Annotated in this window: 54 protein-coding genes and 1 pseudogene (1 of these 55 running past the window's edge); 41 read left to right on the forward strand and 14 right to left on the reverse strand. The window is 71.7% G+C overall.

All coding sequences use genetic code 11. The annotated features are described in order from the left end of the window. Positions 1–405 (forward strand): annotated as a pseudogene (locus VNM44_RS00530) (SHOCT domain-containing protein); the annotation flags it as partial. Here VNM44_RS00530 and VNM44_RS00535 read toward each other — a convergent pair. Next, complete coding sequence (locus VNM44_RS00535; RefSeq protein ID WP_325621443.1) at positions 402–1,160, reverse strand: MBL fold metallo-hydrolase; 759 nt, start codon at positions 1,158–1,160, stop codon at positions 402–404. The pseudogene VNM44_RS00530 and the gene VNM44_RS00535 sit on opposite strands and share 4 nt — an antisense overlap. A 77-nt stretch (positions 1,161–1,237) precedes the next feature. Here VNM44_RS00535 and VNM44_RS00540 point away from each other — a divergent pair, with 77 nt between their 5' ends. The 9 genes from VNM44_RS00540 to VNM44_RS00580 all read left to right on the forward strand — a co-directional run bounded on the left by VNM44_RS00540 (position 1,238) and on the right by VNM44_RS00580 (position 7,799). Then, positions 1,238–1,627 carry a cupin domain-containing protein gene (locus tag VNM44_RS00540; protein ID WP_325621445.1) on the forward strand — a complete coding sequence of 130 codons (390 nt, stop codon included), beginning with the start codon at positions 1,238–1,240 and terminating at the stop codon, positions 1,625–1,627. 7 nt (positions 1,628–1,634) lie between these two features. After that, a complete protein-coding gene (locus VNM44_RS00545; protein WP_325621447.1) occupies positions 1,635–1,946 on the forward strand; it encodes a GNAT family N-acetyltransferase in 312 nt (103 codons plus the stop codon). A 69-nt stretch (positions 1,947–2,015) separates the two neighbouring features. Beyond that, positions 2,016–2,717 (forward strand): response regulator transcription factor, encoded by a 702-nt coding sequence (locus VNM44_RS00550; protein WP_325621449.1) that lies wholly within the window; start codon positions 2,016–2,018, stop codon positions 2,715–2,717. Between the two features lie 3 nt (positions 2,718–2,720). Then, complete coding sequence (locus tag VNM44_RS00555) at positions 2,721–4,112, forward strand: HAMP domain-containing sensor histidine kinase (protein ID WP_325621451.1); 1,392 nt, start codon at positions 2,721–2,723, stop codon at positions 4,110–4,112. 136 nt (positions 4,113–4,248) lie between these two features. Then, complete coding sequence (locus VNM44_RS00560; protein ID WP_325621454.1) at positions 4,249–4,980, forward strand: intradiol ring-cleavage dioxygenase; 732 nt, start codon at positions 4,249–4,251, stop codon at positions 4,978–4,980. A gap of 186 nt (positions 4,981–5,166) precedes the next feature. Beyond that, positions 5,167–6,222 carry a YihY/virulence factor BrkB family protein gene (locus VNM44_RS00565; RefSeq protein WP_325621456.1) on the forward strand — a complete coding sequence of 352 codons (1,056 nt, stop codon included), beginning with the start codon at positions 5,167–5,169 and terminating at the stop codon, positions 6,220–6,222. Between the two features lie 57 nt (positions 6,223–6,279). Then, on the forward strand, positions 6,280–6,420 hold the full coding sequence (locus VNM44_RS00570; RefSeq protein WP_325621457.1) for a hypothetical protein: 141 nt from the start codon (positions 6,280–6,282) through the stop codon (positions 6,418–6,420). Positions 6,421–6,454: 34 nt separating this feature from the next. After that, positions 6,455–6,628 carry a hypothetical protein gene (locus VNM44_RS00575; protein ID WP_325621459.1) on the forward strand — a complete coding sequence of 58 codons (174 nt, stop codon included), beginning with the start codon at positions 6,455–6,457 and terminating at the stop codon, positions 6,626–6,628. Beyond that, positions 6,588–7,799, forward strand: coding sequence for a cupin domain-containing protein (locus VNM44_RS00580; protein WP_325621461.1), 1,212 nt, complete (start codon positions 6,588–6,590; stop codon positions 7,797–7,799). The genes VNM44_RS00575 and VNM44_RS00580 overlap by 41 nt, the downstream gene beginning before the upstream one ends. A 3-nt stretch (positions 7,800–7,802) precedes the next feature. Here VNM44_RS00580 and VNM44_RS00585 read toward each other — a convergent pair whose 3' ends face one another. Continuing rightward, positions 7,803–8,732, reverse strand: coding sequence for a sucrase ferredoxin (locus VNM44_RS00585; RefSeq protein ID WP_325621463.1), 930 nt, complete (start codon positions 8,730–8,732; stop codon positions 7,803–7,805). Positions 8,733–8,797: 65 nt separating this feature from the next. Here VNM44_RS00585 and VNM44_RS00590 point away from each other — a divergent pair, with 65 nt between their 5' ends. The 6 genes from VNM44_RS00590 to VNM44_RS00615 all read left to right on the forward strand — a co-directional run bounded on the left by VNM44_RS00590 (position 8,798) and on the right by VNM44_RS00615 (position 16,156). Beyond that, positions 8,798–9,919 (forward strand): hypothetical protein, encoded by a 1,122-nt coding sequence (locus VNM44_RS00590; protein WP_325621465.1) that lies wholly within the window; start codon positions 8,798–8,800, stop codon positions 9,917–9,919. 52 nt (positions 9,920–9,971) lie between these two features. Beyond that, positions 9,972–11,891 carry a hypothetical protein gene (locus VNM44_RS00595; protein WP_325621467.1) on the forward strand — a complete coding sequence of 640 codons (1,920 nt, stop codon included), beginning with the start codon at positions 9,972–9,974 and terminating at the stop codon, positions 11,889–11,891. Positions 11,892–12,305: 414 nt separating this feature from the next. Continuing rightward, on the forward strand, positions 12,306–13,958 hold the full coding sequence (locus tag VNM44_RS00600) for a CBS domain-containing protein (RefSeq protein WP_325621469.1): 1,653 nt from the start codon (positions 12,306–12,308) through the stop codon (positions 13,956–13,958). 31 nt (positions 13,959–13,989) lie between these two features. Continuing rightward, entirely contained in the window at positions 13,990–14,685 is a 696-nt protein-coding gene (locus tag VNM44_RS00605; protein ID WP_325621473.1) for a CBS domain-containing protein, read from the forward strand. 58 nt (positions 14,686–14,743) lie between these two features. Continuing rightward, entirely contained in the window at positions 14,744–15,292 is a 549-nt protein-coding gene (locus VNM44_RS00610) for a hypothetical protein (protein ID WP_325621475.1), read from the forward strand. Next, positions 15,293–16,156, forward strand: coding sequence for a universal stress protein (locus tag VNM44_RS00615; RefSeq protein WP_325621477.1), 864 nt, complete (start codon positions 15,293–15,295; stop codon positions 16,154–16,156). It abuts the gene before it with no gap. 90 nt (positions 16,157–16,246) lie between these two features. Here the strand turns inward: VNM44_RS00615 and VNM44_RS00620 are convergent, their stop codons facing one another. The 5 genes from VNM44_RS00620 to VNM44_RS00640 form a co-directional block, all read right to left on the reverse strand. After that, entirely contained in the window at positions 16,247–16,663 is a 417-nt protein-coding gene (locus tag VNM44_RS00620) for an Hsp20/alpha crystallin family protein (RefSeq protein WP_325621479.1), read from the reverse strand. 117 nt (positions 16,664–16,780) lie between these two features. Then, a complete protein-coding gene (locus VNM44_RS00625) occupies positions 16,781–18,181 on the reverse strand; it encodes a DUF4389 domain-containing protein (RefSeq protein WP_325621481.1) in 1,401 nt (466 codons plus the stop codon). An 86-nt stretch (positions 18,182–18,267) separates the two neighbouring features. Beyond that, complete coding sequence (locus VNM44_RS00630) at positions 18,268–18,987, reverse strand: hypothetical protein (protein ID WP_325621483.1); 720 nt, start codon at positions 18,985–18,987, stop codon at positions 18,268–18,270. 103 nt (positions 18,988–19,090) lie between these two features. Next, a complete protein-coding gene (locus VNM44_RS00635) occupies positions 19,091–20,524 on the reverse strand; it encodes an alpha/beta hydrolase (protein ID WP_325621484.1) in 1,434 nt (477 codons plus the stop codon). After that, complete coding sequence (locus tag VNM44_RS00640) at positions 20,521–20,928, reverse strand: cyclic nucleotide-binding/CBS domain-containing protein (protein WP_325621487.1); 408 nt, start codon at positions 20,926–20,928, stop codon at positions 20,521–20,523. The genes VNM44_RS00635 and VNM44_RS00640 overlap by 4 nt, the downstream gene beginning before the upstream one ends. A 170-nt stretch (positions 20,929–21,098) precedes the next feature. Here VNM44_RS00640 and VNM44_RS00645 point away from each other — a divergent pair, with 170 nt between their 5' ends. The 3 genes from VNM44_RS00645 to VNM44_RS00655 all read left to right on the forward strand — a co-directional run bounded on the left by VNM44_RS00645 (position 21,099) and on the right by VNM44_RS00655 (position 25,215). Beyond that, entirely contained in the window at positions 21,099–23,819 is a 2,721-nt protein-coding gene (locus VNM44_RS00645; protein WP_325621490.1) for a GNAT family N-acetyltransferase, read from the forward strand. Positions 23,820–23,952: 133 nt separating this feature from the next. Continuing rightward, a complete protein-coding gene (locus tag VNM44_RS00650) occupies positions 23,953–24,558 on the forward strand; it encodes a hypothetical protein (RefSeq protein WP_325621492.1) in 606 nt (201 codons plus the stop codon). Between the two features lie 282 nt (positions 24,559–24,840). Further along, complete coding sequence (locus tag VNM44_RS00655; protein WP_325621494.1) at positions 24,841–25,215, forward strand: universal stress protein; 375 nt, start codon at positions 24,841–24,843, stop codon at positions 25,213–25,215. Positions 25,216–25,222: 7 nt separating this feature from the next. Here the strand turns inward: VNM44_RS00655 and VNM44_RS00660 are convergent, their stop codons facing one another. Genes VNM44_RS00660 through VNM44_RS00670 form a run of 3 tightly spaced genes read right to left on the reverse strand, consistent with a single transcriptional unit; the run spans position 25,223 to position 28,111 of the window. After that, entirely contained in the window at positions 25,223–25,861 is a 639-nt protein-coding gene (locus tag VNM44_RS00660; protein ID WP_325621496.1) for a response regulator transcription factor, read from the reverse strand. Continuing rightward, positions 25,858–27,555 carry a GAF domain-containing sensor histidine kinase gene (locus VNM44_RS00665; protein WP_325621498.1) on the reverse strand — a complete coding sequence of 566 codons (1,698 nt, stop codon included), beginning with the start codon at positions 27,553–27,555 and terminating at the stop codon, positions 25,858–25,860. The genes VNM44_RS00660 and VNM44_RS00665 overlap by 4 nt, the downstream gene beginning before the upstream one ends. A gap of 34 nt (positions 27,556–27,589) precedes the next feature. After that, positions 27,590–28,111 (reverse strand): GreA/GreB family elongation factor, encoded by a 522-nt coding sequence (locus VNM44_RS00670; protein WP_325621500.1) that lies wholly within the window; start codon positions 28,109–28,111, stop codon positions 27,590–27,592. Positions 28,112–28,252: 141 nt separating this feature from the next. On the opposite strand from VNM44_RS00670, the gene VNM44_RS00675 reads away from it, so the two are divergent. The 15 genes from VNM44_RS00675 to VNM44_RS00745 all read left to right on the forward strand — a co-directional run bounded on the left by VNM44_RS00675 (position 28,253) and on the right by VNM44_RS00745 (position 44,251). After that, positions 28,253–29,224, forward strand: a complete 972-nt coding sequence (locus VNM44_RS00675; RefSeq protein WP_325621502.1) for a histidine kinase — start codon at positions 28,253–28,255, stop codon at positions 29,222–29,224. Further along, entirely contained in the window at positions 29,225–29,881 is a 657-nt protein-coding gene (locus VNM44_RS00680; RefSeq protein ID WP_325621504.1) for a response regulator transcription factor, read from the forward strand. Between the two features lie 79 nt (positions 29,882–29,960). Continuing rightward, positions 29,961–30,314, forward strand: coding sequence for a DUF488 domain-containing protein (locus tag VNM44_RS00685; RefSeq protein WP_325621506.1), 354 nt, complete (start codon positions 29,961–29,963; stop codon positions 30,312–30,314). A gap of 80 nt (positions 30,315–30,394) precedes the next feature. Next, entirely contained in the window at positions 30,395–30,925 is a 531-nt protein-coding gene (locus tag VNM44_RS00690; protein WP_325621508.1) for a hypothetical protein, read from the forward strand. Further along, positions 30,925–32,916, forward strand: a complete 1,992-nt coding sequence (locus VNM44_RS00695; protein WP_325621510.1) for a cbb3-type cytochrome c oxidase subunit I — start codon at positions 30,925–30,927, stop codon at positions 32,914–32,916. Before VNM44_RS00690 ends, VNM44_RS00695 begins: the two co-directional genes overlap by 1 nt. A 1-nt stretch (position 32,917) precedes the next feature. Continuing rightward, positions 32,918–33,469 (forward strand): c-type cytochrome, encoded by a 552-nt coding sequence (locus tag VNM44_RS00700; RefSeq protein WP_325621512.1) that lies wholly within the window; start codon positions 32,918–32,920, stop codon positions 33,467–33,469. 93 nt (positions 33,470–33,562) lie between these two features. Next, positions 33,563–34,603, forward strand: a complete 1,041-nt coding sequence (locus VNM44_RS00705) for a LacI family DNA-binding transcriptional regulator (protein ID WP_325621514.1) — start codon at positions 33,563–33,565, stop codon at positions 34,601–34,603. Between the two features lie 183 nt (positions 34,604–34,786). Beyond that, the gene (locus VNM44_RS00710; RefSeq protein WP_414652946.1) at positions 34,787–36,676 is read left to right on the forward strand and encodes a glycoside hydrolase 5 family protein; all 1,890 of its coding nucleotides are present in this window, start codon (positions 34,787–34,789) and stop codon (positions 36,674–36,676) included. A gap of 83 nt (positions 36,677–36,759) precedes the next feature. Then, on the forward strand, positions 36,760–38,499 hold the full coding sequence (locus VNM44_RS00715) for an ABC transporter substrate-binding protein (protein ID WP_325621516.1): 1,740 nt from the start codon (positions 36,760–36,762) through the stop codon (positions 38,497–38,499). Positions 38,500–38,605: 106 nt separating this feature from the next. Beyond that, the gene (locus VNM44_RS00720) at positions 38,606–39,595 is read left to right on the forward strand and encodes an ABC transporter permease (RefSeq protein WP_325621518.1); all 990 of its coding nucleotides are present in this window, start codon (positions 38,606–38,608) and stop codon (positions 39,593–39,595) included. After that, positions 39,595–40,554 (forward strand): ABC transporter permease, encoded by a 960-nt coding sequence (locus VNM44_RS00725; protein ID WP_325621520.1) that lies wholly within the window; start codon positions 39,595–39,597, stop codon positions 40,552–40,554. The genes VNM44_RS00720 and VNM44_RS00725 overlap by 1 nt, the downstream gene beginning before the upstream one ends. A 1-nt stretch (position 40,555) precedes the next feature. Beyond that, positions 40,556–41,506: an ABC transporter ATP-binding protein gene (locus VNM44_RS00730; protein WP_325621522.1), complete on the forward strand. Its 951-nt coding sequence runs from the start codon at positions 40,556–40,558 to the stop codon at positions 41,504–41,506. Further along, on the forward strand, positions 41,506–42,408 hold the full coding sequence (locus VNM44_RS00735; RefSeq protein ID WP_325621525.1) for an ATP-binding cassette domain-containing protein: 903 nt from the start codon (positions 41,506–41,508) through the stop codon (positions 42,406–42,408). The genes VNM44_RS00730 and VNM44_RS00735 overlap by 1 nt, the downstream gene beginning before the upstream one ends. Beyond that, on the forward strand, positions 42,405–43,493 hold the full coding sequence (locus tag VNM44_RS00740) for a Gfo/Idh/MocA family oxidoreductase (RefSeq protein WP_325621527.1): 1,089 nt from the start codon (positions 42,405–42,407) through the stop codon (positions 43,491–43,493). Before VNM44_RS00735 ends, VNM44_RS00740 begins: the two co-directional genes overlap by 4 nt. Positions 43,494–43,495: 2 nt before the next feature. Then, positions 43,496–44,251, forward strand: a complete 756-nt coding sequence (locus tag VNM44_RS00745) for a sugar phosphate isomerase/epimerase (RefSeq protein ID WP_325621529.1) — start codon at positions 43,496–43,498, stop codon at positions 44,249–44,251. Positions 44,252–44,441: 190 nt separating this feature from the next. On the opposite strand, the gene VNM44_RS00750 is transcribed toward VNM44_RS00745, so the two are convergent. Then, entirely contained in the window at positions 44,442–44,705 is a 264-nt protein-coding gene (locus VNM44_RS00750) for a hypothetical protein (protein ID WP_325621530.1), read from the reverse strand. 170 nt (positions 44,706–44,875) lie between these two features. Between VNM44_RS00750 and VNM44_RS00755 the strand changes: the two genes are divergently transcribed. Continuing rightward, positions 44,876–46,276, forward strand: coding sequence for a glycosyltransferase (locus VNM44_RS00755; protein ID WP_325621532.1), 1,401 nt, complete (start codon positions 44,876–44,878; stop codon positions 46,274–46,276). Here the strand turns inward: VNM44_RS00755 and VNM44_RS00760 are convergent. After that, a complete protein-coding gene (locus VNM44_RS00760; RefSeq protein WP_325621534.1) occupies positions 46,273–47,688 on the reverse strand; it encodes a cytochrome-c peroxidase in 1,416 nt (471 codons plus the stop codon). The genes VNM44_RS00755 and VNM44_RS00760 overlap by 4 nt on opposite strands. A gap of 18 nt (positions 47,689–47,706) precedes the next feature. After that, the gene (locus tag VNM44_RS00765) at positions 47,707–48,168 is read right to left on the reverse strand and encodes a hypothetical protein (protein ID WP_325621536.1); all 462 of its coding nucleotides are present in this window, start codon (positions 48,166–48,168) and stop codon (positions 47,707–47,709) included. A gap of 242 nt (positions 48,169–48,410) precedes the next feature. On the opposite strand from VNM44_RS00765, the gene VNM44_RS00770 reads away from it, so the two are divergent. From VNM44_RS00770 to VNM44_RS00785, 4 genes are all read left to right on the forward strand, one after another. Next, positions 48,411–48,692 (forward strand): hypothetical protein, encoded by a 282-nt coding sequence (locus VNM44_RS00770; protein ID WP_325621538.1) that lies wholly within the window; start codon positions 48,411–48,413, stop codon positions 48,690–48,692. Between the two features lie 64 nt (positions 48,693–48,756). Continuing rightward, a complete protein-coding gene (locus VNM44_RS00775) occupies positions 48,757–51,018 on the forward strand; it encodes a LuxR C-terminal-related transcriptional regulator (protein ID WP_325621540.1) in 2,262 nt (753 codons plus the stop codon). 50 nt (positions 51,019–51,068) lie between these two features. Next, positions 51,069–51,287, forward strand: coding sequence for a hypothetical protein (locus tag VNM44_RS00780; protein WP_325621542.1), 219 nt, complete (start codon positions 51,069–51,071; stop codon positions 51,285–51,287). Between the two features lie 19 nt (positions 51,288–51,306). After that, positions 51,307–52,524, forward strand: a complete 1,218-nt coding sequence (locus VNM44_RS00785; protein WP_325621544.1) for a phosphatidylserine/phosphatidylglycerophosphate/cardiolipin synthase family protein — start codon at positions 51,307–51,309, stop codon at positions 52,522–52,524. Between the two features lie 9 nt (positions 52,525–52,533). Here VNM44_RS00785 and VNM44_RS00790 read toward each other — a convergent pair whose 3' ends face one another. Continuing rightward, positions 52,534–53,052, reverse strand: coding sequence for a hypothetical protein (locus tag VNM44_RS00790; protein WP_325621546.1), 519 nt, complete (start codon positions 53,050–53,052; stop codon positions 52,534–52,536). Between the two features lie 68 nt (positions 53,053–53,120). Between VNM44_RS00790 and VNM44_RS00795 the strand changes: the two genes are divergently transcribed. Beyond that, on the forward strand, positions 53,121–53,339 hold the full coding sequence (locus tag VNM44_RS00795) for a hypothetical protein (protein WP_325621548.1): 219 nt from the start codon (positions 53,121–53,123) through the stop codon (positions 53,337–53,339). Next, positions 53,336–55,847 carry the 5' portion of an HAD-IC family P-type ATPase gene (locus VNM44_RS00800; protein ID WP_325621550.1) on the forward strand. It continues 233 nt past the right edge of the window, so 2,512 of the gene's 2,745 nt are visible here — the first part of the coding sequence; its start codon is at positions 53,336–53,338; its stop codon lies beyond the right edge, outside the window. The genes VNM44_RS00795 and VNM44_RS00800 overlap by 4 nt, the downstream gene beginning before the upstream one ends.

Here is a 55,847-nt window from a genome sequence, read left to right on the forward strand (position 1 = left end):
GCCTGGGTAACCGGCGAGGGGACGCGCGCCGCCGGGACACGACGCTGGCTCGGGCCGTGGCTTGCCCGCCCTGGCCTCGCGTGGGGCGTGTTCGCGGCCGTGCTTCTGCTCGTGATCTGGGCGCTCCCGCTGCAGCGCTTCCTGGTGGCGGCGATCCTCGCCGTGCTCGCCTGTGCCGGGTTCGAGATCGCGCGGCGCCAGGCCGTCGCCGAGTACGAGGCCGAGGGCGGCGAGGCCGGACGGCCGCAGCTCTCGATGCCGTTCCGCCGGCCGGCGGCGACCGAGCAGACGACGCAGGTCGAGGAGCTCGAGCGCCTCGCGCGCCTGCGGTCGGACGAGCTGCTCACCGAGGAGGAGTACGCCGCTGCGAAGGGGCGCTTGCTCGGGGCGGGGACGTCGGGTTAGAGCTCGAGCGCCTCGCCCGGCGCGAGCACGCGGACGTCGACCTCGGGCGCCTCTCGGGCGGCCGCCTCGACGAACGTCGCCTGCGGCTCCGCGAGGAACGCCGGCTGCCGGCGGAGCCCCAGGTGCACCGGTGCGTACGTGCCCCAGTGGATGGGGACGGCGATGCGCGGGCGGAGCAGCGCAAGCGCCTCGGCGCCCTGCCCGGGATCCATGTGCGCGCCGCGGCCGAGCGTCGGCCCCCAGCCCCAGATCGGGATCAACGCGAGGTCCAGCTCCGGCACGAGCCCGTCCATCTCGGGGAAGAGCGCCGTGTCGCCGGGGAAGTAGATGCGGCGCGAGCCGCGCACCGCATAGCCGAGGGCCGGCGCGCGCTCCGGATACGGCGGCCTCGAGCCGTCGTGCGCCGCGAACGTCGCCTCGACCTCGACCGCGCCGATCGCGAGCGTCTCTCCGACGTCCAGCTCCGTCACGTCCCGGAAACCCCGCCGGCCGAGGATCCGGCCGATCCCGCGCGGCACGACGAGCGGGGTCTTCGTGGCGATCCGGTAGAGCGACCCGAGGTCGAGATGGTCGTGGTGTGCGTGCGAGAGCAGCACGGCGTCGACCGGCCGTAGCGCGTCGGGGTGCACCGGCGCCCGGCGCCGCAGGTGCTTGACGAACAGCCGCAGCAGCGGGTCGGTGAGCAGCCGCACGCCGTCGAGCGAGATCAGCACCGTCGAGTGCCCGATCCAGCGCACCTCTGTCGCATCCGCCATCGAGGCGATGGTAGGCCCACCGCGTCGGGTAAAAGGACGTGGACGCACAAAGCGTTCCACGAGCGGAGGAGGAGACGATGCCCGGCTGGGTCGGCAACATCGAGCAGGAGACGCTCTCGAACGAGACCTTCCGCACGGTCGTGTTCACGGGCGAGCACACGCAGCTGACGGTGATGAGCATCGAGCCGGGGGACGACATCGGCGGAGAAGTCCACCACGGGCACGACCAGTTCCTCCGGATCGAGTCGGGCACCGCCCGCGTCGAGCTCGGTGGCAGCGAGGGCTCACCCGAAGAGGTCCACGAGGTCGCGGACGACTGGGCGATCATCGTCCCGTCGGGGAGCTGGCACAACGTCGTCAACACCGGCTCGGGGAAGCTCAAGGTCTACTCGCTGTACTCGCCCCCGGAGCATCCCGACGGCACCGTTCACCGGACCAAGGCGGACGCGCTGGCGGCCGAGCATTGACGACGGCGTGAGCGCCGGAGCGGAGCTCACGGTCGTCGACAACCCGGCGGAGCTCCGCTACGAGCTTCGGCGCGGCGCCGACGTCATGGGGCAGATCCGGTATGCGGTCGAACCGGGGCTCGTCCTCCTGATCCACACGGAGGTCGCAGAGGCCGTCGAGGGGCAGGGGCTGGGCTCGCGGCTCGTCCGCGGCGCACTCGACGACATCCGCGCCCGCGGCCTCAAGGTCGCTCCGGTGTGCCCGTTCGTGCTCTCGTACCTCGAGCGGCACCCCGAGTACGCCGATCTCGTGGAGTCGAATCCGCCCCGCTGGGAGTGAGCGAGCCGCCTCGGCCCGCGGCGCATCGATTCTCAGACGGTTCACAGGATCGCCAGGCAGTGTTCGAGCGTGGGCGGCATCCGCGAGACGAACGGAAGCCCCGCGAGGATCCTCGTCGTCGACGACGAGGGCTCGATCGTCGACGCCGTCGCGACCGCCCTGCGCTACGAGGGCTTCGAGGTCGAGGAGGCGGCAACGGGGCGCGAGGCGCTCTCGGCGGTCGCCCGCTTCGACCCGGACCTGATCGTGCTCGACTGGATGCTTCCGGACGTCGAGGGCATCGAGGTCGGGCGCCGGCTGCGTGAGCGCGGGCACCGGAACGCGATCCTGTTCCTGACGGCGAAGGACGGAGTCGAGCACAAGGTCGAGGCGCTCCGGGCCGGTGGGGACGACTACGTGACGAAGCCGTTCTCGCTCGCGGAGGTCGTGGCGCGCGTGCACGCGATCCTGCGGCGGACAGCCGGCGAGCTGCCCGGGGACGTCCTCCGCTACGGCGACCTCGTCCTCGACGAGGCGCGCCACGAGGTCTTCCGCGGCGAGACGCCGGTCCAGCTCACGGCGACCGAGTTCGCGCTCCTCCGCTTCTTCCTCTTGAACCCGCGGCGCGTGCTCTCGAAGGGCCAGATCCTGCAGAACGTGTGGCGCTACGACTTCCGCGGCAACTCGAACGTCGTCGAGACCTACGTCTCCTACCTCCGCCGCAAGCTCGACGCCGCCGGCCCGCCGCTCATCAAGACGGTGCGCCAGGCGGGCTACATGCTGGAGGCATGACGCATGCTCCAGCGGCTGTCGCTGCGAGCGAGGCTCCTGCTGGCGGTTCTCGTCGTCGCGGCCGTCGGGCTCGTGGCGGCGGACGTCGCCACCTACCGCGCGCTCAGCTCGTTTCTCGTCGACCGTACGGACAGCTCACTCGAGGACAGCGCGCACTCGATCCGCAGGCCCGGAGGCGAGCGTGCAGGTCCGCCCGGCGTCGCGGTGCAGGTGCGCTCTGCCGACGGGACGACCGTGCTCGTCACCCTGCCGACGATCGTGATCCCCGGCGAGGGCGAGCCGGCCCCGAAGCTGCCCGGCACGATTCTCCCGCCGACGGGCGGCGACGGCCGCGAAGCGGTGCGCTACTTCACGGTCCCCGGGCAGGACGGCGGCAGCTACCGCGTGCGGGCCTCCGTGGAGGAGGGGGCACGGGCGATGCTCGTCGTCTCGACGTCGCTCGCCGACGTCGCCTCGACCCTCGACCGGCTGCTCCTGATCGAGTTGGTCGTGACCGCCTTCGTGCTCGCGGGGATCGCCGCCCTCGGGCTCTGGCTCGTGCGAGTCGGGCTGCGTCCGCTCGACGCGATCGAGGGCACGGCGGCGGCGATCGCCGCCGGCGATCTTTCGCGCAGGGTCGAGCGGGCCGAGGACCGGACGGAGGTGGGCCGGCTCGGGCTGTCGCTCAACGCCATGCTCGCGCAGATCGAGTCTGCATTCCGCGCCCGCGAGGCCTCCGAGCGCAAGCTGCGCCGCTTCGTCGCCGACGCCTCGCACGAGCTGCGGACGCCGCTCGCCGCGGTGCGCGCCTACGCGGAGCTCTTCGAGCGCGGCGCCGCGACCCGGCCCGACGACCTCGAGCGCTCGATGACGGGCATCAGCCGGGAATCCGAGCGCATGAGCCTCCTCGTCGACGACCTGCTCCTCCTCGCGCGCCTCGACGACGGCCGGCCGCTCGCGCGCGACCGGGTCCAGCTCGACGAGGTCGTGGGCGAGGCGGTCGAGACGGCGCAGGCCGTCGACGCGGATCGTCGGATCGAGCTGGACGCCGACCCGGCGGTGGTGATCGGAGACCGCGACCGCTTGCGCCAGATCTTGGACAACCTCCTCGCGAACGTGCGCGCTCACACTCCGCCGGGCACGCCCGTGGCGATCTCGGTGCGCCGGCGGAACGGGGCGGCGGCGATCGCGGTGCGCGACAGCGGCCCCGGGCTCGACGCGGAGCACCTCGAGCACGTCTTCGAGCGCTTCTACCGCGTCGACTCGTCGCGCGCCCGGGCGAGCGGGGGCGTCGGCCTCGGACTCTCGATCGTCGCCGCGGTCGCCGAGGCGCACGGCGGGCACGTCTCGGCGCGCTCGCAGCCGGGCGACGGCGCGACGTTCGAGATCTCGCTGCCGCTCGCCGACGGCGACTGATCGGCGCTGCGACGTCCACAGCCGGCTCCCAGCCGGTTCACAGAGCCGCCCCGGCGCGCCTCGGTTTCATGGCCGTGATGAGAGGGACAGGCACGATGAAGCGCACCATCACCGAGCCGGACCGGGAGGAGAAACCATGATCGACGACGACGATCCGCGCGACGAGACGACGCTTACCCGGCGCGACTCGCTCCTCGGCCTCGGAGGGATCGCGGCGGCCGCGCTGGGCGCGGGCGGCGTCCTCGCGGCGGTCGACGGCGAGATCGCCCACGCAGCCGGGAGTGGGCCCGCGGCGGTCGCCTCGGGGCTCGTCACGTGCGTGCTGACGCCCGAGATGACGGCCGGCCCGTTCATCCTCGACGGCGACAAGGTGCGTCGCGACATCCGCGAGGGCAGGCCGGGAACTCGGCTCGAGCTCGCAACGACCGTGGTCGACGTGTCGACGTGCAAGCCGATCCGCGGTGCGGCCGTCGACGTCTGGCACTGCGACGCCGGTGGGACGTATTCGGGCTTCGCGCAGGAGGGGACCGAGGGCGAGACGTTCATGCGCGGGATCCAGCGAACCGACCGCAACGGCGTCGCGCGGTTCACGACGGTCTATCCGGGGTGGTATTCCGGCCGGACGGTGCACATCCACGTCCAGGTCTCGGCCGGCGGGAACGTCCTGCACACCGGCCAGCTCTTCTTCCCGGAACGGCTCACCGACGCCGTCTTCCGGCGCACGCCGTACAGCCGGCGCCCGAACCGCGACACGCGGAACGCGACCGACTCGATCTTTCGGAACGGCGGCTCGAAGTCGATGCTGAAGCTCGCCAGGAGCAAGAGCGGCTACGTCGGGCGCATCACGATGGGGATCACCCGCTCGTAGAGCGGCACGCGCACCGGCGGCGCCGCGACGGAGCCACACGTTCTTCGGACTCAGGGCCGAGCGCGCAACGCCACTGCTCGACGGCGGCTGCGAAGGGCGAGCAGGCCCAGGACGAGCAGGAGCACGTGCCGCTGGGGCATCTCGGCCGCAAGCACCGCGCAAGCCTAGAGCCCTACACTCGCGCCGATGGCCGAGGCGCGCGCCCCCGAGCAGCGACCCTGGCTCGCGCGCCTCGCCCACTCGCCGTACGCCATCCTGCGTGGGCTCCTGCGCAACCTCGTTCGGGTCGTCCCCGCGGCGATCGACGGCTACTTCCGAGACCGGCTCGGCCAGCACGCCGCGGGAATTGCGTACCGCGTCCTCTTCTCGCTCGCGCCGCTCGCGATCGTGCTCGTCTCGATCGTGGGCCTCGTGTTGCGGAACGACGCCCGGCGTGCGGAGGTGGTCGACCGGATCGTGGGCTGGTTGCCGGTGACCGAAGAGGGCTCGAACACGGTGGAGGAGGCGATCACCCGGCTCGCGAGCCCGACGAGCGCCGTCGGGATCCTCTCGCTTCTCCTCTTCTTCTGGGCCGCGACGGGGATGATGGCGTCGCTCCGCATGGGGCTGGAGGCTGCCCTGCGGGTCGACCGCGGCCGACCGGCGGTGCGGGGAAAGCTCGTCGACCTGCTCCTTGTGGCCGGGGCCGGCGCGCTCGTCATCGTCATGATCGCCGTCGCCGTCGCGGCCCAGGTGGTGACGCGCTTCGTCGACGGTGCCGCGAGTGTCGTCGGCTTCGAGGGCGGGCTCCTCGCGGAGCTCCTGCGCGCCGCCGTCCCGCTGCTCGTGACGACCGCGGTCGTGATGCTCCTCTACCGCTTCGTGCCCTCGCGCCGGTTGCGCTTCGGCGATGCGGTCGCCGGAGGGATGGTGACCGGGATCCTTCTTCTCGTCATCTCCGCCGCATCGGCGTTCGTGTACGACCGGCTGGCCGAGCTCTCCGTGATCTACGGCTCGATCACGGTGGTGCTCGTATTTCTCTACTCGGTGTATCTCTACGCGTCCGCGGTCCTCTTCGGGGCGGAGGTCGCGGCCGCCTGGTCGGCGCCGCCGGCGGAGGGGCCGCCGGAGCCGCTGCGCATGCAGGTGCGGCGCGCGGTGCTCGGCCTCTTCGTCCATCAGAAGCCGCCCGAGCGGACGCCGGCGAGCGAAGGCGAGCCGCCCCGGTTGACCACGTCTCGGTCCGGCGACAAAGATCGATAATCGATCGCGTCCTCCGCCGCAGCGCTCCCGACCCCCGTCGCGACCCCGGCGAACCGGATGGTGCTGGCACCGGGCGGCCAGCGCTTCGGCGACTACCGGAAGCTCGGCCTACCGCTGATGGCGCTCTACGGCGTCGTCGCAGTGCTGCTCGTTCCCGTGATCTGGTCGTTCTGGCGCGCGCCTTGCGCGGCGCGATAGCGTAGGTAGGCAGTCCTCGACCAGGGAGGTACGGATGAGCACGCTGCGCGACGACGAGATCCAGACGATCGAGGCGGGCAAGCGCTTCGACCCTCAGGCTGACGCCGACGGCGACGACACCGACACGACCGACGGCGACTCGGACGACTCCGACGCCGGAGACTCGGATGCCGGCGACGCCGACGCGGACGACACCGACGCCGCGTAGGGCGGCCGCGGCGGCGCTGGCGCGCTGCCTCGATCCCGTCGACGCCGAGACGTTCTTCTCCGAGCACTGGGAGCGGCGACCGCTCGTGGTGCCGCGCGACGAGCCGGGGCGCTTCGACGATCTCCTCTCGGAGGCGGACGTCGAGCGCCTCGTCTGCGCGACGGCGATCCGCTACCCGGCGTTCCGCCTCGTCCGCGAGGGCGCCCAGATCGACATCGCCTCCTACGCCCGTGACGTGTCGTGGAGGCCGCCGTTCACGAAGACGGCGGACGTGATGCGCGTCGTCGCCGAGTGGGAGGCGGGCGCCACGATCGTGCTGCAGGCCCTCCACGTCAACTGGCATCCGCTCGCGGTCTTCTGTCGCCTGCTCGAGGGGGCGCTCGACCGGCCGGTCCAGGTCAACTCCTACTACACGCCGCGCGGGTCGCAGGGCTTTGCGGTTCACCACGACACACACGACGTGCTCGTGCTCCAGGTCGCGGGCGAGAAGCGCTGGCGGCTCTACGACCCGCTGCTCGAGCTCCCGCTCAAGCACCAGCGGTATTCGAAGGCGCTCGGTGAGCACGGAGAGGCGACCGACGAGCTCGTGCTGCGCGCCGGGGACACGCTCTACCTGCCGAGGGGCTGGCTCCACGAGGCCGAGACGTCCGACACGGACTCGCTCCACCTGACGATCGGAATCACCGCGCACACGTGGGTCGATGCCGCCCGCGACGGGCTCGCGGCACTGGAGCGGGAGCCGGCGCTCCGGCGCGACATCGGCACGGGCGACGGCGACGGCCTGGACGACGCGCTTGCGGTCGCGCTCGACCCCGAGCTCGTCGAGCGTCGACGCAGGCGTCGCTTCGTCGAGACGCGCCGGCCGATCCGCGAGGACGGCCTGACCCAGCTCCGGGCGCTCGAGACACTCGGCCCCGAGACGCTCCTCGAGCGGCGCGAGACCGTGATCGCCGACCTCGAGGAGCCGCCGGAGGGACCGGCGCTCGTCTTCGAGGGCAAGGAGCTCCGCTTCCCGCCCCATGCGGGCGAGGAGCTGCGGGCGTGCTACGAGAGCGAGGAGCCGTTCCGCGTCTCCGAGCTTCCCGGCGAGCTCGACGACGAGGGGCGCGTCGTGCTCGCCCGCCGTCTCGTCCGCGAGGGCTTCCTCCGGCTCGTCGTCGAGCGAGAGTAGGCGCTACCGCGGGGTACGCACGCGGCGCTCGGTGACGCGGTAGTGGCGTGGGGCGCGCGGCTCGGTCGCGTCGCATGTGAGGGAGAAAGGCTCCTCGCCGGGGACGGCCTCGACGTCGAGCTCGTGTACCGCCTCGTCGGGCGTCCGGAAGCGAACCCGCCACCGGTTCTCGTCCCGGCGCTGCGACCCTACGAGGCGGAGGTCGTCGATGCCGAGGAGGCCCTCGGACGTCCGCACGGCCTGCTCGGCGGCCTGCACCGGGAACGAGTAGGCGCTCCGGCCGCGATAGCGGTCGAGGTCGACGTCCCCGGAAGCGAGCGACGCGAGCACCGGCTCCACCTCCTCGGGGCCGACACGGCCGAAGTAGAGGCCCTGTGGGAGCGCGACGAGGTTCCCGGCGAAGCGATCGCCGCCGACGTGCGTCGACTGCCAGACCTCGCCCGGCGGCGCAGCGGCACGGAGAGCGTCGTAGAGCGGACGCCCGTGCCGGGCGCAGCAGCGATCGCGCTTGCCGTGGGTGCAGACGACGAGGAGCGGCTGCCGAACGGCGTCACCGATGCCGGGACTGCCCTGCAACGTGCTCGCGAGGTCGACGTCGTGGAGGTCGTCCTGGTGCTCGACCTCGAGCCCGACCAGCTGCTCCTCGCCCGGAGTCGAGGTCGCGAGGAAGACGCGCCGGCCGTGCTCGGCCCGGCGCTCCGGCTGCTTGACGAAGAGCAGCCTCGACGGGCGCAGAAGCGCGAGCTGTTCGCGGAGATGGGCCTTGAGCCTCGGTGAGAGAAGGCTGCCGCCGAGCACGTCGCGTTGCCACGCTCCGCGGTACTCGATCAGGATCCAGTGGTCGATCCGGCTCGCGGTCGCCGCGAGCGGTTCCTCGCGCGCGAGCGAGGTCGCAGAGCAGAAAGGACGACGTCCCTCGGAGCCGTGGGCCATCGAGCCAGGGTAGCCTCCTGTCAGGGAGCCCCTGATCCCGTCCCACATGCTGCGAGAGGAGGCCCGTGAACCTCCACACCGACATTCCGAGCCGTGCCGAGATCGACGCCCTCCTCGCCGGCCGCGACGCGGCAAGCGTCTCGATCTACGTCCCGACCGACCCCGCGTCTCCGGGCGAGGCCGAGCGGATCGAGCTCAAGAACCTCGCTGCCGAGGCCGTGCGGCAGCTCGAGGAGGCGGGCACGCCGAAGGCGGATGCCGATGCGATCGCTGAGCAGCTCGCGTCGCTCGACTCCGACGAGACGTTCTGGCGCCATCAGGCGCGCAGCCTCGCCGTCTTCGCGACGCCGCGGTCGCTCGTGTCGTTCCGCCTTCCCAACCGGCTCGTGGCGCAGGTCCAGGTCGCCGACCGGTTCCACCTGAAGCCGCTGCTGCGCGCGGTGACGTTTCCGCAGGTGGCGTTCCTGCTCGCGCTTGCACAGGGCTCGGTTCGCCTGCTCGAGGTCGGTCCCGAGGTCGGGCCGTGGGAGGTCGACGTTCCCGATCTTCCGTCGGACGTCGCGAGCGCTGCCGGGATGGCGTCGATCGCCGACCGTGCTCCCCGCGGCGCGCTCCAGGGCGCGGAGGGCCAGAAGGTGCGGATGCGGCAGTACTGCCGCGAGGTCGACCGCGCGCTTCGCCCGATGCTCGCCGGGCTCGACGTCCCGCTCGTGCTGGCGGCCACCGAGCCGCTGGACTCGATCTACCGCTCGGTCAACACGTATCCACACCTCGCGCCGCAGAGCGTCCCGGGGAGCCCGGAGGCCAGCTCCGACACGGAGCTCGTCGCAGGGGCGCGCACCGTGCTCGACACGGTCTACGCGGCCGAGCTCGAGAGGGTCCGCGAGCTGTACGAGCGGCGCGCGTCTCAGGGCCGCACCGCGCAGGACGTCGTGGACCTCGCGCGCGCGGCGACGTTCGGCGCGGTGGACACGGTGCTCGTCGACATCGACGACGTCGTCCCGGGCACGGTGGACGAGGACTCCGGCGCGGTGACCTTCGCCGAGGAGGACGACGCCGTCGCGTACGGCGTCGTCGACGAGATCGCACGGCGCGTCTGGCTCAACGGCGGGCGCGTGCTGGCCGTGCGCCGCGAGGACGTGCCCGGCGGTGGTGCCGCCGCGGGGATCCTCCGCTACGCCGTCTGAGACCTGAGCCGGCCGGTCGGCGCGGCCGGGGGGTGTGAGAGGATCCCGCGCGATGAGGCGCCGGTGCGGGATCGGGATCCTCGGCGCCCTCGCGCTCGTGCTCGCGCTCGCGCCGGCCGCCGCCGCCGACCTCCGCGACGAGCAGGCGCTCGCAGAGCGGTACGCGCCCGTCGTCCGTCTCGTCGAGCAACCCGAGGAATGCGGCCCGGGTGAGCCGTACGAGCCGATGGACGTCGACCGGCTGTTCGGCGAGCCGACCGTGGCGCTCCGCGGCCCCTGGAACAACACGGACCTCGTGAAGATCGCGCCGACGGCGAAGGACCTCGCCGGGCTCTACGAGTATCACCTCGACTTCCCGGGAAACCCGCTCCAGGCGGGGTGCGACTACGAGCGGTGGTCGCGACGCATCACCGAGGGATCGACACCGACGGTCTACGCCCACGTGGCCACCGATCCCGCGTTCCCCGGCAAGGTCGCCCTCCAGTACTGGTTCTTCTACGCGTTCAACGACTTCAACAACACGCACGAGGGCGACTGGGAGATGATCCAGCTCGTCTTCGACGGAGAGGACGCGGAGGCGGCGCTCACCGCCGAGCATCCGGTCGAGGTCGGCTACAGCTCTCACGAGGGCGCCGAGCGCGCGGTGTGGGGCGACGACAAGCTCGAGGTCGTCGACGGGACGCACCCCGTCGTCTTCCCGGCCGCGGGGTCGCACGCGAACAAGTACACCGAAGCGCTCTACGTCGGCAGCTCGGCCGAGGCCGGCGTCGGGTGCGACGACACCCGCGGGCCGCATCGCGAGGTCCACCCGAGCGTGCGGACGATCCCGAGCAACGCTCCGTCCGCCGCCGACGCGTACCCGTGGATCACGTTCGAAGGGCGGTGGGGCGAGCTCCAGAAGGCGTTCTTCAACGGCCCGACGGGGCCGAACCTGAAGACGCAGTGGACGGCGCCAATCGAATGGGCGGAAGGATGGCGCGACCGCAGCTATGCCGTCCCCACCGGGGGGATCCTCGGCACGGGTGCGACCGACGTGTTCTGCGCCGGCGTCGAGCGCGGCTCCGAGACGTTGATCCGGCTGCTCCGCAACCCGGGCGCGACGCTGCTCGCGATCGCCGCCGTCCTCGGGCTCCTCGCCTTCGCCGTGATCCGGGCGACGTGGACGCCGGTCGCGCCGCTCCGGATCGCGCATCGCCGGAGCTGGGGTCAGGTCCTCTCGGCGTCGGCCCGCATGTACGTGGCCCGGCCGGGGCTGTTCGTCGGGCTCGGCCTCCTGCTGATCCCGATCGTGCTGATCGTGACCGTGCTCCAGTGGCTCCTCGTCACCGGCCTCGAGGCGGCCGGGAGCGTGACGGGTGACCTGGCGGGCCTCTTTGCGTGGCTCGCGGTCGTCGTGGGAACGACCCTGACGCTGCTCGGGCTCGGGCTCGTCCAGGCCGCCACGGCGTGCGCGCTCGTGGAGCTCGATGCCGGCCGTACTCTGTCCCCGACGGCCGCGTACAGGTTGACACTCGCGAAGCTACGTCCGCTGCTCGGCGCCGTCGCGGTCGCCGTCGCGATGTGGATCCTGCTCGCGACGAGTGTCGTGCTGCTCCCGGTCGCGATCTGGCTCGTCGTCCGCTGGTCGCTGCTCGCGCCCGCCGTCGAGCTCGAGGATCGCGGCGCGCTCGGCGCGCTCCGTCGCAGTGCGGAGCTCGTTCGCGGGCGGTGGCTCCGCGTCGGCTCGCTCGTGGGCCTCGGAGGGCTGATCGCGCTGCTCGCGGGGCCGCTCATCGGCGCGCTCCTGATCTTCGTCTCGAACTCGTCGCTCGCGCTCCTGAACCTCGTGGCAGGGATCGTGTACGCCATCACGCTTCCGTTCGTCGCACTCGTGACGTGCTACGTCTACTTCGACGCCCGGGTCCGGGAGGAGCTCGAGCCGGCCGACGTGCGGCGCGAGCTGCCGGCGGAGATCTCCATCCGCCCGACCTGACGGTCCGCGCTTCTCCCCAGGCCTCCGTGTCGCCTGTGGGCAACGTGTGGAAAGGCGCCCCGTTTCGTACGCAGTTTGCGGCGACTTCCTCGACGGTCCTGTGGATGGGCGCTGCGCCGAGGGTCGCGGTATGACATGACGGGCGCCTCCCCCCTAAGGCTCGGAGATCTCGCCCGGGTCACGGCTTCCGAAGCCGGGGCCCGCGATCGAAGGGCGGCGGAGTACTGACACCGCCGCCCACTCCGAGTCGCCGCGCTGCGCGTCCGGGTCGACACGACCGGGTGCCCTCCTCGAGCCCGTCGCCGGCCGTCCCCCGCGGCGGCGGGCCGGCTCTCCGGGCGATCCGTAGAAACCCGGCCGAGAGCACGCTCTTTCCCCGATGACGATCGGTACGCCGCCTCGCACCATCGAAACGTGGAAGCAGACTCGTTCTCGGTCGTGATCGCGGGCGGCGGGGTGGCGGCCCTCGAGGCCGCGCTCACCCTGCGGGAGCTCGGAGAAGGCCGCATTCGCGTGGAGCTCCTGGCGCCCGAGCCGAGCTTCTGGTACCGCCCGGTCGCGGTCGCCGAGCCGTTCGACCTCGGCGAGGTCCGGCACTTCGATCTCGGCCAGCTGGCGGAAGGCATCGGCGCGTTCGTCACCCTCGGCTCGCTGACGGGTGTCGACGTCGACCGCCGCGAGGCCCGGACCGCGAGCGACGCCGTCCTGCGCTACGACGCGCTGCTGCTCGCCTGCGGCGCCGTGCCCGAGCCGGCGGTCGCCGGGGCGCTGACGTTCCGCGGTCCGGCCGACAGCCCCCGGATGCGCGAGCTCCTCGGTGAGATCGAGCGTGGGGAGGTCGCCAAGGTCGCGTTCGCCGTGCCGTGGGGCGCCACCTGGGCGCTCCCGGCCTACGAGCTCGCCCTGATGACGGCCGCACACCTCTCCGCGGTCGGCATCTACGGCGTCGAGCTCGGCATCGTCACACCGGAGGCCGAGCCGCTCCAGCTCTTCGGCCATTCCGCGAGCGAGGCCGTCCGAGGCCTGCTCGACGAGGCCGCCGTCGAGTTCGTGGGAGGCGTCTCGCCCGTCGCGCTCGCCGACGGCAAGCTGCTCTCCCTCTCCGGCGGGGCCGTCCCGGCGGACCGCGTCGTCGCGCTGCCACGGCTGCGCGGGCAGAAGATCGACGGCATCCCGCAGACGGTCGAGGGCTTCGTCTCCGTCGACGAGCACTGCGGTGTGCGCGGCGCCGAGGCGGTGTTCGCCGCCGGCGACATCACGAGCTTCCCGATCAAGCAGGGCGGTATCGCCGCCCAGCAGGCGGTGGCCGCCGCGGAGGCGATCGCGGTGCTGGCCGGCGCCTCCCTCGTCCCGCATCCGTTCCGGCCGGTCCTGCGCGGCCTCCTCCTCACCGGCAACGAGCCGCAGTACCTCCGGCGCGATCTCTCGGGCCACGAGCCCGACTGGGCGAGCGCGTCGCCGATCTGGTGGCCGCCGACGAAGATCGTCGGGCGTCGACTGGCGCCGTTCCTCGCTTCTCTGACCGGCGAGGTTCCGGTCGCCGACCTCGCGCCGCCTCCCGGCGGCCTGTCCGTCGACTTGCCGCTCGACGCCGGCCGACTCGAGCGGTTCGCCACGACGGCGCCGGACGTGCTCCTCGGGCCCTCGTCGGACGGCGCCGGCCCACGGACGGTGGCGGCGGTGATGCGGCGGGACCCGCTGCTCGTCACGGGCGCGACGGCGCTCGACGACGTGGTCCGCACGATGCGCCGGCACGACGACGGCTCGGTCCTCGTCGTCGGCGACGACGAGCGGCTCGTCGGGATCCTGACCGCGCGCGACGTCCTGCGTGCCGTCGCGAGCGACGTCAATCCGTCCCGCGCGCCCGTCGGCCAGTGGATGACCGCCCAGCCGGTCGCCGTCGAGCCGACCACGACGCTCGACGCCGCCGAAGCGCTGATGACGGAGTACGGTGTCCATCACCTGCCCGTCGTCGAGGGCGGGCGGCCGGTCGGCATGGTCGGCCTCCGAGACGTCACCCGCCTGCAGCGCCATCCCGAGCGGTTGTCCGTCGGGTTGGGCTTCTGAGCGGTCTTTCGACACGAGTGAAGGAGTGAGGATGAGACGCAACGCAGTCGAGGTGCGGTCGGTGATGACGAGCGATGTCCTCTCGGTGACGCCGGACACGCCCATCAAGGACGTCGCCGTCCTGCTCTCCGAGCGCGGGATCTCCGGTGTCCCGGTCTGCGACGCGAACGGCGCCGTCGTGGGAGTCCTCAGCGAGGCGGACCTCCTCGTCAAGCAAGGCGGTCCGCGGCACGTGTCGGGCGGCCTGTTCGCCTGGCTCGTCGACACCGCGAGCGCGCCCGACATCGCGAAGCTGCGCGCCCACACGGCGGGCGAGGCGATGACGTCTCCGGCGGTCACGGTCGAGGCGGACACGCCGATCGGCGAGGCGGCTCGCATGATGGTCGACCGCGGCATGAACCGCCTGCCCGTCGTGGAGGACGGCGCCCTCGTCGGCATCGTCACGCGAGCGGATCTCGTCAGGCTCTTCACCCGGAGCGACGAGGACATCGCCCGGGAGATTCGCGAGAACGTCGCCGGCCGCATGCTCTGGATCGACGCGAACCGCCTCGAGGTCGAGGTGGAGCGCGGAGAGGTCGTCCTGCGCGGCCAGGTCGACACCGAGCTCGAGGCCGAGCTCCTCGAGAAGCGCATCCCCCTGGTGCCCGGTGTGGTCGGCATCCGCTCCGAGCTGTCGTGGCCGGTCGACCGCAAGGGGCATCCGGTCGGAGGAGAGGCGCGCGCGTAGAGCTCACCACGTATCGTCGTCCCTGGAGAAGGCGCGATCGGCCAGGGAGGAGGCGAGCGTGAACGGACGGGTACGGGCACTCGGAGCGACCCTCCTCGCCGGCGCGGTGCTGGCGGCGGCGGGCTGCGGCGGCGACGACAACCAAGTCTCGGCGTCGACACAGTGGGCGGGCGACCTCTGCACCGCGGTCAACACGTGGCGCAACTCGATCGCGACGACCGCGTCGACGCTCACGTCCAACCCCACACGTGACGGTCTCGAGCAGGCCGCGGCCGACGCGGAGGCGACGACGAGGACGATGATCGACACGGTGAAAGGGCTCGGTGCGCCCGACACGACGAGCGGCGACGAGGCCAAGGCGGCCGTCGACTCGCTCGCGACAAGCCTCCAGTCGGACGTCGAGACGATCAAGGGCGCCGTCGAGGGCGTCTCCGACGTCCAGGGCCTGCTCGCTGCCGCCTCGACGGTCTCGTCGACGGTCGCGAACATCTCGACGCAGCTTTCCTCGACGCTCGACGAGCTCGGCGCCCTGCGCGACTCGGACGACGAGCTGAAGCAGGCGTTCTCGGACGCGGATTCCTGCGACGGCGTGATTCCAGGGTCGTAGATGGCGGGCGTCGTCGTCGCCGGCGTCGACGGCTCGGATCACGGCCGAGAGGCGCTTCGCTTCGCCCTCTCCGAGGCGGCGCTCCGCGGCGCGCGCGTCACCGCGGTGCGCGCCTGGAGCATCCCGCCGCTCACGACGACCGGCGTCGGGATCATGCCGGCCTACCAGGTCGTCCGCGACGGGCTCGCCGAGGGGACGGCGGCGGAGCTCGCGCAGTCGGTCGAGGAGGCGTCCTCGGAGGCCTCCGTCGAGGTCGAGGTCGTCCAGGGCGACGCGGCGGGAGCGCTCGTCGAGCGGTCGGCGGGCGCCGCCCTGGTCGTCGTCGGCTCCCGCGGTCGCGGCAGCGTCGCGGGTCCCCTGCTCGGATCCGTCTCCCAGGGAGTGCTCCACCACGCGCAGTGCCCCGTCGCCGTCGTGCACAAGGCCGAGCGGGCGCTCGGGTCACGCGTTGTCGTGGGCGTCGACGGCTCTCCGGGGGCGAGCGGCGCGATCCAGTGGGCCTTCGCGGAGGCGAAGCTCCGCTCCGTTCCCGTGCACGCCGTGTCCGCCTACGAGGAGCCGTGGACGCTTGCGGCGGCGGGCTTCTCGAGCGCCGAGATCGCCCTCGAATACCGGAACGCGCTGGCCGGGGATGCGGGGCGCGTGGTCGAGGAGGTGCGTGCGGCCGCCCCCGAGGGAGTCGAGGTCACGGGCGAGGTGGTGCTCGCGTCCGCCGGCCGCGCGCTTGTCGACATCGCCGGAGACGACCTGCTCGTCGTCGGCTCCCGCGGCCGCGGCGGCTTCAAGAGCCTCCTCCTCGGATCGGTGAGCCTGCACTGCGCGGCCAATGCGCGCGGTGTGGCGGTCGTCGTGCGCGAAGCCTGAGGCGCCTCAGCCGAAGAGGGAGGGCCGCGAACCCAGGTCGCGGCCCTCGTGTGAGCGTCACCGCGGCGGACCGCGGGTCCCCCGGACGCTCTACTTCGCGGCGATCTCGATCGTGCGGGGCTTCGCCTCCGCCGCTTTCGGCGCGTGGACGACGAGCACGCCCTGCCTGAACTCGGCGGCCACCTCCTCGGTGAGCGCCTCGGTGGGCAGCTCGAAGCGGCGCTCGAACGTCTTCGCGAGCCGCTCGTTGAGGAAGAAGGTCTTCTCCTTCTCCTCCTTCGTCTCGGTCTTCTCCCCGCGAACGGTGAGGACGTGGTCGCGCACCTCGACGGCGAGATCGTGCTCGTCGTAGCCGGGCACCTCGAGCTCGTAGATGTACTCCCCGTTCGACTCGTAGACGTCGGCGGCCGGCCACGCCGGGACGATCCCGACCTGGTCGAGCATGCGGCGCATGCGGCGGTCCACGGTGTCGAGATCGTGGAACGGGCTCCAGCGAACGAGTGCCATGGGAACACCTCCCTTCGCTTGGCACGCGAAGGCAAGCAACGCCCGCGGCACGACGCATCCGTGAGGCGTGCAGCGCGGTTGCGGGGAACTACGGTCTCACGGCCTCGCGCGGACCGATCACGGCGCGCGCGACTTCGGCAGCGACACGTAGATCAGCCCGGCGGCGAGAAGCGCGAGCAGCAGGCCCACGCCGAGGAGCGAGACCCCGACCCACGGCAGCGCGTCGAGCTCGGCGCCGATGCTGAGGGTCGCGTCGACGAAGCGGGAGCCGTCGGCGTTCATCACGACGACTGCCCAGTGCCCGTTCTCCGGGTCCCAGTCGAGGTTCACGCGGCCGGTCCCCTGCGCCGACGCCGCCCAGAACGTCTGCTCGCCTGGCGGCGTCGCGGGCGCGCCGCCCGGCCGGCGGTCGTTCTCGTCACCGCCGATGTTGTGGCCGATGTCGTGGACCACCTCGTGCCCCACGTCGGCGAGGTACCGCTCGACGTCCGCATCGGGGCCGATCCCGAGGAATACCGGGTCGTCGCTGCGGCCCTGGATCCGGACGGTGCCGACGAGGTCGTTCCAGGCCCAGTCGGGCCCGTCGAGGTCGGCCGTCTCCGAGACGAGGGCGTACGTCGGCGTCGAGTACACGTGCCTCGGGCTCGTGACGAACCCCTCCTCGCGTTGCGTCCAGTCGATCGCGAGCGCGCCCACGCCGGCGGCGAGCGTGCCCAGCGAGACGAGCCCGATGACCGAGCCGACCGCGAGCAGCGCGATCCGGCCGCCGCTCCAGCGTCCCCGCGCGCCGGCGCCGGGTTCGGTCGCGGCGACCGCTCCCGATTCCTCGAGCACGAGCTGCTCACCGGCGGGCGCGCCCGGGTCGGAGCCGCCCTGGTCGAGCCGGAACGGCGGATAGGCGTCCGTCATCAGCGACGCGTAGCCGAGGACGCGGAACACCCAGCGGTCGAGGCCGACGACGAGATCGAAGAGACCGCGTGGGTAGCGCCCGGTGAAGAGAAGCGCGGCGCCGGCGAAGAGGACGAGCAGCCCGATCAGGCCGCCGCCCCAGCTCCACGACCAGTCCTCGCCCCGCCACGCGAGCCAGCCGCCCCCGCCCGCGATGACGCTGACGACGAGGTACTGCGGGATGGCGAGCAGCCACCACTTCACGAGGACGAGGCCGCGCGAGAGCGGGCCGGGATAGTCCACCGCGAGACGCGCCGGGTAGTCCGGCACGTCGTCGAGCGTGAAGGGCGGATAGCGGTCCGTGCCGAGCGCGCCGAAGGTGTAGAAGCCGACGCGCCACGTCCAGCGGAGCACGCCCACGTTGAAGTCGAAGATCGCCTTCGGGTAGCGCGCGGTGAAGAGGATCGCGAAGAAGGCGACGACGCCGAGCAGGAAGAACGCGGCCCAGAGGAACGCGAGCACGATGTAGTGCGGGATCGCGAGCAGCCACTTGACGAGCCAGAGCCAGCGGCTCAGCTGCGGGTCGAGCGTGCCCTCGACGTGCACCGGATACGTGCTGCGGGCCGACATCGATCGAACCTCCTGCGGGGTGGAGAGCATGCCCACCGCGGCGGCGAGTCGTCAAACGCCTGCCGCGGCGAGCATCTCCGTTGCTTTCACTTGTGGGGCGGCAGGAACGTCTCCGTCTCGTAGCTGTGCAGCACCGCGGAGACGTGCATGCCGGCATGCGCGATCGGTGCGCCGATCGGGTTCAGGGTCAGGAGCGTGGGAATGCTCCAGACGACGTCGCCGGCGATCGGCCTGGCGACCTTCGTCGAACGGAAATCGCTGTACCCGGCGTGGTACACGGCAGTCATCGCGAGCGATGCCAGTAGCGCGACGGCGCCGACGACCAGCGTGCCCGCGAGTCGTTGCCGCAGCCGGCTGCCCGCGAACGCCGCGAAGACGACGAGGATCGGGAAGGCCGAGAGCAGCAGGCCGTCGGTTGCCCCGTACAGCACTCCTCGCCACAGCACTGCGGCTGCGAGCTGGATGCCGTCCGGCCGTGTGGTTGCATCCTCCGCGCGGACGACCATGATCGTCAGCAGGCCCGCGCACAGCACCCCGAGCGCCAGGGCCACGGGCCATCTCCGGCGGACGGCGGCTGCGAGGTCGTAGCCCGTCGAGCGCGCCCATGCGGCGACGAGGGCCGCCACGGCGAGCGCGTACAGGCCGTAGAACAGGTCGCGGTTCAGGTCGAGCAGGTCGGTCAGGACGTACGGGACGACGAAACCGACCGCGAGGCCGCGCAGGAGCCAGGTCCAGTGGGGAGAAACGCGGGCCGTGCGGTCCGCCTCGGGCCGCGTGGCCGCGTGAGGGATCGAGTGCGTGCTCATAACTCCTCCTTGGAGCGAGCGTCCCATGCCACGCGGCCGTGGCCATCCGTAGGCGGCGGCAGATCGCGTGCGGGGTTCCACCGTTCCACGGGCCCGGCGCGGATCAGCGAATGACGAACGGCGGCGGCGTGTACCGCGCGGCGCAGCTCGTGTCGAGGCCGACGGCCGTGCCGCGCTCGATGAACTGGTGGGCGAGTCGCGGGAGACAGCCGAGCTGGACGGCGCCGTGGCCCGCGTGCGGGACCACCACCGTGCGGCTCTGCGGCATCACGGCGCGCGCGCCTCGTACGTTCGCGAGCGGGTCCTGCGGGTCGTCGCCCCCGACGACGAGGAGGACGGGTACGTCCGTGCGCACGCGTGCCTTCGACCACGCCGGCTGGGGCGCCTTCGGCCATACCGAGCAGACGACGGACGTGCCCGTTGCGTCGAGCTCGGTCCGCTCTGCGAGGTAGGTCCCGCGGCTCGCGGCACGCGTTCGCGCCGGGCTCCGCCGGGCCCACGGCTCGTTGCAGACGATCGACCAGAACATCAGCCGCCGCGTCTCGACGCCTGCCGTTCCGTGCTCGTCCATCGACAGGACGAGCGGCGACCAGTCGCCCTTCACGGCTCGGTGCGCGATCCAGGGGATCTGGGCGGCGCCCTCCGGCGAGCGGGTGAGCGTCTGCAGGGTCCCGGCGGCCTGCGCCGGCCGGATCACGACGCCGAGGGCGCGGACGGGAGCCTTGCGCAGCGTCGCCATCATCTCGAAGACCTCGCTGCGGACGCGCGGGAACGCCCGTGCGCAGCGCGGGGTCGTTGCACAACGCGCCAGGATCGATCGGAGCGCCCGCTCGCCGTTCGGGCCCCAGCGCTCGAAGATGGGGACGTCGAGCAGCGTGCCGCCGTCGAGGATCGCCGTCCGCACGAGCTCGGGGTGCTGGACGAGCAGGTACTGCGCTGCGGTCGCTCCGTACGAGCCGCCGTAGACGTCGACCTGGTCGTAGCCGAGCGCCCGGATCACCTCGGCGAGATCCTCCATCGCCGGCACGGTCGTGTACCGGGCCGCATCCACGTCGAATCGTGCAAGGCACGCCTTGACATCCGCGCGCACCGCTGACGCGCTCGCGCCGAGCGGCTTCTTCGGCACGGGGCACTCGAGGGCATTCGACCGTCCGCTCCCGCGCTGGTCGACGAGGACGATGTCGCGGCTCTCGTTGGCCGAGGCGAAGACCTGCTGGATCCCGAGAGCGCCGTCGACGGCCGAGCCGCCCGGCCCGCCCGCGAGGTAGACGATCGGGTCGGGCCGGGACCCGCCGTCACGCGCCGGGATGACCGCGACACGGAGTGCGATCGTCCTGCCGCCCTCGAGGGCGCGGTTCTCCGGCACGCTGAACGTCCCGCACCGCGCCTCGACCGACCCCGTCAGCGTGCAGGGACGGAGCGGAAGCTCCCGGGTCCCCGCACCGCCGAGCGGCACGAGCGCGAGCCCGAGCGCCGCGGCCAGGACGAGCCCGCGCCGGCGGGCGCCCAACGCCATGCGCTCGGCGCGGAGGCTCATCCGCGTGAACGATCTGCGAGCAGGCGCGCGATGTCGAGCGTCGAGAGCACACCGACGGGCGTCCTCGACTCCTCGTCGACGACGAGGAGGTGGGCGGCCGCGTGCTCCGTCATCATCTGGGCGGCCCGGTGCAGGGTGTCGTCGGGCGAGATGGCGAGCGCCGGGGTCGCCGCCGAGCCGCCTGCCGACTGCGCGTCGAGGTCGCGGACGCCCGCAGCCGCGACGAGGTCGAGGTCGGAGACCACGCCCCAGACCGTTGCGTCGTTCTCGTCGGTGACGACGACGCAGTGCACCCCATTGCCGGCCATCAGCTCGGCGACCATCGAGAGCGGTGTCCAGGTCGGGCAGGACAGGACGCCCTCGTGCATCGCTTCCCGCACCGTCGTTCCGTTGAGACCGGTCACTTCGCTCGTTGTTCGCGTGCCCTTCATCGCAACCCCTTCCATGAGCCGCCACAAGCGTGGACCCGGCCCCCGGGGGGAGGCATCCGCGGGGCGACGGATCGCCTCGCGGGGAACTACGAATCGTGCGGCGGCTCCGTAGCTTCCCGCGGTCTCGGTGTGAGCGTGCACGGATGCCCGCCTCCGCGCGGGGCGTCACGCTGCCTCCCGTGACGTCGGCGACGCCGTATCGCGAGAATGCGCGGTCGATGGACGTCGTCGACGTGATCCTCCGCGACGGAAGCACCCTCCGGCTGCGCCCGCCCGTGCGCGCGGACGCCGACGCGATCCTCGACTTCTTCCACGCGCTCTCCGAGCAGAGCCTCTACATGCGCTTCCACGGCTTCCCGTCTCTCGGGCCACAGGTCGTCGAGCAGGTCCTCGAGTCCGACTGGGCCGAGCGGGGCGCGCTGCTCGGCTCACTCGTCGAGAACGGGACCGAGCGCGTCGTCGCGCTCGCCAACTACGCGCGGTTGCGCGACCCCAGCGCGGCCGAGGCCGCGTTCGCCGTCGCGGACGCCTACCAGCGGCGCGGCGTCGGCACGCGGCTCGTCGAGCAGCTCGCCGAGCGGGCGGCGCGCCACGGCATCGAGCGGTTCGTCGCCGAGGTGCTCCCGGACAACCGGAGAATGCTCGGCGTCTTCTCGGCACTCGGGTTCGAGGTCACGCGCGAGCTCGCCGGCGGCGAGCTCGAGATCACGTTCCCGATCGCCCGGACGGAGCGGTTCGAGGAGCGCCTCGCCGAGCGCGACCACGTTGCCGTGACCGCCTCGCTGCGGCCGTTCTTCGAGGCGCGCAGCGTCGCCGTGATCGGCGCCTCGCGCCGCCGCGGCACGATCGGCGGCGAGCTGTTCCGGAACGTCATCGAGGGAGACTTCTCGGGAGCCGCGTATCCCGTCAACCGCGGCGGCGAATCCGTCGCCGGCGTCCGCGGCTACCGCTCGATCGCCGAGATCCCCGACCCCGTCGACCTCGCGGTGATCTGCGTGCCCGCGGCGGGCGTCGTCGAGGCGGCCGAGGACGCGCTCCGCCACGGCGTGCGCGCGCTCGTCGTGATCTCGGCGGGGTTCGCGGAGACAGGGAGCGAAGGCATCGACCGCCAGGATCGGCTCCTCGCCCTCGTCCGCGCGCACGGCGCACGCCTGATCGGCCCGAACTGCCTGGGGATCTCCGTCGCCGGCACGAGCCTCAACGCGACATTCGCCTCGCGCACGACGCCGCCGGGCAACATCGGCTTTTCGTCGCAGAGCGGCGCGCTCGGGTTGGCGCTCCTCGAGGCCGCCGTCACGCGAGGCCTCGGCCTCTCGGCCTTCGTCTCGATCGGCAACAAGGCGGACGTCTCGACGAACGACCTGCTCGAGTGGTGGGAGGACGAGGAGGCGACCGAGGCGATCCTCCTCTACGTCGAGTCGTTCGGGAACCCCCGCCGCTTCGGGAGCATTGCCCGGCGGGTCGCGCGGCGCAAGCCGATCCTGGCGCTCAAGAGCGGCACCTCCTCGAGCGGCCAGCGCGCCGCCAGCTCGCACACCGCAGCCCTCGCGGGGTCGGACGCCGCCGCGGATGCGCTGTTCCACCAGGCGGGCGTGATCCGCGCGGTGACGCTCGAGGAGCTCGTCGACGTCGCCGCGCTGCTGTCCACGGGCTCGCGCCTCGCCGGACGCTCGGTGGGGATCCTGACGAACGCCGGCGGGCTCGGAATCCTCTGCGCGGATGCCTGCGAGGCCGCAGGTCTCGAGCTTCCGGCGCTCGGCGTCGACACCGTCTCGGCGCTCCGCAGCGTGCTGCCGGCGGAGGCGAGCGTCGGCAACCCGGTCGACATGCTCGGGGGTGCGACGGCGGCCCACTACGCGCAGGTGCTGCCGCATCTGCTCGCAGACCCGCACGTGTCCGCGGTCGTGGTGCTGTTCGTGCCGGCCGTCAGCGCGACCGCCGACGAAGTCGCAGCAGCAGTCTCCGCTGCGACGCGGGAGGCGGGCGCCGACAAGCCCGTTCTCGCGGTGATCATGACGTCGGAGGGCACGCCCGCAGCGCTCCGGGACGCAGAGCACGTCGCGTCCTTCAACTATCCGGAGTCGGCCGCCCGCGCGCTCGGCCGGCTCGCCGACCGCGCCGAGTGGCTGCGGCGTCCGCAGGGCGCGACACCGGCTCTCGACCGGATCGATCGCGTGGCCGCCGAGGCCGTGGTCGCGCGCGCGCTCGAGCACGAGGACGACGTGTGGCTCGACCCGGCCGCGACACGCGAGCTGCTCGCGGCCTACGGTCTCCCGCTCGTGCCGGAGCATGTCGCGACGACCATCGACGAGGCCGTGGCCGCCGCGCGCGAGATGGGCTTCCCCGCGGTCGTCAAGACCGCAGCTCCCGGCGCCCACAAGACGGAGACGGGCGGGATCGCGCTCGACCTCGCCGACGACCAGGCGGTCGCCGCGGCGGCCACCAGGATCGGGCTCCCCGTGATCGTGCAGCCCATGCTGAAGGGCGGCGCCGAGCTGCTCGCCGGAGTCGTCCAGGACCCCGTCTTCGGGCCGCTCGTCGCCTTCGGTCCCGGCGGCGTCTTCGCTGAGCTGATCGGCGAGGCGGTCTTCCGGATCGCCCCGCTGACGGACGTCGACGCGGCCGAGCTCGTCGACGGCGGCAAGGCGGGGCGACTCGTAGCGGGCTTCAGGGGCGCGCCCGCGGCCGACCGCGCTTCGCTGCTCGACCTCGTACACCGTCTCGCGCGGCTGGGAGAGGAGCTCCCCGCCGTCGCCGAGCTCGACCTCAACCCGGTGCTCGCGCTGCCCGACCGCTCGATCGCGGTCGACGCCCGCGTCCGTGTCCGCGTGCCGGAGACGGTCGTGCGCGCGAAGTCCTGGTAGCCGCGCCCTCCGTACTTCTCCACAGCCCGGCGGCGGCTTCCTGGCAGCGGACCGGTGACCTATCCCCGATGGCGCGCGGCCGCGACGACGCGAGGGTATGGCCATCACAACTGATCCATCGGGAGGAGGAGCGATGAACACCAGAAGGATTCTCGAGTGGGCGGGTCTTGCCGCCGGCGTTGTCCTGATCGCCTTCGGCATCGGCGCGCTCTACATGGGCATCGACGGGCGGGGCACCGTTCGCGACAGCATCAAGCAGGAGCAGATCGTGTTCGGCGACGCGACGGATCCGGCGGTCGCGCAGCACGCGAAGCAGTACGCCGGCCAGCAGGTGAAGACCGGCGACCAGGCGCGTGCCTTCGCGCTCGTCATGCGAGAGCACACGCTCGAGTCGACCGGCGGCCTGACGTATGCGCAGATGGGCCGCTACCAGTCGGCCGCGAAGCCGACCGATCCGGCGGGCACGAACGACGAGGCAGCCGCCGCGAAGGACTCGAGCGGCCAGCCGGTCGCAAACGGCGCCCGCAACATCTGGGTCACGGAGACGGGACTGACGACCGCGCTCAACATGAGCTACATGGCCGAGCAGCTCTCGATCTTCGGGATCGTGGTCGGGATCGCACTGCTCCTGACCGGCATGGGCTTGCTGATCCTGGCACTCGCAGTGCTCGGCGGGAGGTTCCGCGAGGAGGCCGCCGCACAGGCCGGGGTCGCAACGAAGGTGGCCATCGGCCACTGATCGCTCCGACCTCCCGGAGTGAGCGAGAGGGCGGCCTTCGGGCCGCCCTCTCCATCCGTGGGGGAAGCGCTGGTCACCCCACGCGCCCCCTCCTCCGCCGTCTCGCCGCAGCCGCCGTGGGTCTGGTCTCCCGGGCGGCAACGCCGCCCACCGGCCGCAATGGCGGGCGGTCCGGGCGTTCGCACCGGGGATCGATACGAACGCGCGCTCAGTACTTCCCCGCAGCGCAATCGGACTCCCTGCGGACGACGGCGGAGGCGTCTCGCACCACCATGGGCTGACATGTCGGCCCAGCCCCGGAAGATCGTCGTCGGCGTCGACGACTCGGAGCCCTCGCAGCGGGCGCTCGAGCGTGCCGCCGACCTCACGGGCTACGGGTCGACGCTGACCGTCGTCAGCGTCGCGCGCGACGGCGACCGGTACGCCGCCGGACCGCTCGAGAAGGCGCGCGAGCGTCTGCTGCGCCGCCATGTGAGCGCCACGTATCTCCAGCCGGTCGGCGACCCGGCCGCGGAGCTGGTCGACGCGGCACGCGAGCTCGAGGCCGATCTCGTCGTGCTCGGGCGGCGCAGCCGCTCGCTGAGGCGGCTCGTGCTCGGGTCGGTCAGCGACGCCGTCCTCCAGCAGGCCCCGTGCGACGTGCTCGTCGTCCGCTGAGCGGCAGTCAGCCCTCGATCAGCCCGTTCTCGAGCGCGTAGCGCACGAGCTCCGCGCGGCTCGAGAGGCGGAGCTTCTGCATGATGTGCGCCCGGTGCGTCTCGGCCGTGCGGACCGAGATGTAGAGCATCTTCGCGATCTCCTGGTTGGTGTGGCCGAGTGCGAGGAGCCGGAGCACCTCACGCTCCCGCTCGGAGAGCGGGTCGGCATCCGCCCGCTTGCGCTCCTCGGCCTCCGCGGCGACGAGCCTCGCGCCCAGCGTGGGATGGACGTAGCGCTCGCCCGCGGCGACGGCCCGCAGCGCTCCGACGACCTCCGTGTCCGCGGCCTCCTTCAGCACGTAGCCGGCGGCGCCGGCCTCGAAGGCCTCGCGCACGTAGCGCGGGTCGTCCTGCATCGAGAGGACGAGCAGCTTGACGTCGGGCACCGCCTGCAGCACCGCAGGCATTCCCTCGATCCCGGACTTCCCGGGCATGACCAGGTCCATCACGACGACGTCCGGCTTGTTCGCGAGCGCCTCGAACACCGCTCGGTCGGCCGACTCGGCTTCTCCGACCACCTCGATGTCGGGCTCGGCGTCCAGCACCCGGCGGAGGCCGGAGCGGAGGATCGCATGGTCGTCGACGAGGACGACGCGGATGCTCATCCCGCGTGCTCCGGTGGCGTTCTCGTCACCGGGACCTCGGCCGCGATCGTCGTCCCTGCGCCGGGCGCCGACTCGACGGTCAGCCGGCCGCCGACGAGCTCGACCCGCTCTCGCATGCCGACGAAGCCGAGCGACCCCGTGCGGGTCGTCCTCGGGTCGAACCCCAGGCCGTCGTCCTCGACGACGACGACGGCGAATCCCTCCTTCCGCACGAGCGTGATACTCACACGACGCGCGGACGCGTGCTTCACGACGTTCGTCAGCGCCTCCTGGACGATGCGGTAGAGCGCGGTCTCGGCCTCTGCGGGCAGGCGCTGCTCCCCGAGCCGCGCCTCGAGGTCGACGACGAGCTCGGACTGCTCCGCGAGCGTCCCGGCGAGGCGCTCGATCGCCGGCACGAGTCCGAAGTCGTCGAGCGCGCTTGGGCGCAGCTCGACCGCGAGACGGCGGACGTCCTGCAGCGTCGTGACGACGAGCTCGCGCAGCGCGGCGGTGGCCTCGCGGGCGTCGTCGGTCTCGATCACGTCGTCGAGGTGCTTGAGCCCGAGGAGGATCGACGTGAGCGCCTGTCCTGTCTCGTCGTGGAGCTCGCGGGCGAGCCTGGCGCGCTCGAGCTCCTGCGCATCGACGACCCGGCGCAGCGCGTCGCGGCTGACTCGTTCCGAGAGATCGACTGCGATCGCAGCCCGCGCGACCAGCGTTTCCGCGAGCCGCACGTCGTCCTCGTCGAAACGAGCGCTGCCGCCCAGCCGGTCGTGGACGGCCACCACTCCGAGCGGCTTCCCCCGCACGGCAAGCGGGAGGTAGATCGCCGACGTGATCCCGAGCTCGCGTGCGAGCCGCTGGTCGATCTCGGGATCGTCGACGACCGCGTCGACGCGCTCACTCGACCCTCGCTCGAGGATGCGGCCCATCTTGGTCGAGCCTGCCTCGAGCCGCATGCCGACGAGGTCCTCGCCGCCGGCCGCGGCGGCCACGGCGAGACCCCCTTCGCCGTCCGGCAGCGCGATGAGCACGATCCGACCCTCGACGAGCTCCTGCATCCGCCTCGCCACGAGGTCGAGCAACGGCCCGAGCTCGACCTCCGAGGCGAGCGCGTTCCCGATCTCGTTGAGGCTCTCGAGCTGGCGGAGCCACCTGGTCGAGGACTCGTACAGCCTGGCGTTCTCGATCGCGACGGCCGCCTGGGCCGCGAGCAGCTGGGTCAGCTCCTCGTCGGCCGCCGAGAACTCGGCCCCGTCCGCCTTCTCCGTCAGGTAGAGGTTGCCGTAGGCCACTCCCCGGAGGACGATCGGAACCCCGAGGAAGCTCCGCATCGGAGGATGGTTCCGCGGAAACCCGACCGAGCGAGGGTCCTCGGCGATGTCGCGCAGGCGCAGCGGCCTGGCCTCGCGGATGAGGACCCCGAGAATGCCGCGACCGCTCGGCACGTCTCCGATCGCGGAGCGGGTTTCCTCGTCGATCCCGGCCGTGAAGAAACGCTCGAGGCTCTGTCCGGCGCGGTCGATCACCCCGAGCGCTGCGTAGCGGGCACCCGTGAGCTCGGCGGCCGTCTCGACCAGCCGCTGCAGGAGCGCGTCGAGCGAGAGCTCGGAGTTGAGCGCGATCCCTGCGTGGACCAGGATCCGCAGCCGCTCGAGCTCGTCTCTCGGATCGGACGTCGCGGTCTCGGATGTCCTCGCCTGCTCCGGCACACCGCCGTTTCTAGCAGCGGAGACGCTCGGCCGATCAGGCCGCCCGCTCGAGCGGGCGGCCCGCGGCGGCCCGCACGGCCAGGATCTCGAGCGCGAGCGAGCCTCGCGGGGTCTCGACGTCGACGACGTCGCCCTTGCGCCGGCCCAGGAGCGCTCTGCCCACGGGAGCGGCGACCGAGACGCGCCCGTTGCCGACGTCGGCCTCGACGGCGCCGACGAGCTCGTACTCGGCGGTCTCGCGCGTCTCGACGTCGCGGACGCGGACGCGGGTGCCCAGGCCGGCGACGCCGTCTCGCGTCGGCGCGACAACGCGCACCTGGGCGAGCTGGTCCTCGAGGACGGCGATCCGCCGCTCGAGCAGCGCGTGCTCCTCGAGCACGTCGAGGAGCGCGGGGTTGTCGGCGACGTCGCCGTCGAGCCGCGCGTCGCGCAGCCGCTCGGCGAGATCGCGCCGGCCCTCGTCCCGCAGCGAGTCGAGCTCGGCCCGAAGCTGCTCGTAGCCGTCGGCCGTGATCAGCAGGCCGTCGTCGGCGATCTCGGTGGGCGTGGCGCTCACGGCGGGCTCCTCTCGTCTCGGGGACAAATCGACGGGGCCAGACGTTCGACCCCGTGGCCGTATGGTCGCCCTCTACGGAGGCGTGCGCCATGGGGTCCCGGCCCCATCTCGCGACGACGCGCCGCTACCGTCGCGGGTGCGATGAGCGGGCTTTTCTGGCGTGTGTTCGCGGTGAACGCCTGCTTCCTGGCGCTCGTCGCACTGCTCCTGATCGTCACGCCCGTGACGATCAGCGCTCCCATTGCCGTCACCGAGGCAGCGCTCGTCCTGCTCGGCCTCGCGATCGCTCTGCTCGTCAACGCGGTTCTCCTGCGCCGGGTCTTCACGCCGCTCGAGCGGCTCGTCCGCCGCATGGAGGTCGTCGACCCCCTCCGGCCCGGCGAGCGCCTCGCGGTCGAGCGCGACGACGAGATCGGACGGGTCGTCGGAGCGTTCAACCGCATGCTCGACCGCCTCGAGAGCGAGCGCCGCGAGAGCGCCGCGCGCGTGCTGGCGGCGCAGGAGGCCGAGCGACTCGGCCTCGCCCGCGACCTCCACGACGAGGTCGGCCAGGTCCTGACCGGCGTGCTGCTGGAGCTCGGCGCCATCGAGGCGGAAGGGCCGGCCGGGCACGAGTCGCTCGAGGAGGCGCGCGCGTCGGTGCGCCGCGCGCTCGACGAGGTCCGCCGGATCTCGCGCGAGCTCCGGCCCGAGATGCTCGATGAGCTGGGCCTCGTCAGCGCGCTCACCGAGCTGACCAGGACCTTCGCGCGGACGTCGGGCGTCGAGGTGGAGCGGCGCTTCGGCGAGGCGCTGCCGCAGCTGGCTCCTGCGACGGAGCTCGCCGTCTACCGCGTCGCGCAGGAGAGCCTCACGAACGTCGCCCGGCACGCGGAGGCAACCCGTGTCGCGATCGCGCTCGAGCCGGGAGCCTCCGGCGTCGTCCTCCGCGTCCGCGACGACGGCCGCGGACTCGGCGGAGCGAGGGAGCAGCATGGCGGCCTCCGCAGCATGCGCGAGCGCGCGGTGCTCGTCGGAGGGGCGCTTGCCGTGCGCGAGGCATCAGGCGGAGGGGTCGAGGTGCGGCTCGAGGTTCCGGCTCTCGATCCCGCCGTCGCCGCGAGAGAAGCCTGAGTGCCGATCCCCCTCATCACGCGGATCCTGATCGCCGACGACCACGCGCTCGTCCGCTCGGGCCTGCGGAAGGTGCTCGACGCGCAGCCCGACCTCGAGGTCGTCGCCGAGGCCGTCGACGGCGCGGACGCGGTGGAACGCGCGCTGGCCGAAGACGTCGACCTCGCGATCCTCGACGTCTCGATGCCGCGGCTCACGGGCATCCAGGCGGCGGCCGAGCTCCACCGACGCAGGCCCGAGATCCGCGTCCTCATGCTCTCGATGCACGACAGCGAGCAGTTCCTCTACGAGGCCCTCAAGGCCGGCGCTTCCGGGTATGTGCTCAAGTCGGGCGCCGACACGGACATCGTCGACGCCTGCCGGGCAGCCATGCGCGGCGACTCGTTCCTCTACCCCTCGGCGGTGACGACGCTCGTGCGCGACTACGTCGAGCAGGGCGGCCGGGGCGGGGAGCCCTTCGACGTCTTGACCCCGCGGGAGCTCGAGGTGCTGAAGCTGATCGCCGAGGCATACACGTCGAAGGAGATCGCGCAGAAGCTCGTGATCAGCGTGAAGACCGTCGAGGGGCACCGCCAGAACATCCTCGACAAGCTCGGGATGCGCGACCGCGTCGAGCTGACCCGCTACGCGATCCGCCGCGGCCTGATCCAGCCGTAGGGCTGCGAACCCACCGGATTACCAGGCGCGTTCGCGGAACGGCGTCGTGCCTCGTGCCCTGGACGACTAGCGTGACGGGATGGACGTCCGGCTGAAGCGGGCATACGAGCCGGCCGAGGCCGCCGACGGCTACCGCGTCCTCGTCGACCGTCTCTGGCCGCGCGGCGTCTCGAAGGAGAAGGCGCAGCTCGACGAATGGGCGCGGGAGCTCGCGCCGAGCAGCGAGTTGCGGACCTGGTTCGGCCACGACCCCGCACGGTTCGACGAGTTCCGTCGCCGCTATCTCGAGGAGCTCGCCGCGCACGAAGCAAAGCTCGCCGAGTTGCGCGAGAGGGCCTCGGAGGGAACGCTGACGCTCGTCTACGCCGCCCGCGACAGCGAGCACAACGACGCGGTCGTGCTGGCCGACGTGCTCCGCCGCCGGGCCGGCTGACGGTTCCCGGTTGCAGCCGGCGGAGCTGTGCGTGGAGAATGCCGCCGCACGGAACTGCATGCGCCGAGGAGGCCGTTGTCGTGCTGCGTTTCGGTGAGCCACAGGTGGCGATCGCAATCGTGTTCGGCGTGCTCGCCGTGACGATCGCCGGCGCCGCGCTCGTGATCGCCGTCCACGCGAAGGAGGACGTCCCGTACGACGACGTCTCGCGCAGCGGCTACCGGCTGCGCCGGCCCTGGCTCGCGTTCCTCTGCGGCCTCGGCGTCGTCGCGGTCGGCTTCTCGTTCTTCCTGCTGCCGTACGCGAGCGGCGGTGGGAACGACACCACGGTCGCAGTCTCCGGCGGCCAGTTCTACTGGACGGTCGACCCGGCAGTCCTCCCGGCCCACGAGCAGGTGCGCTTCGACGTGACGTCCGTCGACGTCAACCACGGCTTCGGCGTCTACGACCCGAACGGCCGGCTGATCGGCTCCGTGCAGGCGATGCCCGGCTACACGAACGAGCTCGAGCTGACGTTCGACACGGTCGGGGAGTACCGGATCCGCTGCTTCGAGTACTGCGGCCTGAGCCACCACAACATGGTCGCGTCCTTCCGCGTCGAGGAACGCTGATGGAGGCCCACGCCGCCACGACGGTCATCCACCGCGACGGCACCGAGCTTCTCGCGACCGCGCGGCTCAGCGATCGCCGCGTCGCGTGGCTCTTCGTCTGCACGGGGCTCCTGCTCTTCTGCGTGATGGGGCTGGCGGGGCTCGCGATGCGCCTGAGCCAGGCCGAGGTCTTCACCCTCTCGCCCTCGTGGTTCTACCGACTGATGACGCTCCACGGCGCGGGGATGCTCGTCGGCGCACTGCTCGCGATGATGGGCGCGCTCTGGTTCGTGCTGCGCACGACCGTCCCGCTGCACGTGGGCCGGATGCTGGCGAGTTACCTCGCGATCGTGGGCGGCGCCGTTCTCGTCGTGATCGCCGTGCTGCTCGGCGGGTTCGCTGCGGGCTGGACGTTCCTCTGGCCGCTGCCGTTCGACTCGTTCGCCGCCTGGCGCCCGTGGGCGGCGGACACGTTCCTCGTCGGAATGCTGCTCGTCGGTGCGGGGTTCTTCGTCTTCTGCCTCGACCTCCTGATGCAGACGACAGCGGCGTACGGCGGCCTCCAGCGCGCGCTCGGGATCTCGTTCCTCCGAAACCGGGACGACTCGCCGCCGCCTCCTGCGGCGATCGCCGCCATGGTCGTCTCGATCGAGGGGCTGCTGGCGAGCGCGGCCGGGACGACGATCCTCGTCGCCCTGATCGGCCACGCGATCGACTCGGGCCTGGAACTGGACGCGCTCTGGGCGAAGAACCTGACGTACTTCTTCGGGCACTCCGTCGCGAACCTGATCATCTACCTGGCCGCCGGGGCGGTGTACGTGCTCCTCCCCGGCTACACCGGGCGGCCGTGGAAGACGACGAAGCCGATCGTCGTCGCCTGGCTGTTCACGCTGCTGTTCGTCGCGACGGCGTACTCGCACCACCTCTACATGGACTTCGTCCAGCCGGAGTGGGCGCAGGGGTTCTCGAGCGTCGCCTCGTTCGGCGCCGCACTCCCACCGGCCGTCGTGACGATCTTCACGGGCGTCGTCCTCATCTGGGGCTCGCGCTACCGCTGGACGCTCGCCTCGACGCTGCTCTACCTCGGGTTCATGGGCTGGGCGATCGGCGGCACGGGCGCGGTGATCGACTCGCTGATCCCGATCAACTTCAAGTTCCACAACACCCTCTGGGTGCCCGCGCACTTCCACACCTACCTGCTGCTGGGCGTGATCTTCTGGGCGTTCGCGCTCTTCGTGCGGATGCTCGAGGAGAGCGCCGGCCAGACCGCACGCGACGGCGTCTCGGCGTTCGCGGTGGGAGCGCTGCTCGTCGGCGGCTATGGGTTCGTCGGCGCCTGGTACGTGTCCGGAGCCCTCGGCATTCCACGCCGCTGGGCGGTCCACCCGGAGGGGACGGCCGGGTACAGCCTCGCCGGAAGCATCTTCGTGATCGTCTTCGCCGTAGGGGTGCTCGTCCTCCTGCTCGAGTGCCTCCGCCTCGCGCGGATCGCGAGCGTCTACCGCTGGGACCGGGTGCCGGCGTCGCGTGCGTCTCTGCCCGCCGTGCGCGACGGCGAGCCACTGCTGACGACGGGCTTCCAGTTCGCCGCCGTCTCCGCGGCCGCGCTCGTCTTCCTCGGGTCGTTCGCCCCGTCGATCACCGACGCCACCGAGGAGAGCGTGCGCTACCACCACCTCCAGCACGCGGCCCAGTTCCTCGTCGGCCTGCTCGTCGGCGCGGCCGTCGCGTCGATGCCAGCCGTCTTCGCCCGGATCCGGCGCCACCCGAACTTCGGCATCGCGCTCGTCGTCGCCGGGCCCGCGGTGATGCTGCTCGTGATGCTCCCCTCGATCTACGAGTCGTTCGAGGGGAACGACTGGGTTCACCTGCTCTACCACCTGGGCATCACGGCGCTCGGCGTGGTCACCGGTCTCGCGGCGGGGACGCTCGGCCTCGTCACGGGGCGGCTCGTGCTCGTGCTCTCGATCGGCATGGCGTTGATGTACGCCGCCGGAGCGACAGGAGGCTGACGTGGCTGACGCCAAGACCGGCGACGCGCTGTGGAAGTGGATTCTCGGGGGGCTCGCGGCCGGCGCCGCCGTACTCGGCCTGCTCGTCGGCGCGTACGCGATCGGCTACGACCGCGGGCAGAACAACGCCGAGGTCGCCGTCGAGACGCAGCCGGCCGAGACCACCCCACCCGCGACCGAAGCGCCTCCGGCCGAGACGACGCCGCCCGCCACCGAGGCTCCGCCGGCCGAGACGGCGTCGGAGGCCGACCTCGTCGCCCGCGGTGAGGAGCTCTGGAGCTCGACCGGCTGCGCCGGCTGCCATTCGCTCGACGGCTCGGCGGGGGCCGGCCCCACGGTGCAGGGCCTCGCCGGATCTACGGTGACGCTCGACGACGGATCGACGGTGACGGCGGACGACGCCTATCTCGCCCGGTCGATCACCGACCCGGACGCGCAGATCTCCGAGGGCTATTCGGCGGGGATCATGTCCGGCGCCGTGGCGTCGCAGAAGTTCGACACGCGGCAGCAGGACGTCGACGCCCTCGTCGCGTTCGTCAAGTCGCAGGGCTGACCTGCGACGGGCGGGTGAAGGGTTGCGCGCGATCCGCGCCGCGCTACGATGCTTAACCGGTCAACCGACGAAGAGAGGACGTGGCGGCGCACGATGGCCGAGCGCGCGAACACGGCTCGCAGGGCGACGATCAGCGACATCGCCCGGCTCGCAGGGGTCTCGAAGGGCGCGGTCTCCTATGCCCTGAACGGCCGGCCGGGCGTCTCGGCGGACACCCGGGAGCGCATCCTCGCGATCGCCGAGGAGCTCGGGTGGTACCCGAACCGCGCTGCGCGCGCTCTCTCGGCGGCCCGCGCCGACGCCTGCGGCCTTCTGCTCGCACGTCCTGCGAACACGCTCGCGCTCGAGCCGTTCTTCATGGAGTTCATCGCCGGCGTCGAGTCCGAGCTGTCCTCCCAGTCGGTCGCGCTGATGATCCAGCTCGTCGACAACGTGGAGGACGAGATCGCGGTGTACCGGCGCTGGTGGGGCGAGCACCGTGTCGACGGCGTCCTCGTGGTCGACCTCCGGATCGACGATCCCCGCATCGCGGCGCTCGCCTCCCTCGGTCTCCCGGCCGTCGTCGTCGGTGGCCCCGTGGCGGGCGGGACGCTGCCCGCGGCCTGGCACGACGAGGCATCCGCGGTCGTCGAGGCCGTGCGCTACCTCGCAGCGCTCGGCCACGAGCGGATCGCGCAGGTCGCGGGCGTCGAGGACTTCGCACACACGCAGAGGCGTACGAGGGCGTTCCGGGCCGTCGTCGAGGAGATGGGCCTCGTGGGAGAGACGATGAGCACCGACTACAGCCCCGAGCGCGGCGCCCGCGTCACGCGGAAGCTGCTCTCGTCGTCGTCGCCGCCGACCGCCATGATCTTCGACAGTGACCTCCTCGCAGTCACCGGGCTCGGCGTCGCACGGCACATGGGCTTCTCCGTGCCAGAGGACGTCTCGATCGTGAGCTGGGACGACTCGCTGATCAGCCAGGTCGTTCACCCGCCGCTGACCGCGGTCACGCGCGACATCCAGGCCTACGGCGTCGCGGCGACGAAGCATCTCCTCGCGGTTGTCGACGGCACGGCGACGGGCGACGTCGAGACGCCGCGGGGCGAGCTCACACCGCGTCACAGCACCGGCCCGGTTCGAGCGCGCGTCTGACCGCGGCGCAGGCCGATTCGCGGCTGTGCGGCTTATTACGCTTGACACTTAACCGGATAAGTGATTCGATCCGGCCGGTCCGGTGATGCAACGCCGCAGCGGAGGGCACGGTTGGACGTGACACCCGAGAACGGAGCCGTCTGGATCGGCGCGAACTTCTGGTCGCGGGTGGGTGGGCCGCGGATGTGGAGTCGCTACAACGCTGCCGTCGTCAGAGAGGAGCTGGCCGTCCTGGCGCGCCACGGGTGCAACGTGACGCGCTCGTTCTGTTTCTGGCCGGACTTCGTCCCCGAGGTCGAGCGCCTCGACGAAGACGTGCTTGCGCGGTTCACCGACTTCTTGGACGCGCACGTCGAGGCGGGGCTCGGGACGATCCCGACGATCGTCGTCGGCCACATGTCCGGCGAGAACTGGGACCCGGCCTGGCGTCAGGGACGAGATCTCTACCGGGACGCGTGGCTCGTGTCGCAGCAGGCATGGCTCGCGCACGAGCTCGCGCGGCGGTTCGGCGGCCACGAGGCCGTCGTCGGCTGGCTGCTCTCGAACGAGATGCCGCTCTACGGGGGCCCCGCCGCGAGCGAGGACGTCGTCGCCTGGGCGCGGGCGCTCGTCGAGGCGATCAGGTCGGCTGGCGCGACGCAGCCGATCTCGGTCGGCGACGGCGCGTGGGGCGTCGAGGTCACGGGGCGCGACAACGGATATTCGCTGCGTGCGCTCTCACCGCTCGTCGACTTCCTCGGCCCTCACTCGTACCCGATGCTCGACGACCCTGTGCGCCAGTCGCTCGCGGCGGCCTTTGCCTGCGAGCTGGCGGGCGGCTTCGGGACGCCGGTCGTGCTCGAGGAGTTCGGCGTCAGCTCGGACTTCGCCGCCGACGACCACGCGGCCGACTACTACCGGCAGGTCCTCCACACGTCGCTGCTCGCGGGCGCCCGCGGGTGGCTCGCATGGAACAACTGCGACTACGACGACCTCTGGGAGGAAGACCCCTACCGGCACCACGTCTTCGAGCTGCACTTCGGCCTCACCGACCGGGCTGGCAGGCCGAAGCCGCAGCTCGAGGAGCTCTCGGCGTTCGCCTCGCTCGTGCGGGAGCTGTCGCGTAGCGGCTGGGAACGCGTGGCCGGCGACGCCGCCCTGGTCGTCCCGGAGCACTTCGAGCGCGTGCTGCCGTTCACGGACGACGCCTTCCGCTCCGATCTCGGCGCCGATCTCCTGCAGGGCTACGTCGCGGCACGCGAGGCGGACCTCCCGATCGGCCTCCTCCGCGAGCGCGACGGCCTGCCCGACACGGCGCGGCTCTACCTCGTCCCGAGCGCGAAGCTCCTCACCGGTCCGGGCCTCCTGCGACTGCAGGCTCTAGCGACGGGCGGCGCAACCGTCTACGCCTCGTACTTCGCCGGCTCGACGCCGTACCAGCGCGGGCCGTGGCTCACCTGGCTGGACGAGATCTTCGGCATCCGGCACCGGCTGCGGTACGGCCTCGTCGACCCGATCGAGGACGAGGAGGTCGTCCTCGAGCTGGTCGAGGAGCTCGGCGACCTGGGCGTCGGGACGCTGCTCCGCTTCCACGTCGCAGGCACGCCGAGCGCTCGCTCGTACCTTCCGGTCGAGCCCGCCGGAGCCAGGGTCGTCGCCGTCGACGGACACGGGCGCCCGGCGCTGCTGCGCCACGAGCTCGGCTCGGGAACCACGTTCTTCTGCACCTACCCGCTCGAGCACATGGCCGCACGGACCCCGAGCGTCAACCCCGAGGACACCTGGAGGCTCTACGACGCGCTCGCCACGCTGGCCGGCGTCTCGCGCCCGGTGCGTGTCGACGACCCCCGCGTCTTCGTGGGGCGGGTCCGCGGCGGCGCGCGCGAGACCGTCCTCTTCGTCAACTCGTCGAGCGACACCGTGCAGGCGGAGCCGGTCGTGGCGGGCGGGGAGGCCCTCGTCCCCTCCGGGACGCTCACGATCGGCCCTTACGGCGTGGCGGTGACCCGCCGCTCGATCAACCCGACGATCCGGTCAGCGCCGGCAGGCGTCGCGGCTCTCGCGGCGGGCGAAAGGAGGGATGCGCAGCTCTGACAACGGTCCCTGGCCCGACGTCCCAGGAAGGGATGGGACGCTCGCGCTCCCCATGGCTCGAACACGAGAGGAAGGAACCGGTCATGACCGGACTCCGCAAGACGAGAACAGGGATCGGCCTCGGGTTGGTGCTCGCGCTCGCGATCGCCGTGGCCGCATCCCTCGCCGGCGGCGCCGGCGCCTCGCAGCAGTCGGCGTTTGCGCTCCCGCGGGCGCAGACCTTCTACATGAGCGGGAACCAGTGGTCGCCCAACAACGACCTCAACCCCGCGAAGAACTGGGACTACATCACGGGGCTCGTCGGCTTCGCCTACGAGACGCCCTTCCGCTACGACCCGCTCAAGGACCGGTTCATCCCGTGGCTCGCGACGGGTGGATCGTGGACGTCGAAGACGGCGTACACGATGACGATCCGGAACGGCGTCAAGTGGAGCGACGGCCAGGCCCTCAAGGCGAGTGACGTCGCCTACAGCTTCAACCTCTTGAAGACCCCCACGCACCCCCAGCACCCGCTGTTCGCGGACACGGGGCTGAAGAGCGTCAGGGCGGTCGGCAACAGGGTCGTCTTCACGTTCGCCGGCACGCCGGCGTACCAGGAGTTCGACTTCTACCGCTTCAACGTCGCGGTCGTGCCGCAGCACATCTTCAAGAGCTACTCCAGCACCGACATCACGACCGGCAACCTCGAGAAGGGGAAGATCGTCGGAACCGGCCCGTACCTCTACCAGTCGGGCGTCGGGGCCGCGTCGACCACGGTCGTCTGGAAGAAGAACCCGAACTGGTGGGCGGCGTCGGCGCTCGGCCTCAAGGTCGGCCCGCAGTACGTCGTCGACATCAAGAACGGCACGAACGCCGCCGCGCTGTCGAACCTGCTGGCCGGGAACATCGACCTGTTCAACAACTTCGCGCCGAAGAGCGCGATCAAGGGCAAGTTCAAGACGTACTTCTCGAAGGCGCCCTATCACCTCGGTGCGAACACGACCTGGCTCTTCCCGAACACGACGAGGAAGCCGCTCGACGACGCACAGTTCCGCAAGGCGCTGGCGAACTCGATCAACATGGGCCAGATCATCGACAAGGCCTACCAGGGCCTCGTCAACAAGGCGAGCCCGACGGGCCTCCTGCCGATCTGGAACAAGTGGATCGACCGGAAGGTCGTCGCCCAGAACGGGTTCTCGTACCGCCCCGCCCTCGCGAAGTCGATGCTCGCGGCGGCCGGCTACAAGGACACGAACGGTGACGGCTTCGTCGAGAACAAGGACGGGTCGAAGATCGACCTCTCGATCATCGTCCCGAACGGCTGGTCCGACTGGATGACCGCGATCCAGGTGATCTCGGAGAGCGCGAAGCAGGTCGGCATCAAGATCACGCCGAGCTATCCCGAGTACGCGACGCTGACCGACGATCGCGGGCACGGACGGTACGACCTGCTGCTCGGCAACGATCGGCAGATGAGCAACACGCCGTGGACGTACTACCAGTACATCTACAACCTGCCGATCACGGACAACCAGACGACGATGAACTACCAGCGGTTCACCGATCAGGCCTCGTTCAACCTGACGCAGAAGCTCAACCGCACACCGTCGACGAACACGAAGGCGTACCAGACGATCCTGACCAGCCTGCAGAAGCGCTTCCTGCAGACTCTGCCCGCGATTCCGCTCTGGTACAACGGCATGTGGTCGATGGTCAACACCCAGTACTGGACGGGTTGGCCCTCCGCGACGGGCAACCAGTTCACGCCCAGCTCGTGGCGGAACTACTGGCAGATGACCAGCATCGACATGCTCACCCATCTCCGGCCGGCGAAGGCGGAGTAGGGCGAGGCGTGCCGAACGGATGACATGACCGGGCGGTCCCCCTTCCGGCTCCACACCGGAAGGGGGACCACGCTGCGTCTCCCGACGGCGTCGAGAGGAGTCTGAGGTGCTGCGCTACCTCGCGCGGAAGGTCGTGGTGTATCTCCTGACGTTCTTCGTCGCCGTGACGATCGACTGGGCGATCCCGCGCTTCATGCCGGGCGACCCCGTCGAGGGGCTCCTCTCCCGGATGCAGGCGCAGCCCGCGGCCGAGAAGGCGCTGTCCGGCTACTACACGAACGCCTTCGGCTTCGACGTGCCCATCTGGAAGCAGTACCTGAACTTCTGGGCGGCGCTCCTGCACGGCGACCTCGGCCGCAGCGTCCAGAACTTCCCGACGTCGGTCTCGGAGCTCATCCTCGGTGCGCTGCCCTACACGCTCGCGCTCCTCGTCCCCGCGATCCTCCTGAGCTTCTGGGCCGGCAACAAGGTCGGCGCGATGGCCGCCCGGCGAAAGGCGCTCGACAACACCGTGCTTCCCGTCGGGTACGTGCTCACCGCGACGCCGCAGATGTGGCTCGGCGTCGTCCTCGCCTGGGTGTTCGCGTTGACGCTCGGCTGGTTCCCGGTCTCGGGCGCCTACGGCTTCGACCTCCAGCCGGGATGGACGCTCGAGTTCGCGTGGAGCTTCCTCCAGCACTGGGTGCTGCCGTTCGCCGCGCTCTTCCTCGTCGCCTTCGGCGGCTGGGCGATCGGCATGCGCAACATGATCATCTACGAGCTCGAGGCGGATTACTCGAACTACCTGGCGTCGCTCGGCGCCCCGACGAAGCTCGTCCGGAAGTACGCGTACCGCAACGCGCTCCTTCCGCAGATCACAGGGCTCGCGCTCGCGCTCGGCGCGGTCGTCGCCGGCGCGATCGTCGTCGAGATCGTCTTCTCCTACCCAGGCCTCGGAACGCTGACGCTCGGCGCCATCCAGAACCGCGACTACTTCCTGATCCAGGGGATCTTCCTGTTCATCATCACGGGCGTCCTCATCGCCAACTTCCTGATCGACATCGCCTACGTCTTCATCGACCCGCGCACGCGGATCGGAATGCAGGGAGGCCGGTGATGGCTGCCCCGCGCGACCTCGAGCCGGCAACCGTTCCCCAGGCGGGCGTCGCCACGGTCGGAGGGCCCGCAGTCGCCGTCGAGCCGCAGGCCGCGGCCGGCGCGCCGGTCCCGGCCCACCGCTCCGAGTTCGTCTACTTCGCGCTGCGGAACTGGAAGTTCGTGCTCGGGCTCGGCGTCGTGCTCGTCTTCCTCGCCGCGGCGCTGTTCGGCCCGATGATCGCGTCGCACGCGCCGCTCGAGTTCAGTGGCCCCACCGACCAGCCGCCGTCGTCGGACTACTGGTTCGGCACGACGTCGTTCGGGCAGGACGTCTTCGCGCAGTTCGTCCACGGGTTGCGTGCGGCGTTCCTCGTCGGGGCGGTCGGCGGCGGGATCGCGTGGGTGCTCGGCGCAGTTGTCGGCTTCACGGCGGGCTACCGCGGCGGGGCGATCGACGACGTCCTCAACATGCTGACGAACGTCGTGCTCGTGATCCCGACGCTCGCGATCCTGATCATCGTCTCCGCCTACATGAACGTCCACAGCTACGCGGTCGAGGCGGTGCTGATCGGCCTCACCTCGTGGCCGTGGGCGGCGAGGGCGGTTCGCGCCCAGACCTTCACGCTGAAGACGAGGGACTTCGTCGACGTCGCGCGGCTCAGCGGCCGCAGCACGCGTCAGGTGATCGCGAGCGAGATCGCGCCGAACATGAGCTCGTACCTGCTGATGATGTTCATCCTGCTGTTCGGAGGCGCGATCCTGATCGGCGCGTCGCTGGACTTCCTCGGCCTCGGCCCGTCGGAGTCGGTCTCGCTCGGCCTGATGATGAACAACGCCTTCTTGTCGAGCGCGCTCGTGCTCGGCTCCTGGTGGTGGTTCCTGCCGCCGGGGATCGGGATCATCGGGGTCGTCGGGGGCCTGTACGTGATGAACGTCGGCCTCGACGAGGTGTTCAACCCACGGCTGCGGGAGACGTGAGATGAGCCTGCGCGTCGACGACCTCAAGGTCTACTACCGCACGCTGCGCGGGGACGTGCAGGCGCTCGACGGCGTCACCTTCGAGATCGCAGACGGCGAGATCATGGGCCTCGCGGGCGAGTCCGGGTGCGGCAAGTCGACGCTCGGCAAGAGCCTCATCCGCCTCGACGGGCGGATGCGCCACGTGGGAGGCAGCGTCACGCTCGACGGCAAGCAGCTCCCGCTCGGTGACGACCGCGCGATGAACGCGTTCCGCTTCAAGAGCGTCTCGATCGTCCCGCAGTACGCGATGAGCGCTCTCAACCCGACGCGGAAGGTCGGGAGGATCGCGGAGGAGCTCCTCGAGTCACGCGGCATCCACTTCGACGGCGTGCGGCCCGAGCTCGTGCGCCGACTCGAGCTCGTCGGGCTCTCCAAGGACGTCCTCGGCATGTTCCCGATCGAGCTCTCGGGCGGGATGAAGCAGCGGACGGTGATGGTGCTCTCGACGCTTCTCAACCCGTCGCTCCTGATCGCCGACGAGGTGACCTCCGCCCTCGACGTCTCGAGCCAGCGTGCGGTTGCCGAGATGCTCGTCGAGTTCCGCGAGCGGAGCTACGTCAAGAGCATGGTCTTCATCACGCACGACCTCGCGATCCTCTATCAGGCTGCCGACACGATCCTCGTCATGTACGCGGGGCGCCTCGCCGAGAAGGCGTCCTCGGACGCCGTCATCTCGCGGCCGAAGCATCCGTACACGCAGCTCCTCGTCTCGTCGCTCCCCGAGGTCGGCGTGCGCTATGCGGACCGCCGGCTCGAGGGAATCCCCGGGAAGCCACCGTCCCTGCTCGAGCCGCCGCACGGCTGCAGGTTCCGCGACCGATGCCCGCTCGCGTTCGCGAAGTGCGCCGAGCAGCCGCCGTTCGTCGAGGTCGAGCCGGGCCACCGGGTCGCCTGCTGGGCGGTCACCTGATGCTCACGCTCGACGGTGTCTCGAAGGTCTACCGGATCGGCGCGTTCGGCGGGAAGAGCCTCCAGGCCGTCCGAGGGGTCAGCTTCGACCTGCGGCCGGGCGAGATCGTCTCGCTGATCGGCGAGAGCGGCAGCGGTAAGAGCACGATCGGCCGGATGATCCTCCGGCTCGACCGCGTCACGAGCGGGACGATCAGCTTCGACGGCGGCGACATCGCGCAGCTCGGCCGGACGGGGACGAAGGCGTACTACCGCGAGGTGCAGGGCGTGTTCCAGGACCCCTTCAGCTCGTACAACCCGGTGTTCAAGGCCGACCGTGTCTTCGCGATGATCCGCGGCGCCTACTTCCCCGGCGTCGGGAACGACGAGTGGCACGAGAAGCTCTGCGCGTCACTGGCGTCGGTCGGGCTCAGCCCCGGCGAGGTGCTCAACCGCTACCCGCACCAGCTCTCCGGCGGACAGCTGCAGCGGCTGCTGATCGCGCGGGCGCTGCTGCTCGACATCCGCATCCTCGTCGCGGACGAGGTCATCAGCATGCTCGACGCGTCGACGCGGATCGACGTCCTCAACCTGCTGGCCGACCTCAAGTCGCGCGGCCTCGGCATCCTCTTCATCACCCACGACCTCTCGCTCGGCAACTACGTCTCCGACCGCACGCTGATCCTCCATCGCGGCGCCGTCGTCGAGATGGGCGCGACCGAGAAGGTCTTCGGCGACCCGCGGCACGCGTACACGAGGATGCTCCTCGCCTCGGTGCCGCACCTCCACGAGCGGTGGCGCGACCGCAAGCGGAACGGCGACCTCGCGTTGCCGCCGGCTTCGCGCGACGACCCCGCTCCTGTGCTGGTGGAGGTCGACACCGATCACCTCGCGGCCCTGCCCGGCAAAGGAGAACCCTCATGAGCGCAGACCCGCTCGGCATCGGGCTGATCGGCTGCGGGAAGATCAGCGAGACATACGTCGCGACCCTGGCCGGAAGCGACGAGGTGCGCATCCTCCGCTGCGCCGACCTCGACATCGAGCGGGCGCAGGTCGTCGCGCTCGCGGCCGGCGCCACTCCATCGACGACGGCGGAGGTGCTCGCCGACGACCGCATCGGCCTCGTCCTCAACCTGACGCCGCCCGCAGAGCACGCGGACGTCGCGCTCGCCGCCCTCGGCGCCGGGAAGCACGTCTACGGCGAGAAGCCGCTCGCGGCCTCCCGTGTGGAGGCACGGCGAGTGCTCGACGAGGCGATCCCCCGGGGCCTCGTCGTGGGGTGCGCGCCGGACACCTTCCTCGGCCCGTCGTGGCAGCGCGCCCGAGAGCTGATCGACTCGGGAGCGCTCGGGACGCCCGTCGCGGCGCGCGGGACGATGCTCGGCCCCGGCCCGGAGAGCTGGCATCCCGATCCCGCGTTCTTCTACCGTGCGGGAGGCGGGCCGCTGCTCGACATGGGCCCCTACTACTTGACGGCGCTCGTCTCGCTCCTCGGCCCTGTTGCCCGCGTCAGCGCCGGCGCACGGAGGACCTTCGAGGTGCGGCGCGTGACCGGCGGCCCGAAGATCGGGGACACGCTCCCGGTCGAGGTGCCGACGCACGTCGCGGCCGTGCTCGAGCACGAATCCGGCGCGATCACGACGCTCGTGACGAGCTTCGACTGCTGGGACGACGTCCATTCCGTCGAGCTCTGGGGCACGGATGGGACGCTGCTCCTGCCCGATCCCAACGGCTACGAGGGCGTCGTCCGCAGACGCGGCCGGGAGCTGAACGGGAAGTGGGAGACGTCGGGCCTCGAGCACGAGCCGTACCGCCGCGGGCTCGGCGTCGTCGAGACAGCGCGGGCGATCCGGCTCGGCGACGCGCCCCGCGCCAGCGGCGCGCTCGCGTTTCATGTCCTCGACGTGCTCCTTTCGATCCTCGAAGCGGCGCAGACGGCCTCCGTCGTGGACGTCGCGAGCCGTTGCGAGCGGCCGACGCCCCTCACAACCCCGGCGGCGGTCGCGTAGACATGCGCTCCGCGCTCCAGCTGTACAGCGTGCGAGGCGAGGCCGCGCGCGACCTGGCGGGGACGATCGAGCACGTCGGCCGCCTGGGCCTGGACGGCGTCGAGCTCGCCGGCCTCCACGGTCACGACGCCGCGCGTGTTCGCGAATGGCTCGACGCTGCGGGGCTCGAGGTCGCCGGCATGCACGTCGACCTCGACGAGCTCGAGGCCGACCCGAGAGCGCACTACGGCGACGCCGAGGCGCTGGCCGCGAGGCTGCTCGTCGTCGGCTGGCTGCCCCCGTCGCTCGAGTCGGCGGTCACGCGCTCGCACGTCGAGCGCCTCGACCGCGCGTCGCGTGCCGCCCGCGCCGAGGGCTTCAGGCTCGCCTTCCACACCCACGACGCCGAGCTGGGCGTCGCCGACGACGGCTCGGTGCTGCTCGACCGCCTCGTGGCCGACGCGCCCGAGCTCGAGCTCGAGCTCGACCTCGGCTGGGCCTGGATCGCCGGGCGCGATCCCGGAGAGGTGCTGTCGTCGCTGGGAGCCCGCTGCCGGGTGGTGCACGTCAAGGACTTCGCCGACCGCGGCGACCGTACGAGCTTTACGAGCGTCGGCGAGGGCGCGGTCCCGTTCCGCGACGCGCTCCGCACCGCGGCCTTCGTCGAGTGGCTCGTCGCCGAGCAGGACGAGGGCTTCGTGCCCGACGAGCTCTCTGCGGCCACGCGCTCGGCGGCCGCCGTGCTCGATCTCCGCGAGCAGCTGGCTCGCGCCGCGTAGCGCCGCCCGCGTCCTGGCGGCACCCACGGGCCGGATCGCGCCGTCGAGTTCACCGCGCGCCTGACGCCTCCCGCCTCCAGTCGGGGCGGCGGCACGCGGATCAGCGCGGCGATGCCCGGCGACCCGTGATCGGTTCGACTGCGTCGGCCGACCGGGGGCCGGGTCGGCCGACGCAGTCGGGAGGCTCGGGTCAGGCGGCGACGAGCTCTGCCTCGCGGAGGACGAGGGCGAACTCGAGCCCGCGGTGTGCCGCGTACGCGTACGGGTGATGGAAGACGTCCATGGCGTGGTCGTCGCGGTCGAGCACGAGCTCGAACGTCTCGCCCGTTCGGCTGTCGGAGACGACGACGCTCAGGAGGTCGGTCGCCGTGTGCCAGAGCAACGCCACGGCCATCCCGTCGTTCGAGCGGAAGGCGAGCTCTCGTGTGCCTTGGTATGCGGTGACGGAGGTCATGGCGGCTCCTGTCGGGTGATCGAGGTGCATCGGGTGACCCGGAGGCTCGCAGGCCGGCGCCGATGCAGGCATGCGGTCAGCCGGTGGATCGCAGGCGGCCGACCGGCGTCTTCGAGGTTCGGGAAATCGAACCCCGCGCCGGCGGCGGCGCGATCGGCCAGACTGCCGCGATGGAGACCGGGCTCGCGACGAGGGTTCCCGTGGAGCCGATCGACGTCCGACGCCTCGGCCCGATCCTCGGGCCCGAGCGGGTCGAGGAGCTGCTCGAGACCGCTGCGGCGCTCCGCCGCCTGCTCGACGGCCGCCGCGTCGTGAACGTCAACTCGACGCCGTACGGCGGCGGGGTCGCCGAGATGCTCCGCACGCTCGTCGGCTACACGCTCGGTGCCGGCCTCGAGACCATCTGGCTCGTGATCGAGGGCAACCCCGAGTTCTTCACGATCACGAAGCGTGTCCACAACGGCCTCTACGGCGGGCCGGGCGACGGCGGCGAGCTCGGGGTCGCGGAGCATGCGCGCTTCGACGGCGTGGCCGAGCGGAATCTCGAGCGTGTTCGGCCGCTCGTCCGGGCGGGGGACGTCGTCATCGTCCACGACCCACAGCCGTCGGGCCTGATCGCTCCCCTCGTCGAGCTCGGCGCCGTTGTGATCTGGCGCTGTCACGTCGGGTATGACGGCAGCAACGAGTGGACGGAGCGCGCCTGGGGCTTCGTCCGGGGGTACGTCGAGCCGGCGCACGCGTTCGTCTTCTCGCGCGAGCCGTTCGCGCCGGCCTGGATCGACCGTGCGTGGCTGGGCGTGATCCCGCCCTCGATCGACCCCTTCGCGCCGAAGAACCGGGATCTCCGCGGTGCGGAGGTGCTCGCGCTGCTGCGCGGAGCGGGCCTGCTCGCGGGCGACGGAGCGCCCGGCGACCCCCGCGTCCGGCACGTCGCCAACATCGTCCGCGACGGCACGCTGCTCGACCCGCAGACCCCGCTCGTCGTCCAGGTGTCGCGCTGGGACCGGATGAAGGACATGACCGGCGTGATGCACGGCTTCGTCGAACATGTCCCGGCCGGCGGGGCGCGACTCCTGCTCGCCGGGCCCGAGACAGCGGGCGTCGAGGACGACCCGGAGGGCGCCGAGGTCTGGCACGAGACGCTCGCCGCCTGGGAGCGGCTGCCCCGCGCCGACCGCGCGCGGGTGCAGCTCGTCGCGATCCCGATGGCCGATCCGGTCGAGAACGCGCTCGTCGTCAACGCGCTCCAGCGGCATGCGTCGGTCGTCGTGCAGAAGAGCCTCGCCGAGGGGTTCGGGCTCACGGTGGCCGAGGCGATGTGGAAGGCGCGACCGGTCGTCGCGAGCGCCGTCGGCGGGATCGTCGACCAGGTGGTCCACGGCGAGACGGGGCTGCTCGTCGATCCGACCGATCTCGCCGGTCTCGGCGCGGCGATCACGCGCGTCCTGGACGACGCGGTGGAAGCCGAACGCTTCGGGCGGAACGCCCGTCGCCGCGTGGAGCAGCGCTTCCTCGGCGACAGGCACCTGTTCGACTACGCGAGGCTCATCACCCGGCTCGTGACGAGCTAGCCGCCCGTCTGGAAGACCAGCGGCGCCCGGCCGCTCGGCAGGCTCTCGGGAATGAGGCGGCGCAAGCGCTCGGGGCTCGCCCGTGGATCGAGAAGCCCGTCGCGGACGAAGGCGACGAGCGCGTCGAGGTTCGCCTGCGAGAGCGCCCGCGGCGTCGCCACCAGAGGGTCGAGTCGGGCGAGGATGGGGGCGACCGGCGCGACCGGGCCGGCCACGTCGGGGTCGACCCCCTGCGCGACCGGGTCGTAGGAGAGTGCGGACGCCACGACGTCGAGGTGGTGCCGGATCGCCGCCGCGAGGCTCGTGAAGGCCCCGTCGTGCATGAACGTCGGCTGCAGGGCGACGTTCCGCAGCGGCGACGTCCTGAACGCGTAGCGGTCAGCGCGATCGCCGGTGAACTGCTCGCGGCCGAAGTCCTCGTTCGCGCCCGGGCCGTCGAACGGCACGTTCGTGCGCGCAGGGACGAGTTGCGGCACGCCGAGCACGTGCTCGCGGAAATCGCTGAACATCTCGTTCGAGCGCCCGGAGACCTGGTGGCAGCTCACGCAGCCGGCGTCGCCGAAGAAGAGCAGCGCCCCGCGCTTCTCGGTGTCGTCGAGGGCCGACCGCTCGCCCCGGGCGAACCGGTCGATCGGCGCGTCGGCGAACGTCAGCGAGAGCTCGAACTCGGCGATCGCGCTTGCCACGAGGTCGTAGGTGATCGGCCCGCCCGCCCGCACGGTGGGCGAGAAACGCGCGAAGAGCTTGCGGTACGCGGGCGAGGCGTTCAGGCGGCCGACGACCTCGGCGCGGATCGCCTCGTTGTCGCCGGGAAAGGCGAACCCCGCTGCCTCGGAGCGCTCCGTCGGAGGGATGAACGCCTGGGCGTCGAGGAGGTGGGGGAGGTACGAGAGCGACGTTCCCTCGGGTGGTGGGAAGAGGAGCCCGAGGCTCGGGTCGAACGGGTCGCCCGAGACCGACGAGAAGCGATCGTTCAGCATGAGGCTCGGGTAGAAGCCCGTGTTCAGGACCATCGGCGCGCGCCGCTGGTTGCGCGGGCCGGCCCGATCGGACCCGACGACTCGGTTGGAGTCGATCCCGATCGCGATCGACTGCGTGTCGCCGAAGCCCGCGGTCGGTGAGTGACAGCCCGCGCACGCGTTGTCGTCGTTCAGGCCGAGGATCGTGTCGAACCAGAGGAGCCGGCCCGTGTCGGCGCGCCGCGGATCGAGCGGCCGGCCGAGCCGCTCGGTCAGGGTCGACTCGATCCGTCCGGTGAACCCGGCGTCGCTCAGGCGCTCGGTGAGCTGGGCGTCGAGCGAGTGGTCGCCCGCCGACCCGGTGGCGAGCGCGGGCGCGAGCGCGAGCCCCGCGCCGCCGATCGTGCCGGCGGCGAGCCACGCGGCGACGTGCCGTCGTCGCCTCGTGGTCACCGCCGGGCCGCCCTGTCCCTAGAGCGGATCGCAGTGGGACTCGCCCGTCGCGAAGTCGATCGGGTCGCCGCGCGAGCTCTGCTCCTCGAACGAGGAGAACGTCTCGAAGTCCGTCGTGAACCCGGCGACGAATCCGTTGTGGAGCGTGGCGGGCCCGCGGCCGGCGAGCGAGAACGAGTCCACCATCTGGCCGCTGAACACCGGGTCGGTCGGGCCGGTGTTGGAGACCGAGAACGAGTTCGAGTAGTTGAACACGTAGCTGTTGCCGGCCTGGTCGGTCGCCGTGCCGAAGGCATGCGTCGTGTTCATGATGGTCGTGCGGCCGTTTCGGTCGGTCCTCACGTTCGTGATCGACTTCTCGGTCCCCGATCCCTCGATCGTCGTGCCGGACGGCAGCAGCGGGCACGTCGCCGAGGTCAGCGTGAAGCTGACCGGAAACTCGTCGAGGGCCGGGCCGGCTGCGGAGCCGGCACCGGCCAATGCAAGAGCACACGCGGCAAGTAGACCTGCCGCAGTGGTCAATCGCTTCACGATGCTCCCCCTTTCGTCTTCCTCCGTTGACGGGAGGCGCGGCGGTCGAGGCGAGTCGTCGCGGCGATCCGGGAATCGTCGAGCGGCGCGGCCGGGGCGCGTCCGGATGGCCCGAGATTGTAACGCCTGGCACGAGCAGGTCAAGGTCGAGCCCTTGACAGGCACCGACGCGATGTCGGATAGTCGCGCGCGTGTGTTGTGCGTTTCTCCTCGCGTGGGGCATCGGGCCGCGGATCGCGCTCTTCTTCTGGTGGATCTTCGGCGACAAGCCCGACGCGGCGATCGACAGCTGGGTCTGGGGCCTGCTCGGGTTCCTCTTCCTGCCGTGGACGACGCTGATGTACATCATCGCCTGGTCGCCAGTCGTCGGGATCAACGGCTTCTGGGACGTCCTCTTGATCGTGATCGGCGTCCTGCTCGACATCGCCTCGTACGCCGCCAAGCCCGCGTACGACCGCAGACGCGCCTACTGATCGCGGCCCGCGGCGGGATCCGCCGCGGCAGGGACCGCTCCTCCTGCGAAGATCACCGGTGCCGATGGCCGATCCGCGTCGATCCGGACGCGCCGGGCGGTCGCCTCCGCTCGCCGAGGCGAAGCTCGCCGCTCCCCTTCTCCGCCCGGAGCTGATCCGGCGGCCGCGTCTCCTGCACGCGCTCGACGCGGGCGACGGCGCCGCCCTGACGCTCGTCGCCGCGCCGGCGGGCTTCGGGAAGACGACGGTCGTCCGGGCCTGGTGCGAGAGCCGGGACGTGCCGCTCGCCTGGGTGACGCTCGACGTCGGAGACAACGATCCCGTCCGGCTGTGGACGTACATCGCAACGGCGGTCGACCGCATTCGCGAGGGGCTCGGGCGCGGCGCGCTGCACCGCCTCCGGTCCTCCGGGACGACGGTCGACGACGCCGTCGAAGAGCTCGTCGAAGGCGTTCGCGCGTTCGGGAAAGAGGTGATCGTCGTCCTCGACGAGCTCGAGGCGGTCACCGCCCCCGACTGCCTGGCATCGATCGACCACGCGGCCGAGCGCTTTCCCGCGAACGCGCGCCTCGTGCTGATCGCCCGCAGCGACCCCGCCCTCCGGATCGCCCGACACCGGGTGGGGGGAACGCTGGTCGAGCTGCGTGCCGAGGACCTCGCGTTCACCACGACCGAGACGGCCGAGCTGCTCGCCGGCCGAGGCGACGTCCACCTCGAGCCGTCGGAGCTCGAGCTGCTCCGCGGCCGGACCGAGGGATGGCCGGCCGCGGTCGAGCTCGCCGCGATCTGGCTTCGCGGCGTGGACGACATGTCGCAGGTCGTCCGCGAGTTCACCGGGGACCACCGCTTCGTCGCCGATTTCCTGAGCCAGGAGGTGCTGGGTGCGCTCGACGACGACGTCCGCGGCTTCCTCCTGCGCGTCTCGGTCCTCGGCCGCTTCACCCCGCCGCTCTGCGACGCGGTGCTCGGGCGCACGGATTCGGCCTCGATGCTCGGGACCCTCGAGCGCTCCCACCTCTTCGTCACCCGGCTGGGGAAGGGCGGGTGGTACCGCGTCCACCCGTTGTTCGCCGAGTTCGCGGCGTTCGAGCTCGCCGCCGCGGACCCCGGGGCCGCGGCGGAGATCCATCGGTCCGCCGCCGAGTGGCTCGCTGTCCACGGTCAGCCGGCCGAGGCGGTCGACCACGCTGCGGCGGCCGCGGACTTCGACCTCCTCGCCCGGCTCGTGGTCGCGTACCACCTCGCGCTGATCCGGACCGGGCACGCGAGGACCGTGCTGCGTTGGGCCGAGGCGCTACCGGAGGCGCAGCTGATCGAGTTCCCGGAGCTGGCGGTGGCGGGTGCGACGGCGGCGCTCATGACCGGCGGACGCACGGCCGAGCGGCATCGGCTCCTGCGCCTGGCCGATCGCGCCCACCCGGACCGGAAGGTCCCGTACGTCGAGGCCGTTGCGGGCATGGTGCGGGCCGCGGCGATCGACGGCACCGCGGAAGAGGCCGTCGCGGCGGGCCTGCGCGCCGTCGAAGTCGCCGAGGCCGAGGCCGACGACGTGCTCGTCGCCGCGCTGGCCGCGCTGGCGCGGGCGCAGTACCTCGCTGGCGACGTCGAGAGCGCCCGGGAGACGGCCCTGCGTGCGATCGAGCACCCCGATTCGGCGTCACGGCCACCCGGGCACTCCTTCGCTCGCGCGACGCTGGCCCATGTCGCGGTCGATCGTGGGCGGCTCGTGTCCGCACGTGTCCATGCGGAGAAGGCCAAGGCGCTCGTCGGTGCGGTCGGCTCGAGCCGGAGCTGGCTCGGTGCGAGCGCGTCCATGGCGCTCGGCGCCGTGCTCGGCGCGGAGGGACGCCTCGCGGAGGCGGAACGCGAGCTCGTGGCGGCCGAGCACTTCTACCGCGACGAGCTCGCGTCGCCGCATCACGCCTGGCTGCTGCTGCTCCTCGCGCGCGTACGGGTCGGGCGCGGACGGCTGGGCGCCGCGGGCGACACGCTTCGGGAGGCCCGCGACGCGCTCGAGGAGCTCGCGGACGGCGCCGTCCTCGGCCTGCTCGCCGCCGAGGTCGAGGCCGAGCTCGAACGGGCCCGCCGCGAGGCGAACGGTGGCCGGCTCGTCGAGCGGCCGAGCGAGGCCGAGCTCGCCGTGCTGCGCCTCCTGACAACGGATCTCTCGATGCGTGAGATCGGCGGCGAGCTGTTCCTCTCGCCGAACACCGTCCGGACGCACACGCGTGCTCTCTACCGCAAGCTCTCGGTCAGCTCGCGGGCGGACGCCGTCGCGCGGGCCGAGGCGCTCGACCTCCTGGACGGAGTCGAATCATCCGGGTGATTGTCGGCGCCAGGTCGGCGAGGCGGGCCAAAGGGTGCAACGGTCTCGTCATGGCCAGTCGGGAGTACCGGCTCGTCGTCGAAGGAGAGCTGAGCGACCGCGTGCAATCCGCGTTCGAGGGCATGTCCCTCACCCGGGAGCAGGGGAACACCGTGCTCTGCGGGCCGGTGCGCGACCAGGCGGAGCTGCAGGGGCTCCTGCGCCGCGTGTCCGACCTCGGGCTGACGCTGCTCAGCGCCATCGCACTCGACGAGCCGTCGACCTCCTGACGGGCCTCGAGGGGCGCGGATGCCGATCGTGGTGCCGAACGACGGGATCCCGGCCCACGCGCGGCGTCTCGCGAGCGAGCCGGTCCGGCGCGCCGACCTCGCGCTCGCGTTCTCCGAGAGCGGCGCATCGTCGGTCGAGGTGCTCGTCGAGGGCAAGACGTTCTACCCGCCGATGCTCGCCGACGTCGCTTCCGCCACGTCCTCGGTCCACATCAACCAGTTCGGCTTCCGCCCCGGGGTCGTCGGCGACGCGTTCGCCGAGGCGCTCGTCGCGAAGGCAGCGGAGGGCGTCCCTGTGCGTCTCGTCGTCGACCGCCAGGGCTCGGATCCCGAGGGCGGCTCGCAGGCGTTCTACGAGCGCCTCACCGGCGCCGGCGTCGAGGTCTGCGTGGTGCGGGCGACGAAGGCACGGTCGGCGGTCGGGCCGCTCGGAGGCGGCGGCGCGGCGGCGTGGAACCTCCGCGGACTGGGTCACATCGACCATCGGAAGGTGGCGGTGATCGACGGGCGGATCGGCTGGGTCGGCGGCGCAGGGATCGAGGACCACTTCGAGGACGGTCGCTTCCACGACCTCTTCGTGCGCGTCGAGGGGCCGGTGGTCGCGCAGCTCCAACTCGTCTTCGTCGCGGGGTTCCGCTGGCTCGGCGGGCCGATCGCCGCCGCGGACGTCGACGTCCTCTTCCCCGAGCTCGAGGGCGGCGCGGACCCCGTGCCCGCGGTCGTCCTCCACAACGCGCCGGGAAGCTATCGGCCGATCACCGACGCGATCGCGAGGGTGCTCGACGAGGCAACCACGACGCTCGACGTCGTCAACCCCTACGTCACCGACCGGCGGATGATCCGACGGATCGAGCAGGCAGCGCGGCGGGGCGTCCGCGTCCGGCTGTTCGTCCCCGCGAACGCGAACAACTGGGCGTGCGCCGCCGCGCAGCAGTTCCACCACGCGACGCTGCTCGACGCGGGCGTCCGCATCCTCGAGTACCCCACGATGCTCCACGCGAAGGCCTTCGTCCGCGACGGCGAGGAGCTCCTCGCGGGGACGTGCAACCTGGAGGCGTGGAGCCTCAGGCGCTTCTTCGAGATCGACCTCGGGATCCGCTCGGCTCGGGTGGCGGCGCAATTCGACGAGAGGTTCGCCGCGCCCGCCGAGGACGTCTCGACACCCGGGCGTCCGCTGAGCGGTGGGAAGGAACGGGCGCGCGCGGCCGCGTTCGCGCTCGTCTCGCCGCTCCTCTGATCCCGTCCGTCAATGCGCGAGCAGCAGCTTCAGTCCCACGAGCACGAGACCGAACGCCAGGTTGACGGCGACCGCGGCGACGGTCCCGATGAAGCCCAGACGCTCGGCGCGCGCGAACCTGACTCCCTGGGCGCCGAGCACGGCCAGGCCGAGACCGAACGCGGCCCAGATCGCGACACCCGCCGAGATCAGCCCGACGGCCCCGAGACAGAGCGGCGCGACCGGCGGCAGCGCAGCCTGGACGATCGAGGCCTGCCGTCCGGCGATGTGCCGCAGGTCGGCGAGCGAGAGGCGCTCGCCGTCCGAGACGCTCTGCCCCACGCCGTGGGCGTAGACGTGCGCGAGCCAGAGGAGGATCGTCGTGACCACGACGAACACCGCGATCATCCCCGGCTCGTCGGGATACGTCTTCGCGCCCAGGACGACCATCGCGAGCACGACGAGCGTGCCGTAGACGAGACCTGCGAGGCGGTGGCCCGCCGCTTCCCGCTCCCGGCGCACGGCGTCTGCACGCAGCGGCTCGTCCATCGGCCACCGATCATGCCGGTCCCGGGCCGACCTAGTATCCGACGGAACCGAGCAGGAGGGAGGAACGCGTGAGCGATGTGCTGGCGCTGACGTTCGGCGAGTCGATCCTCGTCGTGATCGTGCTCGCCGTCTACGCGGCGGTGATCTGGATGATCCTCGACATCCTCAGGCGGCCCGACCTCTCGGGTGTGGAGAAGGTGCTCTGGAGCATCTTCGGGCTCGTGTTCTCGATCGCGACGCTGATCGTCTACGTGGTGTGGGTGCGCAAGAAGGACTACTCGAGATGACGACGACCGTCGTGACGCCGGAGGCGACGGGCCGGCACGTCGTCGCGTGGCACGGGCTGACGACGGACGAGGCGTGCAAGGGGCTCGGCGTCGATCCGCGGCAGGGCCTCGCTCCGGCCGAGGTCGAGCGGCGGCGGGCCGAGGTGGGACCGAACAGGCTTGCCGAGGCGGCGAAGGAGCCCGCGTGGCACGCGTTCCTGCGCCAGTACCGCGACCTCATGCAGCTCGTCCTCGTGGGTGCCGCGCTCGTCAGCATCGTCGCGCTGCAGGAGTTCAGCACGGGCATCGTGATCCTCGGGCTCACGGTGCTCAACGCGATCCTCGGCCTGAACCAGGAGGGAAAGGCCGCCGAGAGCGTCGCCGCGCTGCAGAAGATGCTCGTGATCAGGGCACACGTCCGTCGCAGCGGCGCGCTCGAGGACGTCCCCGCCGAGGAGCTCGTGCCGGGCGACGTCGTCACCTTCGAGGCGGGCGACAAGATCCCGGCGGACGGGCGCCTGCTCGTGGCGGCGACGCTCGAGATCGAGGAGGCGGCTCTGACCGGGGAGAGCGTCCCGGTACTGAAGGCCGTCGACCCCGTGCCGGGCGACGACGTGCCGCTCGGCGACCGCCTCGACATGGCCTACATGAACTCGACGGTGACGCGCGGCCGGGGAGAGATGGTCGTGACCGCGACGGGTATGTCGACCGAGGTCGGCCAGATCTCGCGGATGCTCAGCCGCGTCGAGCAGGAGAAGACGCCACTGACAAGGCAGCTCGACCAGCTGACCGTCGTGATCACGACGATGGCGGCGATCGCGCTGGCGCTCGTCGTCGTCCTCGGGCTGATCCGTGGCGAGAGCTTCGACGATCTGTTCCTGATCGGGATCAGCCTGGCGATCGCCGCGATCCCGACGGGGCTCCCGGCGGTCGTGACCACCGTGCTCTCGCTCGGCACGCAGGCGCTTGCGGCGAAGGGCGCGATCGTGAAGCGGCTGCGCTCGGTCGAGACGCTCGGCTCCACCTCTGCGATCTGCTCGGACAAGACCGGCACGCTGACGCTCAACCAGATGACCGCGCGTCAGCTCGTGGTCGCGGGAAGGCGCTACAACGTCGAGGGCGAGGGCTACTCGACGACCGGCAAGATCCTGCGCGTCGCGGGCGAGACCGACGTCCCGCTCGAGCCCTACCTGCTGCCGATGGCGCTGGCGAACGACGCCGCGGTCCGCGACGGCGAGATCGTGGGGGACCCGACGGAGGCCGCGCTCGTCGTCCTCGCGGCGAAAGGCGGGCTCGACGTCGACGAGACGAGGCGCGCGTTCCCGCGGGTCGGCGAGGTGCCGTTCGACTCCGACTACAAGCTGATGGCGACCTTCCACGAGATGGAGGAGGACGGCCGCAAGGTCGTCCGCTGCTTCGTGAAGGGAGCCCCCGACGTCCTGCTCGCGCGCTCGGCCCACGTCCGGGACGCCGACGGCTCGCTGCTTCCCGCCGAGGAGGTCCGCGACCGCGTGCTGGCGGAGAACGACCGCCTTGCCGGCGAGGGCCTGCGCGTGCTGGCCGTCGCCGCGCGGGACCTGGACCCCGCAGCGTTCCGTCCCGGGGAGGTGCTGCTCGGCGAGGTGCAGGACCTGTCGCTGCTCGCGCTCGTCGGCATCGTCGACCCGCCGCGCAAGGAGGCGAAGGACGCGATCGCCCGCTGCAAGGAGGCGGGTATCCGCGCGCGCATGATCACCGGCGACCATGCCACGACCGCCGCCGCGATCGCCGCCCAGCTCGGGATCGAGGGCCGGGCGCTGACGGGCACGGAGTTCGCCGCGCTCACCGACGAGGAGCTCGAGGCGCAGGTCGAGGAGATCGGAGTCGTCGCCCGCGTCGCGCCGGAGGACAAGGTGCGCCTCGTCGACATCCTGAAGCGCAAGGGCAACGTCGTCTCCATGACCGGCGACGGCGTCAACGACGCCCCGGCCCTGAAGCGCGCGGACATCGGCGTCGCGATGGGCATCACCGGCACCGAGGTGACGAAGGAAGCCGCCGACATGATCCTCACCGACGACAACTTCGCGACGATCGTCGAGGCGGTCGAGGGCGGCCGCGGGATCTACGACAACCTCATGAAGTACGTGCGCGTCCAGCTGATCATGCTGGGCGGCTTCATCCTCACCTTCGTCGGCGCAGGGATCTTCGACGTCGCGAACGGCAGCCCGTTGACGCCGCTGCAGATCCTCTGGATCAACTTCGCCGTCGACGTGCTCCTGGCGATCGGTCTCGGGTTCGACGCACCCGCTCCCGGCCTGATGCAGCGCGCACCTCGTGACGCGAGCGCGCCCATCGTCGACCGCCAGCTCGGGACCCGGCTCGTGGTCGCGAGCGTGCTCATGGCGGTGCTCGCGCTCGTCGTCGTCGCATGGGGCGAGGACCACTACGACCTCGCGGTCGCTACGACCATGGGGTTGACGACGCTCTCGCTGATGCACATCGTCGCCGCCCTCGAGACGCGCGAGCCGACGGAGAGCATCTTCACCCGGT

It is taken from the genome of Gaiella sp., from assembly GCF_035558935.1.
In the GTDB taxonomy this organism is placed as follows: Bacteria; Actinomycetota; Thermoleophilia; order Gaiellales; family Gaiellaceae; genus Gaiella.

What these genes read in the sequence shown, in the direction of transcription:
- VNM44_RS00555 (WP_325621451.1), top strand. Translation starts at nt 2,721, where the DNA reads ATGCTCCAGCGGCTGTCGCTGCGAGCGAGGCTCCTGCTGGCGGTTCTC.
- VNM44_RS00535 (WP_325621443.1), bottom strand. Translation starts at nt 1,160, where the DNA reads ATGGCGGATGCGACAGAGGTGCGCTGGATCGGGCACTCGACGGTGCTG.
- VNM44_RS00585 (WP_325621463.1), bottom strand. Translation starts at nt 8,732, where the DNA reads ATGGCCCACGGCTCCGAGGGACGTCGTCCTTTCTGCTCTGCGACCTCG.
- VNM44_RS00655 (WP_325621494.1), top strand. Translation starts at nt 24,841, where the DNA reads ATGTCGGCCCAGCCCCGGAAGATCGTCGTCGGCGTCGACGACTCGGAG.
- VNM44_RS00750 (WP_325621530.1), bottom strand. Translation starts at nt 44,705, where the DNA reads ATGACCTCCGTCACCGCATACCAAGGCACACGAGAGCTCGCCTTCCGC.
- VNM44_RS00605 (WP_325621473.1), top strand. Translation starts at nt 13,990, where the DNA reads ATGAGACGCAACGCAGTCGAGGTGCGGTCGGTGATGACGAGCGATGTC.
- VNM44_RS00755 (WP_325621532.1), top strand. Translation starts at nt 44,876, where the DNA reads ATGGAGACCGGGCTCGCGACGAGGGTTCCCGTGGAGCCGATCGACGTC.
- VNM44_RS00565 (WP_325621456.1), top strand. Translation starts at nt 5,167, where the DNA reads ATGGCCGAGGCGCGCGCCCCCGAGCAGCGACCCTGGCTCGCGCGCCTC.
- VNM44_RS00635 (WP_325621484.1), bottom strand. Translation starts at nt 20,524, where the DNA reads ATGAGCCTCCGCGCCGAGCGCATGGCGTTGGGCGCCCGCCGGCGCGGG.
- VNM44_RS00745 (WP_325621529.1), top strand. Translation starts at nt 43,496, where the DNA reads ATGCGCTCCGCGCTCCAGCTGTACAGCGTGCGAGGCGAGGCCGCGCGC.
- VNM44_RS00740 (WP_325621527.1), top strand. Translation starts at nt 42,405, where the DNA reads ATGAGCGCAGACCCGCTCGGCATCGGGCTGATCGGCTGCGGGAAGATC.
- VNM44_RS00645 (WP_325621490.1), top strand. Translation starts at nt 21,099, where the DNA reads ATGCCCGCCTCCGCGCGGGGCGTCACGCTGCCTCCCGTGACGTCGGCG.
- VNM44_RS00630 (WP_325621483.1), bottom strand. Translation starts at nt 18,987, where the DNA reads ATGAGCACGCACTCGATCCCTCACGCGGCCACGCGGCCCGAGGCGGAC.
- VNM44_RS00570 (WP_325621457.1), top strand. Translation starts at nt 6,280, where the DNA reads ATGGTGCTGGCACCGGGCGGCCAGCGCTTCGGCGACTACCGGAAGCTC.
- VNM44_RS00660 (WP_325621496.1), bottom strand. Translation starts at nt 25,861, where the DNA reads ATGAGCATCCGCGTCGTCCTCGTCGACGACCATGCGATCCTCCGCTCC.
- VNM44_RS00540 (WP_325621445.1), top strand. Translation starts at nt 1,238, where the DNA reads ATGCCCGGCTGGGTCGGCAACATCGAGCAGGAGACGCTCTCGAACGAG.
- VNM44_RS00715 (WP_325621516.1), top strand. Translation starts at nt 36,760, where the DNA reads ATGACCGGACTCCGCAAGACGAGAACAGGGATCGGCCTCGGGTTGGTG.
- VNM44_RS00705 (WP_325621514.1), top strand. Translation starts at nt 33,563, where the DNA reads ATGGCCGAGCGCGCGAACACGGCTCGCAGGGCGACGATCAGCGACATC.
- VNM44_RS00595 (WP_325621467.1), top strand. Translation starts at nt 9,972, where the DNA reads ATGAGGCGCCGGTGCGGGATCGGGATCCTCGGCGCCCTCGCGCTCGTG.
- VNM44_RS00695 (WP_325621510.1), top strand. Translation starts at nt 30,925, where the DNA reads ATGGAGGCCCACGCCGCCACGACGGTCATCCACCGCGACGGCACCGAG.
- VNM44_RS00615 (WP_325621477.1), top strand. Translation starts at nt 15,293, where the DNA reads ATGGCGGGCGTCGTCGTCGCCGGCGTCGACGGCTCGGATCACGGCCGA.
- VNM44_RS00710 (WP_414652946.1), top strand. Translation starts at nt 34,787, where the DNA reads ATGTGGAGTCGCTACAACGCTGCCGTCGTCAGAGAGGAGCTGGCCGTC.
- VNM44_RS00775 (WP_325621540.1), top strand. Translation starts at nt 48,757, where the DNA reads ATGGCCGATCCGCGTCGATCCGGACGCGCCGGGCGGTCGCCTCCGCTC.
- VNM44_RS00625 (WP_325621481.1), bottom strand. Translation starts at nt 18,181, where the DNA reads ATGTCGGCCCGCAGCACGTATCCGGTGCACGTCGAGGGCACGCTCGAC.
- VNM44_RS00780 (WP_325621542.1), top strand. Translation starts at nt 51,069, where the DNA reads ATGGCCAGTCGGGAGTACCGGCTCGTCGTCGAAGGAGAGCTGAGCGAC.
- VNM44_RS00790 (WP_325621546.1), bottom strand. Translation starts at nt 53,052, where the DNA reads ATGGACGAGCCGCTGCGTGCAGACGCCGTGCGCCGGGAGCGGGAAGCG.
- VNM44_RS00675 (WP_325621502.1), top strand. Translation starts at nt 28,253, where the DNA reads ATGAGCGGGCTTTTCTGGCGTGTGTTCGCGGTGAACGCCTGCTTCCTG.
- VNM44_RS00650 (WP_325621492.1), top strand. Translation starts at nt 23,953, where the DNA reads ATGAACACCAGAAGGATTCTCGAGTGGGCGGGTCTTGCCGCCGGCGTT.
- VNM44_RS00575 (WP_325621459.1), top strand. Translation starts at nt 6,455, where the DNA reads ATGAGCACGCTGCGCGACGACGAGATCCAGACGATCGAGGCGGGCAAG.
- VNM44_RS00735 (WP_325621525.1), top strand. Translation starts at nt 41,506, where the DNA reads ATGCTCACGCTCGACGGTGTCTCGAAGGTCTACCGGATCGGCGCGTTC.
- VNM44_RS00560 (WP_325621454.1), top strand. Translation starts at nt 4,249, where the DNA reads ATGATCGACGACGACGATCCGCGCGACGAGACGACGCTTACCCGGCGC.
- VNM44_RS00620 (WP_325621479.1), bottom strand. Translation starts at nt 16,663, where the DNA reads ATGGCACTCGTTCGCTGGAGCCCGTTCCACGATCTCGACACCGTGGAC.
- VNM44_RS00685 (WP_325621506.1), top strand. Translation starts at nt 29,961, where the DNA reads ATGGACGTCCGGCTGAAGCGGGCATACGAGCCGGCCGAGGCCGCCGAC.
- VNM44_RS00725 (WP_325621520.1), top strand. Translation starts at nt 39,595, where the DNA reads ATGGCTGCCCCGCGCGACCTCGAGCCGGCAACCGTTCCCCAGGCGGGC.
- VNM44_RS00730 (WP_325621522.1), top strand. Translation starts at nt 40,556, where the DNA reads ATGAGCCTGCGCGTCGACGACCTCAAGGTCTACTACCGCACGCTGCGC.
- VNM44_RS00580 (WP_325621461.1), top strand. Translation starts at nt 6,588, where the DNA reads ATGCCGGCGACGCCGACGCGGACGACACCGACGCCGCGTAGGGCGGCC.
- VNM44_RS00785 (WP_325621544.1), top strand. Translation starts at nt 51,307, where the DNA reads ATGCCGATCGTGGTGCCGAACGACGGGATCCCGGCCCACGCGCGGCGT.